Source organism: Mesorhizobium sp. M0909, from assembly GCF_040319515.1.
Classification (GTDB): Bacteria; Pseudomonadota; Alphaproteobacteria; order Rhizobiales; family Rhizobiaceae; genus Mesorhizobium.
On sequence record NZ_JAMYOA010000008.1, the window covers coordinates 56,390 to 114,060 of the forward strand.

Genomic DNA, 57,671 nt, shown 5'->3' on the forward strand with positions numbered 1-57,671 from the left:
ACGATGAAATCGAGAATGGCGTAGAGGACGAAATCCTCGCCCTTGGCGAGGGAATGCGGACAGCTTTCCCAGTGCTGGCGAACGGCGGCGTAGGAGGTCGACGGGCCATGCCTGACGCTGACGATATAGCCGGCGCCGACGAACAGATGCGTCTCGCCGAAGGTGACACGGCTGTCGATCAACTGCGCCGTGCGGGCAACGATGAACAGGGCATCGCCATATTGCTCGATCTTCGGCCGTTGGTGCGGATGCTCGGCGTCCTCGATCGCCAGTTCATGCAGATGGAATTGCGCCTGGACGCGCAGTAACAAATTGCGGTCGGGCTCCAGCAGTCCGATCCAGACCACGTGGCCCGGCTTCCCGGCCCATTCGCCGGCTTCCTCGATCGGAATGTCGGCGATGCGCCGCCCAGCCGTATAGACGCCGCAAGCGATTATACCCGACATCGGCGGCCCAGGAGTAAACTCGCGGACATATTCCATCGCAGCCTCCTGAAGGCGGGGCCTTCGTCGCGGAACTGAGAAGTCGGCGCGTCGAAAGCTTAGCGCAACTTTCGGTCAGGTGGCGAATCCGAAATTCGCATTAGTATCGAGAGACGCTCATTTCGCTGGTTGCGTTGCGGGAAGAATAATCTTGTCCGTCTTGTCGCCCTTCGGACGATCGGCCGGCATCTGGTCGCCGGTGACGATATAGTAGATCGTCTCGGCGATGTTGGTGGCGTGGTCGCCGATGCGCTCGATGTTCTTGGCGCAAAACAGGAGATGCGTGCACGGCGTGATGTTGCGTGGGTCTTCCATCATGTAAGTCAGCAACTCGCGAAACAGCGAGGTGTACATGGCATCGATCTGGTCGTCGCGGTCGCGCACGAAACCGATTTTTTCCACCGACCGCGATGCGTAGACGTCGAGTACTTCCTTGAGCTGTGTCAGCGCCAGATTAGCCAAAGCCTCGAGGCCGCGGAACAGGCTGCTCGGCTGCCGCCCATCAGCGACAGCAACCACTCGCTTGGCGACGTTCTTGCCGAGGTCGCCTACCCGTTCGAGGTCCGCCGAGATGCGGATCGCACCGACGATCTCGCGCAGATCCGTCGCCATCGGCTGGCGCTTGGCGATGATGATGATCGCCTTATCGTCGATCTCGCGCTGCCCCTCATCCAGAACCAGGTCGTCTCGAATGACTTTCTGGGCAAGTCCCGGATCCGCATTGACCAGTGCCGCGACGGCCTGCTCGACCATGCGCTCGGCATGCCCGCCCATCGCCGCGATGCGCTTCGACAGATATTTCAGCTCCTCGTCATAGGCGCTGACGATGTGCACGGACTGCATGGACCAAATGCCTTCCCGGGATCTTGTGGTTGAGTCGCTCCCTCGAATCCCCGCTGATACGCTAGCCGGATGACAGAAAAAAGAAACGGCCCATCATGGGCTAGAGATAGTACTGCGTCAGCGAGCCGGCAAATGGACGGTGAACGCCGCACCCTTGCCGACTTCCGACCAGATGGAGAGCCTGGCGTTGTGCCGGGTCAGGATATGCTTGACGATGGACAGGCCAAGGCCGGTGCCCTTCTGGGTCCGGCTGTTCTCGACGTCGACGCGGTAGAAGCGCTCGGTGATGCGCGGGATGTGTTCTTCGGGAATGCCGGGGCCGAAATCCCTGATAGTGACGTCGATCCCCGGTTCGGTATCGCTGTCGCTGCGCGTGATCGACACCACGACGCGTCCGCCCGACTGACCATATTTGCAGGCGTTTTCCAGCAGGTTTTCGAAGACCTGGAAAAGCTCGTCCCGATCGCCGGGCACGGCGAGCGGTCCTTCCGCAAAATCACGCTCGATGACGACGCCGTTTTCCTTGGCGAGCGGCCCAAGCGAATCGATTACGCTGTCGATGGCCTGGCGCAGATCGACCTCGGTTCCCAGCTTGAGATAGGGCTTCATCTCCAGCCGTGACAGCGACAGAAGGTCGTCGATGAGGCGCGCCATGCGGCTGGTCTGGTTCTGCATGATCTGCAGGAACTGCTCGCGTGCCGCAGGGTCGTTGCGGGCCGGCCCGCGCAGCGTCTCGATGAAGCCGGCAATCGAGGCGAGAGGCGTGCGCAGCTCGTGGCTGGCATTGGCAATGAAGTCGGCGCGCATTCTGTCGATCCGGCGCGCTTCGCTCTGGTCCTTAAACACCAGCACGTAGAGATCCGTGGCGTGACCGACAGAAGACGCGCTCACCCGATAGGCTCGTTCGACCGGCAGCCTTTCTATGTAGTCGACGCTGTCCGATGCGACGTTGCCTGCCAAAATATTATCCAGCAAGAACTGCATTTCGGGCGCGCGGAATTTCAGCGACAGCGACATGCCGGGGGCAATCCCGCCAAAGGCTGCAAAGGCGGCGGCGTTGGCATGGACGATGGCGGCGGAACGATCGAAAATGATCAGCGGATCGGCAACCGCTGCCGCGAGATATTCGCCGGAAAGTTGTTGCAAGCCGCTCGCCTCGACGGCCGCGGCATTTTTGGTCGATTGACGGGCGACGCCGGCCGGCAGTATCGCAGCGGCAACCAGCACGGCGCCTGCCAGCAGCACCACATAGCCAGACATGCCGGCAAAACCATAAACGATCAGAACCGCAGCGAAGCCGGCCGCGAGCAGCCAGCGGCTGTTCCACAGCCGCATGGCGATGGCTTGCGCCCTGCCTTTCCGCTCTGTGCCGATATCGGCCATTTGCGCTCCGTCGCCTGCGCTCCGTGTGCGGCCAACGCTCAATAACTTCCTACTGGACCGACGCTAGAGCGCCGTGCGTCCAATTGGGCGCACAAAGGACGCTCTACCGGTTTATCTGCTGCATCGTTCTTTCCGAAAATCGATTCCGATATTCGGGCCGATGCAGTAAGGCTTCCAATAGCATGAGTCCGGAGGCTGGAAAGGTTCGTCTCGATGAAAAACGCCAAGGAAAGCCCCGCTGCAGCTTCATCGGGGCCGCTGAAGATCATGATCGACGGCAAGGAGCGGGAGTTCGACATCGAGGCCCCGACGCTTCCCGACTGGATCGAGGACCGCAAGCTCACCGCCGGCGGCTACCCTTACGACAAGAAAATGAAGAGCGAGGAGTATGACGAGAGGTTAGAGAAGCTGCAGATCGAGCTGGTCAAGGCGCAGGCGTGGCTGCAGTCGACAGGCAAGCGGGTAATGTCGCTGTTTGAGGGGCGCGACGCTGCCGGCAAGGGCGGCACGATCTTCGTTTTGCGCCAGTATCTGAACCCTCGCACGGCGCGCAACGTGGCGCTGACCAAGCCAACACCCACCGAGCTTGGACAATGGTACTTCCAGCGTTACGTCGACCACTTCCCGACGTCGGGCGAATTCGTCACCTTCGACCGCTCCTGGTACAACCGCGCCGGTGTTGAACCGGTGATGGGATTCTGCACGCCCGAGCAGCACGAGCAATTTCTGGACGAGGTTCCGCATTTCGAGCGGATGATCCGCAACGAAGGCATCCATTTCTTCAAATTCTGGCTGAACATCGGTCGGGAAACACAGCTCGAGCGGTTCCACGACCGTCGCTGGAGCCCGCTGAAGAGCTGGAAGTTTTCGCCGATCGACATCGCCGGCATCACCAAATGGGACGACTACACCAAGGCGCGCGATCTGATGGTCGAACGCACGCACAAGGAGTTCGCGCCCTGGATCATTGTGCGGGCGAACGACAAGCGGCGCGCGCGGCTGGCCGTCATGCAGCGCATTCTCCTGTCGCTTCCCTATGACGGCCGCGATCTAGACGTCATCGGTAAGGTAGACAAGAAGATCATCGGCGAAGGGCCGACTTTCCTCGAAAAATAAGCTCACCTCATCGATACGCGGCTGTCATGCCGCCAGCCGGGCAATCCGCTGCAGTCGCTTCAGCGTAGTGTCGTCCTGCAGCGCCTGCTGGAAGAGCGAGATCTCCTGGTCGATGCGGTCGCAGAGCGCGCCGGTGTCGCCCCTAAGCAGGTCGCGCGTCTGCTGCAGCGCCGCGACAGGCTTCTTGGCGAGTTGCCTGGCTCTTGCCAACGTGGCTTCCTCGACGCTGGCGTCCGTCACGATCTCGCCGACAAGGCCCAGTGCCCTGGCATCTTCGGCGGCGAGCGTGTCGCCCAGGCAGAAGAAGCGGAACGCCCCGGCATAGCCGAGCTTCTGCGGCGCCAGGATGCTGGTCGCCGCGTCCGGCACCAGGCCGAAATCGACGAACGGCACCCGAAACGTGCTCTTGCTCGAGGCGATCACCATGTCGCAGTGGAACAGGAGGGTGCAGCCGACGCCGACGGCGTCGCCGTCGACACAGGCAAGGACCGGTTTCGGGAATGTCGCCAGCGTGCGAAACATATCGGTAACGGCGTCGATCAGTCGCCGATGTTTGGTGGCGTCGAGAAATTCGGAGAAATCGGCGCCGAGGCAGAAGCACCCGGCCAGACCGCGCAGGACCACGACGCGGACGTCGTCGTCGGCAGCGGCTTCATGGAATGTCCTGGCCAGGCTTTCATAGGCCAGCCTGTCCAGCACCGGGCGGCCGTCACCCGACGATACCGTGACGATCAGCGTGTGATTGCGGAATTCTGCTTTTGAGTGAACGTTCATGGCCTCTCTCCAATCTCACGAGGCGCGCCTCTGTCCGAGCATGTCCGGGTACCCTCTGGCCAGCACCGGCGCAAAGTGGTTGCGGCGCGAACGCACCACGTCGAGCGTGTGCTCGTTGAAGGTGAGCAGTGTGGCAACCACCTGCTGGTTGCCATAGGTACGCTGGTAACCGAGCGGCGTTGCCAGGAAATGCAGCTGCAGCGCGCGAAGCACCCACATCGGCTCGAATTCGATGATAACCTGGTTGACGTTGCGCTTCAGACCCCACTCGACGAAGCCGGCGATCAGCTCCGTGCCGACCGTCGACACGCCGCGCCGGCCGTCGCGGAACCCCGGTGCAACCGCATAGCGGGTCAGTTCATAGACATTCGGGCCCGACGGTGGGGTTCCCTCATAAAGGTCCGCCAGCACATCGGTTAGAAGATGTGCCCGAGTCGTCGGCAACATCCGCTGGTAACCGGCGAGCTCGCCATTGCGGATGACGATCTGGTGCACTGCCTCGTCGTGGTCGAATTGATCGATCTCCAGGCCATCGGGGCGCTGCAGATCGGTCCATCCCATCTCTTCGACGAAAATCTTGTAACGCAAACGATGAACTGACTCCCAGAGGTCGGGCCGTTCCATCAATTCCTGGGTCGTGAGGGAAAAGAGCATTTTGCCGTCTCCTGTTTCAATAGGAAGATACGGCCGTGCTTTCCCAAAAAAATTACGCGATCACGCAAGCAAGAATTTCTAGGCCGGCGCGGCCGACCTAGTTAATATAGCCGCGCCTTATCGCTTCCGCGACGGCCTGGACCCGGTTGACGGCACCGAGTTTGCTTTTGGCGTTAAGAAGGTGTTTCTCTGACGTGTGTTCCGAAATGCCGAGAATTTGTGAGATCTCCCATTCGGACTTGCCAACGGCGGCCCATTGCAGGCATTCGCGCTCACGCGGCGTTAATTCGACATGATCGATGGTTTTGCCCGCCATGGTGTGGAGTTGCATTGCGCGGCCAATCGCATAAGTCGAGACAAGCGACACCAGCCCAAACTCGGCGCTCGACAATTCGACAGCCTCGCCGCCAAGTGACACCATGACGATCTGGCCATCGAGCGTGATTAGCGGGAAGGCCAACCCGTCGCGCAGCTTGAATTCGCCGGCATCGCCCATCACCTCGCCGCCGCTCTTGCCGATGCGGATGCCCTGAGACGCTTCCCGCCACTGGAATGGCGCTTGAAGCTGCTTCATGTGACTGACGACGGGGTCGTGATCGACGTAGTTGCGCGCGACGTAGCGCTCAAGCCATTCAGCCGGCCAGTCGCAAAGCAGCACATGGTCCTTTTGCTGGTTTCTCGGCGTGCCAGGTTGCGGAACCGTCCCGGCCATCAGCGCCGTCAGCCCGAACCCGCTTGTTACCCCCAGCAGCTTTTCGCAGACGGCGGCCGCTGTGCCGGCGTGCTGCAACTGATCTATCAGTTCCAGGGTACGATCGAAATGACCCATCGCAACATCTACCCCATGTTGCCTTCCGCTCTTGAGGCCAATGGCAGTGATCAACCCGCACCACGCCATCAACCCCGGACTGCAAAGCTGCTTCCCCTGTGCGTCCTACTGCTCCTCTTCAGCCGGCATCACGCAGTCATTTGCAAACTCACTAAACAATATCCCTAAATCGTCACGATGAAACCAAAAACCGTTGTACCTGTGTTATTTTCGTACAAAAACCTGTGTTATTTCGTACTAAAGCCGGGGCAAGACCGGACGGAGTCGTCGCGTGGCGTTTCGGCGCATATCCATTTCATTGATTTCGATATTGATCGGGGCGCAATCGCTTGCGGCTGATGCGCTCGCCGCGGAGCCGCAGGTGCCGGTGTTTTGGGACGCCAAGGAGCGGCTGCCAAAGCCGGACCTTTCGATGCTGCCGCGGCTGCGATTCCTGACCACCACGGATTTCCCGCCATTCAATTTCCTCGATGGGGCAGGCCGGCTGTCGGGCTTCCATGTCGACCTGGCGCGCGCCATCTGCGCCGAGCTCGGCATTGCCGAAAAATGCCAGATCCAGGCGCTGCCCTGGGCCGAGCTCGAAGGTGCGCTCGGGAAAGACGAAGGCGAAGCGATCATTGCCGGCATCGCCGCGACGCCGGAGTCGCGGTCGAAATACGCATTCTCACGCCCCTACCTGCAATTTCCGGCACGCTTCATCATGCTGAAGACACAGGCGTTGACCGAACCAATGTTCGACAGGCTGCGCAGCAAACGTGTCGGCGTGATCGCCGGTTCCGCGCATGAGCGGATGCTGCGCACTTATTTCGGCGACGTCCAAATCGTCCCCGTCGCAAAGCCGGAGGAGCTTTATGGCAGGCTTAAAGCCGGCAAGATCGACGCCGCCTTCGGCGACGGCATGCGTTTCGCGTTCTGGCTCGGCGGCTCCGATGCGGCTGGCTGTTGCCGCTTTGCCGGCGGCCCCTATCTGGCGCCCGAATACCTTGGCTCAGGCATGGTAATCGCCACCAGGGCCGACGATCCGGCACTGGCGGCCGCATTCGACTACGCGCTGCAGGAAATTTCGGTGAAAGGTACGTTCGCCGAGTTTTATCTTCGCTATTTTCCGGTCAGCTTTTTCTGACTGCCGGCTCAGGTCAGCGTGCGAAGGCGCGCCTTGGCGGCTCGCGCGATGGCGGCGACCGTCAGCGCATCGAGATCGAGTTCCCGGCGGACGAGCTGCAGCACGCGCACCTCCTCCAGGCGCATTTCGAGATCGACGGCCGCAACCTCGAAGGCGGCGGCATAGGCGGTATCACGCAAGCGTTCCGGAAGCGCCTCGGCGACACGCGCCAGGACGCCCTCCAGCCCGTCCTTTTCCTGCAGCATTTCCTGGCAGGCCTGAGCGACATCGACCAGCCGCTCCTGGTTGAAATCCTCAAACACCGGCCAGGATCGAACGACGTCGCCGATCCGCGCCAGTTCGATGTCGGTCATGTCGCGGTCCGACGCCGAAGTGATGACCATCAGGTAGATCATGGCTTCGTGTGGCGACAATGGCATTTACAACTCCTTGAGATGGGTCCCGAAGTTAGGAACGAGAGACCGGCGCCGCAAGGAAAAACAGCCGCCATCGTTGGCGCTCCGGTCACGCCTTGGAACTTGATCCATCCCGACTAATTGGGACGGGAGCTCTTAATCTTCTTGCCTGATCGCGGTCCTGCCCTGAAACCGGGTTCCACTTTTCGGGATCATGGTCTAGAGCATGCGGCTGCCGGCATGGATGCCGGCAAGTTGCAGGAATAGCATCATGGCCGAACAACAGCCGATCGATCTCAGTCCGGAAGTCCTCACCGCCGCCGCCGAAAGCAAGGCGTGGCCGTTCGAGGAAGCGAAAAAGATCGTCGCTCGCTACGCGATCGGCGGCTACCCGGAAACGGTGCTGTTTGAGACCGGCTACGGCCCGTCCGGCCTGCCGCATATCGGCACGTTCGGCGAGGTGGCGCGCACATCTATGGTGCGCCACGCCTTCCGCGTGCTGACCGAAGACAAGGTCAAGACGCGACTGCTGTGCTTCTCCGACGACATGGACGGATTGCGCAAGGTGCCGGACAATGTGCCTAACAAGGACATGCTGCGCGCCTATCTCGGCAAGCCGCTGACCAGGATACCGGACCCTTTCTCCAATGAGTATCCGTCGTTCGGCGCCGCCAATAACGCACGGCTGCGCGCTTTCCTCGACCGTTTCGGCTTCGATTACGAATTCGCTTCCTCGACCGACTATTATACTTCCGGCCGCTTCGACGCGACGCTGCTCAAGATGCTCGAGCGCTTTGATAACGTGATGGCAATTATGCTGCCGTCGCTGCGCGAGGAACGGGCGCTGAGTTATTCGCCCTTCCTGCCGATCCATCCCAAGACCGGGATCGTCATGCAAGTCGCGATCGACGAGCGCAAGCTCGGCGCCGGCACCATCGTGTGGCGCGATCCGGACACCGGCGAGCGCTTCGAGACGCCGGTGACCGGCGGTCATGCCAAGCTGCAATGGAAGCCCGATTGGGCGATGCGCTGGGCAGCACTCGGCGTCGATTACGAGATGTCCGGCAAGGATCTGATCGATTCCGTCAAGCTCGCCGGGCAGATTTGCCGCGCGCTCGATGCTCCGGCGCCGGAGGGCTTCAATTATGAGCTGTTCCTCGATGAGCACGGCCAGAAGATCTCGAAGTCGAAGGGCAATGGGCTAACCATCGACGAGTGGCTAACTTACGCGCCGACCGAGAGTCTTAGCCTTTATATGTTCCAGCGCCCGCGAACCGCGAAGAAGCTTTATTTCGACGTTATCCCGAAGGCAGTGGACGAGTATTATACGTTCCTCTCTGCCTATCAGAGGCAGGACTGGAAGGAGCGGCTGGGCAATCCGGTCTGGCACATGCATGACGGCAATCCCCCGGCAGTCGACCTGCCGGTTCCGTTCTCGCTGCTGCTCAACCTGGTCAGCGCCTCGAATGCCCAAAACAGGAGCGTGCTGTGGGGTTTCATTTCGCGCCACGCGCCGGGTGTGACGCCGACGAGCCATCCCGAGCTCGACCGGCTGGCAGAATATGCCATCCGCTATTTCGACGATTTCGTGAAGCCGGCGAAAGTGTACCGTGCTGCCGACGCGGTCGAGCGCGAGGCGCTGACCAAGCTTTCGGAAGCGCTCGCCGCGCTGCCGGCTGATGCCGACAGCGAGGCAATCCAGAACGCCGCCCTCAATGTTGCGCGCAAGATCGAGCGCTACCAGGATCATTCCAAGCAGAGCCCGGAGGGCGGACCCGGTGTCTCCGTCGCCTTCTTCCAGATGATCTATCAGGTGCTGATAGGTCAGGAACGCGGGCCGCGCTTCGGCTCCTTCGCCGCGCTCTACGGCATCGCCGAAACGCGCGAGCTCATTCAGCGGGCGCTGGCTGGTCAGCTGGCGGCGTGAGGGCGCCGTCCTGCTCCTCCAGGATCGAGCTAGGCGCTACAGGCGCGGATCGCGACGCAGCAGCCGGGAGCGGCGGCAGGCGTGAAACGCTCGGCGCCGGCCCGAAGACGCCTTTTTTTGCTGCACGCGCCTTCTCGCCGGCTTCTACGTAAGGGCCGCCCGTAGCGGCGCGCGCCCAGCCATTTTCGACCAGCCATTGGCCGATATCCTGATTGCCGATCCGGCACTCGGCGGCGATCAGATCACGACCGCCTTCGGGCGGCACGGCACAGACCACCGCACGACTGCGGAGAAAGGCGCGGAAGGCCGTTCGCGCCCGAATGCCGCAATTCCAGGACTCGCCGCCGTCGGTGCAAGTCTCCTCCTGCTTGACGATGTCGATACCGGAAACCGCAATCGAATAGCCCTTTGCTTCGATGACCCCGGCGGCCGGCGCGATGGGCTGGAATAGTTTCGTGCCTTTCCAGTCGTCGGGCATTTTCGTTTTTGGCGGCTTGGGCGGTCCGGCCAATGCCAGATCGCTCAACGGGGCGCGCGGCTCTATCCGTTCAAGCTCGTTGGAACCGAGCTGCGGCGGCACCACGATTTCTGGATCGATTGCCCTCGAATGCGCCGCCTGCTTGGCCGGCACTGGTTTCGGGATGGCCGACGTAGCCGGCGCGGCGGGCTGCGGTTCAGCGCCGACCTGGATTTGCTCCCAGGCGCCGCCGCCTTCGCTCTGGACGGCGCGGCCGCCGGCGACAATTGCCGTGGCCATCGCCGGGATCGCCAGAACAGCCAAGGCAAGGTGAGGCAGACGCACCGGCCCCGCGCCTACTGGCTTGCCCAGACAATCCGCGCCACCCATTCGACATCGCCCATGGGGATGTCGCGGTCCGGGTGATCGGGATTGAGGGAGACCAGCGCGATCGACTTCGGTGTCTGGCGGTCGAGCACCTTAGCCATCACCTCGCCGGCATTTGTCTTGACGACGACGCGATCGCCCTTTCGTATGGTAGCTCCCGGCTCGACGATCAGGACATCGCCATTGCGGTAGAGCGGCAGCATGGAATCGCCCTGGACCTTCAACGCATAGGAGGTTTCGGTTGCCCGTGCCGGCAGTTCGATCAGGTCCCATCCCTGCCCCGCCGGAAAACCGGCGTCGTCGAAGAAGCCACCGGCGCCGGCCTGGGCGAAGCCAAGCAGTGGCACCGACGATTTCTGCACGGGCAGTGCGCCGGAATTACCCCGGCCTTCGACCAGCCCTGCAAATTCATCCAGCGAGGCGCCGGTCGCCTCGATGATCTTGGCCAGCGATTCGGTCGACGGCCAGCGCGGCCGCCCATCTGAGGACAGCCGCTTCGATTTGTTGAAGGCGGTCGAGTCGAGCCCAGCGCGCCTGGCAAGGCCGGAGGCCGAAAGCGAATAACGCTCGGCAAGAGCGTCGATGGCGGCCCAAACGCGGTCGTGCGAGAGCACCTTGCTCTCCTTCGAAACAGGAAAAAATACCTTCGCTGTTCTACCCCTTGGCCGCCATCTTGTCCACCGCCGGAGACGGCGTCAGGCCGCCTCCTTGGCCTCGTTCCTGGTATAGGGATCGAAGCGCTCGTAGAAGGTCTCGCCCTTCTCGGCCATGTCGAGCAGCAGCTTCGGCGCCTTGAACTCGGCGCCGTATTTCTTCTGCAGGCGCTTGGCGAGTTTGACGAATTTCTTCGCGCCGATGCCGTCGATGTAGGACAGTGCACCGCCTGTATAAGGTGCGAAGCCGAAGGCCAGGATCGAGCCGACATCGGCCTCGCGTGGGTCGGTAACGATGCCCTCTTCCATCACCCGTACCGCCTCAAGCGCGATGGTGACCAGCAGCCGCTGCTTCAGTTCCTCATAGTCGACCTGCTCCGGCGACAGCTGCGGGTAGAGGTCCCTGAGGCCTGGCCACAGCTTCTTCTTTGCCGGTTTTGCCGGATAGTCATAGAAGCCCTTGCTGTTCTTACGGCCCAAGCGACCATGCGTGTCGACCATCGTGTTGATCAGCGCCATCTGCTTCGGATCGACCGCCTTGTCGCCGAGGTCGCGCATGGTCTGCTTCATGATCTTCTGGGCAAGGTCGATCGCCGTCTCGTCGGTCAACGCCAGAGGACCGACCGGCATGCCAGCGGCTTTCGCCGCATTCTCGATCATCGGCGCCGGAACACCTTCGATCAGCATCTTGTAGGCTTCCGACATGTAGCGCAGTACGCAGCGATTGACGTAAAAACCGCGCGTATCGTTGACGACGATCGGCGTCTTCTTGATGGCGCGGACAAAGTCGATCGCGGTGGCCAGCGCCTTGTCGCCGGTTTTCTTGCCGAGGATGATCTCGACCAGCATCATCTTGTCGACCGGCGAGAAGAAGTGGATGCCGATGAAATTCTTCGGCCGCGCCGAATTCCTGGCCAGCGATGTAATCGGTATGGTCGACGTATTCGAGGCGAAGATCGCCGACGGCTTGAGTACAGCCTCGGCCTGTTCGGTGGCATCCTTCTTGACGGCCGAGTCCTCGAACACCGCCTCGACCACAAGATCGCAGCCGGCAAGATCCGCGTAATCGGCTGTTGGCGTGATCAGCGACAGCAACCGATCCTTATCCTGCGGCTTGGCACGGCCCTTCTTCACCTGATCCGAGATCAGGGTCTCGGAATGCGCCTTGCCCTTGGTGGCGGACTCCATGTCGCGGTCGAGCAGCACCACCGGAATGCCGGCCTTGGCCGTTACATAGGCGATCCCGGCGCCCATGAAGCCGGCGCCGAGCACGCCGATCTTCTTGAACGTCGTTTCCGGCACACCAGCTGGGCGGCGAGCGCCCTTGTTCAGTTCCTGCAGCGACACGAACAATGAGCGGATCATCGCCGCCGCTTCCCTGGTCTGCATGATCTCGGTGAAGTAGCGTTGCTCGATCCGCAAGGCGGTATCGAACGGCACCAGCATGCCCTCGTAGACGCATTTCAGGATGGCGGCGGCAGCGGGATAATTGCCATAGGTCTCGCGGCGCAGAATGGCGATAGCCGGCGGCCACAGATTGGCACCTGCCACCGAATAGATCGGAGCGCCGGGCAGCTTGAAGCCCTTTTCATCCCATGGCGCCACCGGTTTCAAGCCGTTCTTGATCATCGCCTTGGCAGTTTCGACCAGCTTGTCCGCCTCGGCGATCTCATGGATCAAGCCCATTGACTTGGCCTTCTGCGGCGACAGCGTCTGGCCGGACGTCAGCATTTGCAGCGCCTGCTGCTGGTCGGTCAGCCGCGGCACGCGCTGGGTGCCGCCGGCGCCTGGAAAAATGCCGATCTTCACTTCCGGAAGCGCCATCCTCACCTGGTCGGAATCGGCCGCGACACGGCCATGGCAGGCGAGCGACAATTCGAACGCGCCGCCCATGCAGGTGCCGTTGATCGCCGAAACCCACGGCTTGCCCGACGTTTCCAGTTTACGGAACAGGCCATTCATAGCGCCCGCCTTGTCGAACAGCGCCTTGGTCGCCTTCTCCGGGTCCTTCGCCTTATCGGCGGCGAAGCTCGCCAGCATCTTCTGCAGCATGGTGATATCGGCGCCGCCCGAGAACGTATCCTTGCCGGAGGTGATCACCGCGCCCTTTATCACTGCATCGCTTGCCACTTTGTCGACGATGGCGTTCAGTTCGCGCATCACCTCCTCGGTGAAGACGTTCATCGAACGGTCCGGCATGTTCCAGGTGACCAGCGCAATGCCGTCGGCGTCGATGTCGAGGGTGAAATTGGCGTAGCTCATCATCTCTCTCCGTCAGACGCGTTCGATGATCGTTGCAGTGCCCATGCCGGCTCCGATGCAAAGCGTCACCAGCGCGGTGTTGAGGTCACGGCGTTCCAATTCGTCCAGCACCGTACCGAAGATCATCGCACCGGTGGCGCCGAGCGGATGGCCCATGGCGATGGCCCCACCATTGACGTTGATCCGGTCATGCGGAATGTCGAAAGCCTGCATGTAGCGCAGCACCACCGAAGCGAAGGCCTCGTTGAGCTCGAACAAGTCGATGTCCTGCAGCTTCATCTTCGCCCGCTTCAACAGCTTCTCGGTGACGTCGACCGGGCCGGTCAGCATCAGCACCGGTTCGGAGCCGATATTGGCGAACGCACGGATGCGCGCGCGCGGCTTGAGGCCGAGCGTCTTTCCCGCCTTTTTCGAGCCGAGCAGCACGGCCGCCGCGCCGTCGACAATGCCGGAGGAATTGCCGGCATGGTGGACGTGGTTGACCTCTTCCACCTCGGGATGCTTCTGCACGGCGACGGCGTCGAAGCCGCCCATTTCGCCCGGCATGACGAAGGACGGATTGAGTGCGGCCAGCGACTGCATGTCGGTCGAGGGCCGCATGTGCTCGTCATGGTCGAGGATGGTCAGGCCGTTCTGGTCCTTGACCGAGATCACCGAATTCTTGAAGCGGCCCTCTCCCCACGCCTTGGCGGCGCGCTTCTGGCTCTCGACCGCATAGGCGTCGACGTCATCGCGCGAAAAGCCGTATTTGGTGGCGATCAGGTCGGCCGATATGCCTTGCGGCACGAACCAGCCGGGCAGGCCGACCGAGGGATCCATGAACCAGGCGCCGCCGGAGGCGCCCATGCCGACGCGCGACATCGATTCGACGCCACCGGCAATGACGATCTCGTCGGCGCCTTGCGCGATCTTGGCGGCCCCGAAATTGATGGCGTCGAGGCCCGAGGCGCAGAAGCGCGATATCTGCATGCCGGGCGCCCTGGTGTCGTAGCCGGCTTCGAAAGCGGCGGCACGTGGCATGACCGCACCCGCCTCGCCAACCGGATCGACGCAGCCGAAGATAATGTCGTCGACGGTGCTAGTGTCCAGCCCGTTGCGGTCGCGGATGGCCTCGAGCACCTTGGCGCCGAGCCGCACCGCCGGCACTTCGTGCAGGGAGCCATCTTTCTTGCCCCTGCCGCGCGGCGTGCGCACGGCATCATAGACATAAGCTTCGGCCATTGGTGATCTCCTGTGATCTAAAATCGGGGCTCGACCACCACTTCGGTCCGCACCGAATTGGCGATGAAACAGGCGTCGTGCGCCTTGTGATGAATACTCTCGATCATAGCCGCATCTGCGTCGCATTCGACGAGCGGCCGAAGGGTGACATGTGTGATGGCTGTGCGCCCCTCAGCATTCTTGGCCATCAGGCCTTCGGCTTCGTCGTGATAAGATCGGACATTGAGCTTAGCGCGTTTTGCCAGATCCAAGAACCAGAGCATGTGGCAAGAAGAAAGCGAAGCGACGAACAGTTCTTCCGGATCGACGATCGTTGCATCGCTAAAAGGTGCCGGCACAATCGACGGCGATGCGGAAGCGGAGATGACCGCGCCACCATCAAAATGAAGTTCATGGACCCGGGAACAGCGGCCGGAAAGGAAATCCTCCCGTGCCCCCGACTTCCAGCGAAGCCCAGCAAAATGCTTCGACATGCGACCTCCTAAAGGCTCCGCCCGATCAGCAATTTCATGATCTCGTTGGTGCCGCCGTAGATGCGCTGGACGCGGGCATCGCGGAACATGCGGGCGATCGGATATTCATTCATGTAGCCATAGCCGCCATGCAATTGAAGGCATTCGTCGACGACTTTTCCTTGCAGGTCTGACAGCCAGTATTTGGCCATCGAAGCCGTCACCGGGTCGAGGCCACCGTTAATATGGCGGGCAACGCAGTCATTATAGAAGACGCGGCCGATGGTCGCCTCGGTCTTCAATTCGGCAAGCTTGAACTGGGTGTTCTGGAATTCGATGATGGCCTTGCCGAACGCCTTGCGCTCCTTGACGTAGTCGATGGTAAGCGCCAGAGCCCGCTCGACCATGGCAATAGCAGTGGTGCCGATCTGCAGCCGCTCCTGCGGCAATTGTTGCATCAACTGGACGAAGCCCTGGCCTTCGTCATTGCCGAGCAGGTTCGAGGTCGGCACACGCACGTCGTTGAAGAACAGTTCCGACGTGTCGTTGGCCTTGAGGCCGATCTTGTCGAGGTTACGGCCGCGCGCGAAACCCTCCACCTCGTCAGTCTCGACGACGATCAGCGAGATGCCCTTGGCGCCCTTCTCAGGATCGGTCTTGGTAACGACGATGATGAAATTGGCGAGCTGGCCGTTGGTGATAAAAGTCTTCGAGCCGCTGAGCTTGTACCGGTTGCCGTCCTTTTCGGCACGCATCTTGATGCCCTGCAGGTCGGAGCCCGCACCCGGCTCAGTCATGGCGATGGCGCCGATCAGCTCGCCGGTCGCCAGCCTCGGCAGCCATTTCTTCTTCTGCTCCTCCGAGCCGTAGTGGAGGATATAGGGGGCAACGATCGAATTGTGCAGGCCAATGCCGAACCCGTCGACGCCGACATGGCCGATCGCCTCGATGATGGCGCTCTCATGCGCGAAGGTGCCGCCCGATCCGCCATATTCCTCCGGCATCGAGGCGCACAGCAGTCCGGCAGCACCCGCCTTCTGCCAGCTTTCGCGGTCGACCATCTCGTTCTTCTCGAACTCGTCGTAACGCGGCGCGATCTCTTCCGACATGAAGCGGTGCGCCATGTCGTAAAGCATGCCGACCTCGTCCGCCGCCCAGGCGGGCTTGGGAAGGCCCAGGATTTCGGCGGGGTTGGTCATGGTTTCTCCCTCGCGCCGACGTCCCCCTCGAGACGAGGGTGGCCGCGAAGCGGCCGGGTGGAGTCGCCGATGACTTGCTCGACCTTATCTTTTACAACCTGCGCCATGTGCCACGGCATTGCGATCATTTTCCTCCAAGGCATGCACCAGAATGGAGGTCGGCGCACTGCACGCAGAACCCCTCCCGGCTCTTCGGGCCACCCTCCCTCGAGGGGCAGGGGAACGCCGAAGCTAGAACGCTTCCGCCGGCAGTGCCATCAATGTGTCGGCACCGCTGGAGATGCGGGCAAGATGCGCCGACGTCTCCGGCATGATCCGCTCTACGAAGAAGCGCGCCGTCACCAGCTTGTTGTCGTAGAAAGACGAAGCGCCGTCGGGACCATCAGCCAATTTCGCTGCGGCCACCTTGGCCATCCGGGCCCACATATAGCCCAGCGCCACCAGGCCGAAGAGATGCATGTAGTCGGTCGAGGCGGCACCCGCATTGTCGGGCCTGGCTATGCCGTTCTGCACCAGCCACATCGTCGCCGCCTGCAGATCGTCGAGGCCCTTTTTAAGCGCCTTGGTGAAGGGCGCCATCTTCTCGTCGGTGCGGTTCTCCTCGCAGAACTCTCCGACTTCCCTAAAGAAGACCTGGACCGCGCGGCCGCCATTCAAGGCCAGCTTGCGGCCGACGAGGTCGAGCGCCTGGATGCCGTTGGCACCCTCATAGATCATGGCGATGCGGGCATCGCGGACGAACTGGCTCATGCCGTGTTCTTCTATATAGCCGTGGCCGCCGAACACCTGCTGCGCCATTACCGCATGATCGAAACCCTTGTCGGTGAGCACGCCCTTGACCACCGGCGTCATCAGGCCGGTATAGTCGTCTGCGACCTGGCGATCTTTGTCGTCACCGGAGCGGTGAGCGATGTCGGACTTGATCGCCGTCCACAGCGCCAGCGCGCGGCCGGCCTCGTTGAACGCCTTCATGGTCATCAGGCTGCGGCGGATGTCCGGATGAACGATGATCGGATCGGCCTTCCTGTCCGGCGCCTTCGGTCCTGACAGCGAGCGGCCCTGCAGACGGTCCTTGGCGTAGGAAACCGCATTCTGGTAGGCGACCTCCGATAGCGAGAGCCCCTGCAGGCCGACGCCAAGCCGCGCCTCATTCATCATGGTGAACATTGCTTTCAGCCCGCCATTGGCCTCGCCGAGCAGCGTGCCTTCAGCGTCGTCGTAATTCATGACGCAGGTCGAGTTGCCATGGATACCCATCTTCTCCTCGATCGAGCCACAGGAAACGGTGTTCTTCTCGCCCGGATTGCCTGAGGCATCGAGCTTGAACTTCGGCACGATGAACAGGGAGATGCCCTTCACGCCATCCGGCGCGCCCTCGATACGGGCCAGCACCAGGTGGACGATATTGTCCGACATGTCATGCTCGCCGGCCGAGATGAAGATCTTCTGGCCGGATATCCTGTAGGTGCCGTCGCCATTTGGGACGGCCTTGGTGCGCAGCAGGCCAAGATCGGTTCCGCAGTGCGGCTCGGTCAGATTCATGGTGCCGGTCCAGGCGCCCTCGACCAGCTTCGGCAACCATGTTGCCTTCTGCTCTTTGGTGCCATGGGTGATGATCGCAGCGATCGCGCCTTGCGTCAGGCCCGCATACATCATCAGCGACATATTGGCCGACACCATGTATTCGGCAACCGCGGTGTGCACCGCGTAGGGCAAGCCTTGCCCGCCAAACTCGACAGGTGCGGCGAGCCCCATCCAGCCGCCTTCGCGATACTGGTCGAAGGCCTCATTGAAGCCTTTCGGCGTCGTTACCGAACCGTCGTCATGGCGCACGCAACCTTCCGTGTCGCCGACACGGTTCAGCGGCTGCATCACGTTTTCAGCGAGTTTCGCCCCTTCGGCAAGGATGGCCTCGAGCACATCCGGCGTGGCGTCGGAAAATCCGGGAAGATTGGAATAGCGCTGATACCCCAGCACTTCGTTCAGCACGAACAGCGTGTCGCGGATCGGCGCCTTGTAGATCGGCATGCGTTTTCCTCCACCATGCGGTCTTGGCCCCGAAATCAGCCCCAGTGTACCAGTGTATGAGGATAGCAGGCGGGCCAGTATGACGGGTCGGAGATAGCAAATGTTGACGTTTGCGTAAACGTCAATTCTGCGGTGCGACGAATTTTCTCCCGCGCGCCAAGACCGCAAACGGCGAAGGACGGCAAACGACGAAGAACCCCGCAGCGAAAGCCGCGCGGCTCTTATCCGTCGGAAATCGAAAGCTTAGTTTAGCTCGCCACGCTGGCCTGCGGCGTCGAGCGCTCGATCAGCATTTGCCGGACGGTCAACATCGAAGCACTCAGTTCGCTGATGGCATCGTCGATCAGCGCCCGCTGCTTCTGCAGACGGGCAAGCTGCTTCTCCGACTTGTCGAGCGCCAGCCGCAATTGCTTTGTGTTGGAGCCGTTCGGATCGTAGAGGTCCATCATCTGCTTGACGTCACGCAGCGAGAATCCGACCTTGCGGCCAAGCAGGATCAGCTTCAGCCGGGCCCTGTCGCGGCGCGTATAGAGGCGGGTCGAGCCGTCGCGCTGCGGGTTGAGTAGACCCTTGTCCTCATAGAAACGCAGCGTACGCAGCGTCACGCCGTATTTCTTGGCCATTTCGCCGATGCGGACAAGCTCTTCACCGGCTTCGCTCGACATATCGTTGGTGTTGGCCGCGGCTTGGCCGGGCGAAATAAGTTTCATGGTCACTGGCTTTCCCCGTCTGATGGCGTCGCGGTCGCGGACCTAGCGTCGCCTGAGTGAAAGCGGGGGCGTGCTTCCACTCGTGGTTTCAACAAACAAATCGCAAACGGCGTAATCCGCTCATTTACGTTTACGTCAATTCTATATCGATAGCCGCCCTACCACGCAAGAGCGTTCTAGGCTTGGAACTTTATGCCGCAGCGCCGGCGGATAACCTAAAAAGTCGTTGCCGATTTCGGGAGCGATCATGCGGCTGATCAAACGTCCACGGCGTCCTTTGTGCGTCCAATAGAAGACACCCGGCGCCGTCCGCAGCCAGCCGACAAAGTTGCAACTTCTTAAGCTTGGTTAACGCGTTGTTTACCACGTTGGGGCGAAATGTGCGCATGTCGGTTACCCGTGTCTATCCTGTATTGAAATTTTTCACGGTTTTCGGAGCGCGGATGAGACCCGGGAAGCTCGTCTTCCACTGCAACAAGCCAAGCAGTCGCCTTCGTCCCGGCAGGACTTTGGGAACCTGGTGAAAGCCAGCAATTCTGAAACGGGCGCATTGATGAACAGCAAGCGGTCCTACCTCGATACACTCAACGCCGGCAGGCAACGCCGGCCGCACACGACGCTTGAAGAGCTCAACCGCTCCCTGGAAACTCTGGAGCAGCGGCTGGAGCGGACGCGCGAGGAGACGACAAACCACCCCGATCCGCGCCGACCAGCGGCAGAACCGCGCTATCCCAGCGCTCAACCCTATGGCCAGCAGCGCCGGTATGAAGACCCACGCGAGGCGCAGCAGCCGAAAGGTCCAGCAGCGGCCTTCGACCAGAACTACCAGGCGATCGCCCGCGATATCGACCGGGTGCGCGGTCAGGAGGACAGCGTCGCCTTAGCCGGCAAGATCGCCGGAGAATTGCGCGGCCTGCGCGAAGAGCTGCGCCAGCAGATGACCTCCGGCCTGCAACGCGAGTTCGACGTACTGCGCAAGAATATTGAGCGAGCCTTCCAGTCAAATGGCGGCGGCAAAGGCAGCGCCGAACTCGGCGTCGAGTTCGAGCGGCTTTCCGGCGCCATCCAGACACTGGCCGAAAAAAGCGACGACAGAAGCGTCAATATGCTGCGGCTCGAGCTTGAGCAGGTCAAGGCCGCGCTCGATACGCTAGCGCGCGAGGAGAGCGTGCAGGCGGTCGGCCGCCGCTGGGACGAATTCGACCGCCGCTGGAACGCCTTCGAGGACCGCGTCGACGCCGATCAGCGCAAGCGCTCCGACGCGCCCGGCCTGTCGGCGCTGACGGAGCGGCTCGAACAGATCAGCAATGCCGTCAGCAATCTGCCGGAATCGCTGTCGCTGCGCTCGCTCGAAGAAAAGGTCCGCACGCTTGCCGGAGCGGTCGATCATTTCGCCCGCCAGCAGGACAATCGCGGCAGCGACACATTCAGCCAGATCGACGAGCGGCTCGACGAGATTTCCCGCGCGATCGTCGCCTCGACGGTTGCCGCGCAAGCCAATTCGTTCGACCCCGAGCCCTTCGAACGCATCGAGAAGCGGATCGATTCACTGGCCCAGCAAATCGAAGAAGTGTCGCAGGATCGTCCGGGCCGGGAGGTCATCGACCGGCTCAACACATTGTCGAGCCGCGTGGACGAACTGGCCGGCCGAGCCAATCTGCCGGAACAGGCGATGGAGCGCCTTGCCAGGCAAATCGCGCTTATCTCCGACAAGATCGACCACGCACCGGCCATGCCCGACGCCGATTACATCTTCCAGGGGCTCGAGCAGCGCTTCGACGTGCTATCCAGCATGATGGAACGCCGCCAGGGCGACGCCATCGAACAAGGCAACATGCTGTTTCGCGACCTCGAGCGCCGGTTGGACGAGGTCGCCGACAGGCTGGACCAGCGCATGCCGCAGGTCGACAACGCCGACATCATGGATGCCATCGACGCCCGCTTCACCGCGCTGGCCAAGCGGATGGAGACACGCGTTCCAGATCCCGCCAACGAGGCGGCGATCCGCGGCCTGGAGAGCCGGCTCGAAGACATCTCAAGCCGGCTGGATTCGTCCGCCGCACAAGTCGCCAGCATCGACCCGGCTTTGATCCGCAGCCTCGAAGCGCAGGTCGCCGGCCTGACGGCGCACCTTTCCAAGCCCGGCACGCCGCTGCCGGAATTCGACGACATCAGCCCGCGTCTCAACGAAATCGAGAAATCGCTGGCCGGAACCCGCGATTCCATCCTCGGCGCGGCGCGCGAGGCGGCCGAGAGTGCCGTCCGCTCGCTGGCCGGATCAAGCGCCAACACGGCGGCCGTTACCGGCCTCGCCCAGGACCTGAAGACGCTCGAGGCGCTGACGCGCCGTTCGGACGAGCGCAATTCGAGGACGTTCGAGGCTATCCACGATACGCTGCTCAAGATCGTTGACAGGCTTGGTTCACTGGAGACCGGCGAACCGGCAAGCGCGGAGTTGAGTAAGCGCTCCGGGCGGGCATCCAAGATCTCGGTGCAGGATGCACCGTCGATGGACCTCGACCAGCCGCTGCCGTTGACGGGCAACATGGCCGATCTCGACGGCCGCGCCGCGGCGCTCGTGCGCGGAGAGCCAGGTCCGCGAACGCCGGCCGAGGCCGCCGCGGCAGCCGCCCTGGCGGCTCTCGGTTCAGACACGACACGTGAAAAGAACGAACAAGGCGGCGGCAGGAAATCGATGTTAGGCGGGCTGGCGCGCGCCTTGAAGGGCAAGAAGGAGACCGAGACGCCGCCGCTTGCAGGCTCGGCGCCGAGCGCCGAGATACCGAGCGTCGATCTCGACGAGCCCCTCGACCCCAAGCTCGCCAACCGGCCACTGGAACCCGGCTCCGGCGCACCCGACCTCAGCGCCATCATGAAGCGCGTGCGCGACGAGCGCGGGCAGCCGGCCCGGGAAGGCAGCGCCGAGGCGGCGAAATCGGACTTCATCGCGGCAGCCAGAAGGGCTGCGCAAGCGGCGGCCGCCGAGGCGGACGCCCTCAAGCGCCAGTCGACGATGAAAGGCCCGGTCAAGGCACTCAGGATCGGCGACCTGCTCAAGGCGCGGCGCAAGCCGATCCTGATGGGGGCAATCGCCATCATGCTGGCGCTTGCCGGCCTGCAACTGGGCAAAGCCTTCTTCTCCGACCCGGTCGAAGTCGCCGACAATGAGGCGGCACCAGCCGTGGCCGTACAGCCGGTGGAAACCGCATTAGCCAGCGTTGCCAGCGAGCCGAAGGCGGACACGCAGACAACAACACAGGAGAGCGAGCCGTCGCCCACCGTCAGGCAGGCCGAGCCATCCGCATCGATGACCAAGGACGACACGGCGGCGCAAACCGGCCCCGCCACACAGGCAGCCGAAGCATCGACGGCGCCCTCGCCTTCCGGAGCGTCCGCTGACCTGGCGGCGCCAGACACCACGGCCGCAGTGCCCGCGCCGGCAGCGGCGACGGCCAGCGACGCCGAGCCAAAGCCTATCGCGCCTGCTATGGCCCCCGCTGCGACGCAGGACACGACCGGCACTGTGCCGCCGGCGGATGCTGCCCCGGCAGGCGTTGCCAAGATCGACGTTCCGGCCGATGCCGGTCCGGCCGCCCTGCGCGATGCAGCGGCCGGCGGCGACGCCAAGGCGCTGTTCGAGATCGGCTCGCGCTACGCCGAGTCACGCAGTGTCAAGGAAGACATGACGGCGGCGGCCAAATGGTATGAGAGAGCTGCCGAACTCGGTTTCGCACCGGCAGAATACCGCATCGGCAATTTCTACGAGAAGGGCATCGGCGTCGCACGCGACATCAAGAAAGCGAAGACCTGGTACCAGCTTGCCGCAGAGCAGGGCAATGCCAGCGCAATGCACAATCTTGCCGTGCTGTTTGCGATGGCGGCGGACGGCGTGACCGACAACGAATCGGCAGCACGCTGGTTCCAGGCGGCGGCGGATCTCGGCGTCAAGGACAGCCAGTTCAATCTCGGCATCCTCGCGGCGAAGGGTGTCGGCATGAAGCAGAATCTCGAGGAGAGCTATAAATGGTTCGCGCTCGTCGCCAAGACCGGCGACAAGGATGCAGCGGCCAAGCGCGACGAGATCGCCAAGGCGCTGAGGCCCGAGCAGTTGGAGCGTGCGCGGGCCGCGGCTGAACTGTGGACAGCCAAGCCGCTCGATCCAGCCGCCAATTCGGCCGACATTCCTGAATCGTGGCAGGACGGCACACCGCAGACGACCGCCGGCATCGATATGAAGAAAGCGGTCCAGAACATCCAGCGCATTCTCAACAAGAACGGCTACGAGGCCGGCAATCCCGACGGCATGATGGGCCTGAAAACCAAGAACGCAATCATGGCCTTCCAGGCCGACAACGATATGAGGGCAACCGGCGCGATCGACGAAAAGCTGGTCAAGGCGCTGCTCGCGCGTAAATAACGGCAGATGCGTCGTTTCCGCGACGCCCTTGCCACAGATTTGCCTGTTAACTGATTGAGTTGTTTTTTGTTTCGGCGGCGCGGCGAAGTTTGACTTCACCGCCCGGCCGGCGCAAGAACGAAATAGCCTTTTGGCGCAAAATGCCCGCAACGGTTGCATTCGCCAGGAGGCAAACTGATCGAGACTGACGGGTGGGCATCTATCTCCCGATCGCGGAAATTTCCGTCAACATCTTCGTGCTGCTGGCCATGGGTGCGGCGGTGGGTTTCCTGTCGGGCATGTTCGGCGTGGGCGGCGGCTTTCTCATTACGCCGCTGCTGATCTTCTACAACATACCGCCGGCAATCGCGGTCGCCACCGGCGCCAACCAGGTCATCGCTTCCTCCTTCTCCGGCGCCCTGTCGCACATGAAGCGCGGCACGCTCGACTTCAAGCTTGGCGGCGTGCTTTTAGGCGGCGGCATCGTCGGCTCGACCGGTGGTATCTATGTCTTTGCGCTCCTGCGCCGGCTCGGCCAGCTCGACCTGTTTATCTCGCTGCTCTACGTCGTGCTGCTCGGCACTGTCGGCGGACTGATGCTCGTCGAGAGTGTCAACGCATTGCGCGCCACTCGCAGCGGCGCCGCACCGGTCTTGAAGAAATCCGGCCAGCACAATTGGATCCACCGCCTGCCCCTGAAGATGCGGTTCAGGGCCTCGAAGCTCTTCGTCAGCGTCATTCCGGTGCTTGGGCTGGGCGCGGCGATTGGCTTCCTGTCGTCGATCATGGGCGTCGGCGGCGGCTTCATCATGGTGCCGGCCCTGATCTACCTTTTGAAAGTGCCGACCAACGTCGTCATCGGCACCTCGCTGTTCCAGATCATCTTCACCTCGGCCTACACCACGCTGGTCCACGCCACCACCAACCAGACGGTCGACGTCATGCTCGCTTTCCTGTTGATGGCAGGCGGCGTCGCCGGCGCGCAATATGGCGCCAAGGCCGGTCAGCGGCTGCGGGGCGAGCAACTCAGGGCGCTGCTGGCGCTGCTGGTGCTGGCGGTCGCCATCCGGCTTGCCATCGATCTCTTCGTCACGCCACCCAATCTCTATTCGCTGTCCGGCGTGGGCCTGAGCTGATGGCTGGCTTCAGGACGCTCGCGGCCGCCGCCTTGCTGTCGCTGCTGGCGGCTGCGCCGCCGGCGAAGGCGCAGGCGCTTCTGACCGAAAATATCCAGATCGGCCTTTCGACCGACAATGTCTCGATTACCGCCGGCTTTTCCGGCGCCGACCTGACCATCTTCGGCTCGCTGGAAAATGCGGATCCGCTTGTCGCGCGGCAAGGGCGCTACGACGTGATCGTCGTGCTGGAAGGCCCGGCCCGACCGGTCGTCGTGCGCCGCAAGGACCGGGTGCTCGGCGTCTGGGTCAATCTGGAGTCGGAGACCTTCAAAAACGTACCTGTCTCCTATTCGGTGGCGACGACGCGGCCGCTGCAGGACGTCACCGATCCCAACAGCTACAAGCAGCTGTCGCTTGGCGCCTCGAACCTCTATTTGCAGCCGGCCGACGCCGGCGACAGCCCGGCCACAATCGAGGAGTTCACCGCCGCGCTGCGCGAACGCAAGGCGGCGACCGGCCTCTACAGCGAGAATGTCGGGGGTGTGCAGTTCCTGTCGCAGAACCTGTTCCGCGCCACAGTCAGGCTCGCCCCAAACGTTCCGGTCGGCACCCATAAGGCCCGCGCCTTCCTATTCAAGAGCGGCCTGTTCATCAAGGAAAGCTCCGCCCAGCTCGAAATCCGCAAGTCCGGTTTCGAACAGTCGATCTTCCGCGTCGCCCACGACTACTCGTTCCTCTACGGTGTCTTTGCCGTATCGCTGGCCATGCTGACAGGCTGGCTCGGAAGACTGGTCTTCAGGAAAGACTGAACTCTCGTAAAAGTGGTTTCCCTTTCCGAGGGTATGGGTTAGACCGCGACCCCCGGGCCCGACCGGACACGAGCTGCTGCTCCCCAAATCAGAAATACAGGAACGCACGATGCGACCAGCATTCGCCGGGATCGACTTCGGCACTTCGAATTCCACCGTAAGTGTGGTCAGGAACGGGCAGCCGAGGCTGGTGGCGTTGGAAGACGGCCAGGTCACGCTGCCCAGTGCGGTATTTTTCAATTTCGAGGACAACCGCACCTATTTCGGGCGACGCGCCCTTGCCAACTATACGGACAGTATCGAAGGCCGCCTGATGCGCTCGTTGAAGAGTGTGCTCGGCAGCTCGCTCGCCCACGAAAAGACACGCATCAAGGCGCGCTCGATCGGCTTCATGGAGATTGTCGGCCTGTTCGTCGGCCATCTGAAAAAGAAGCTGGAAGAAGAAGCCCATGACGCGGTCGATAGCGTCGTGCTGGGACGGCCCGTGCAGTTCGTCGACGACGATGCCCAGGCTGACGCGAAGGCGGAGCACGAACTCGAAAATGCCGCTCGTGCCCACGGCTTCAAGCACATCGCCTTCCAGTTCGAACCGATTGCCGCGGCACTCGACTACGAACAAAAGGTGACGCGCGAGGAACTGGCGCTGATCGTCGACATGGGCGGCGGCACGTCCGACTTCTCCATCGTGCGCGTCTCGCCCGAGCGCGCCCGCTCGCTTGACCGCAAGGACGACATCCTGGCCAGCCGCGGCATCCACATCGGCGGCACCGACTTCGACCGGCTGTTGAGCATCGCGCATGTGATGCCGCAGCTCGGCTATCTCTCACTGACCAAGGATGGCAAACGTAATCTGCCGGCGAGCTACTTCATCGATCTGGCGACGTGGCAGCGCATCAACCTGGTCTATATCGCGAGGGCGATGACGCACCTGCGCCAGATCCGCTATGAGGCGGAGCGCGCAGACCTGGTCGACCGCTTCATCCACATCGTCGAGCATCGTTACGGCCACGCGCTGGCGGCGCTGGTCGAAAAGGCCAAGATCGAGCTGACGGACCGTTCGTCGGCCGATGTCGAGGTCGCGCTGCCAGAGGTGAGGTTCACGGCAGAAATCACGCGCAAGGGTCTCGAAGCCACCATAGCCAGGGACATTGAGCGTGTTGCGGCTACAGTCGAGCAGACCATCCGCGACGCACAGGTGAAGGCCTCGGACATCACCGCGGTGTTCTTGACCGGCGGATCGACCGCGATCCCGCTGGCCAGGCAGCGGATCCTGGCGCTGGTGCCGCAGGCGTCGGTAATCCAAGGTGATGTGTTCGGCTCGGTCGGGCTTGGGCTGGCGCTCGACGCGCAGCGGAAGTTCGGCTGATCGGCTTAAAGCGGCGCGAGTCTCTCAGCTTTGCCGCCAAGATGCGCCTTGAGCGCCATCTGGGCTAGGCTCGGCTGCCGGTCGCGATGCGTGATCATGGCAAATTCGCGCTTCGGCAGATCGACCGGCACAGAACGTAGGCTACCTTCGGCGACCGCGCGGGCGACGACGAGTTCCGAGATGATGCTGGCGCCGGCGCCGGCCTCGACCGCCTGGCGAATAGCCTCATTGCTCGGCAATACCAGGAATATCTGCAGGTCCGCGAACGAAATCCCGTCGCGTCGGGCAAGGTCCTCCAGCGCCTCGCGCGTGCCCGACCCGCCTTCGCGAATGATCCAGCGAAGCCCGCCAAGGTCGGGATGTCCAGGCGAAACTTCCGCGATCTCAGGGTGCGAGCGCGCCACGACCAGCATCATGCGATCGATATCGACCTTGGCACGCCGCAAAATGTCGGATTCGGTGCGCCCCTCGACCAGGCCAAAATCGGCTGCGCCATCAAGTACATCGGTCTCGACCTGCCTGGTGTTGCCAATGCTCACGCTCAGCCTGACGGCAGGATAGGCTTCGTGGAAAGAGGCGAGCCGGCGCGGCAGCCAATAGCTGGCAATGGTCTGGCTGGCAGCGATCGAGAGACTGCCGGTGATCGTTTGCGAGACATGCTCCAGCACGTTGTGGGCGGCCGCAGCCCGCTCGAGGACCGCCTTGGCCTCGGGCAAGAATCGGCGTCCGGTTTCGGCGAGCTCGATGTTGCGGCCGACGCGGTTGAACAACTGGACGCCATGCTGCTGTTCGAGCGAGCGGATCGCGGCGGATGCGGCCGACTGTGAGATGCCCAGCAACTCGGCCGCTTTGGTCATGTGCGCCCGTTCGGCGACGGCGACGAAGATCCGCAACTGGTCCAGGGTCATTCCGACACTAAGAAGCAAATCCGATTGGAATTACAAGAGCAAGTTGTTAGACGGATCGGTCGCTTTGTTCTAAATTTTGGCTCGAAATTGGAAGAAAGTCGCGCCAGAGCAGTCGAGGGTAGAATTGGTGGGGCGGTTCAAATCCGTGTTTGCGCACTGGACCCGCAGCCTGCGGCGGCGGCTCTTGGGTGAACGCTATCGGCCGGAAGAGCATTACATGCGCGGCCCAGGCCCGAAGACGAGAGCCAAGTTCGCGGAGCGCAAGAGCATCACCGGATCATGACCAACAACCTGCTGCGCGGAGCCAATTCGGCACCATCACAACGGCCGCTTGCCGATACGCGAGCGCCCGCTGAACGCGACGGCGTCGATACTTCGCCTGATGTCTCCGACAGCATCGCCAAGACCACCTGCTATATGTGCGCCTGCCGCTGCGGCATCGACGTCCATATCAAAGACGGCAAGGTCCGCTACATCAACGGCAACAAGGATCATCCGGTCAATCGCGGCGTGCTGTGCGGCAAAGGCAGCGCCGGCATCATGCAGCATTACAGCCCGGCCCGGCTGACGAAACCATTGCTGCGCACCGGACTGCGCGGCTCGGGCGAGTTCCGCGAGATCGAGTGGGAGGAAGCTTTGTCGCTCGCGACAGAACGGCTTTCGAACATCCGCCAGACCGATCCGAAGAAACTCGCCTTCTTCACCGGCCGCGACCAGTCGCAATCGCTGACCGGTTGGTGGGCGAGCCAGTTCGGCACGCCGAACTTCGCAGCCCATGGCGGTTTCTGCTCGGTGAACATGGCAGCCGGCGGCCTCTACACGATTGGCGGCTCGTTCTGGGAGTTCGGCGAGCCCGACTGGGACAACACCAAGTATTTCATGCTGTTCGGGGTTGCCGAAGACCATGATTCCAATCCGATCAAGATCGGCCTCGGCAAGCTCAAGGCGCGCGGCGCCAAGGTGGTTTCAATCAATCCCTGCCGCACCGGCTACAACGCGATTGCCGACGACTGGATCGGCATCCGGCCCGGCACCGACGGCCTGTTTGTGTTCGCCCTCATCCACGAATTGCTGAAGGCAGGGCGCGTCGATCTCGACTACCTCTTGCGCTACACCAACGCCCACATCCTGGTCATTCAGGAGCCTGGAGCCGCCGATGACGGGCTGTTCATGCGCGACTGCGACGGCAATCCGCTGGCTTGGGACAGGGTGGCGAAGACGCCTGTCGACGCCGGCGATACCGACGCAAAGCCCGCACTGACCGGCAGCGTTCTCGTCGACGGCCGCCGCTGCGTGCCGGTCTTCCAACTCGTCGCCGACCGCTATCTGGACGAGTGCTATTCACCCGACGCCGTCGCTGATCGGTGCGGCATCTCCGCCGACACGATCCGACGCATTGCTGCAGAACTCGCTCATGTCGCCTTCGAACAGCAAATCGAACTGCCGGTGGCCTGGACGGACTGGGCCGGCCGCCGGCACAAGACCATCAAGGGTCGGCCGGTGTCGATGCATGCGATGCGCGGCATCTCGGCCCATTCGAACGGGTTTCACACTTGCCGCGCCATTCATCTGCTTCAGGTGCTTCTCGGCACGGTGGACGTGCCGGGCGGCTTCCGCTTCAAACCGCCTTATCCGCGGTCCGCGCCGCCGGGTCCAAAGCCCGCCGGCAAGAATGTGAAGCCGATGACACCGCTCGAAGGCATGCCGCTCGGCTTCGTCTGCGGACCTGAGGACCTGCTGATCGATGAAGGCAGCAGGCCTGTTCGTATCGACAAGGCATACTCCTGGGACGCGCCGCTGGCCGCCCATGGGCTCATGCACACGGTCATCCGTAACGCCTGGGCAGGCGATCCCTACAAGATCGACACTCTGTTCATGTACATGTCCAACATGGCCTGGAACTCGTCGATGAATACGGTCGAGACGATGGCGATGCTGACCGATATCGATGCGGCGGGCGAGTACAAGATCCCGTTCATCATCTATTCCGACGCTTATTATTCCGAGACCGTGCCTTTTGCGGATCTGGTGCTGCCGGACACGACCTATCTCGAGCGTCATGACTGTATCAGTCTGCTCGACCGGCCGATCAGCCACGCCGACGGTCCGGGCGACGCCATCCGCCACCCCGTCGTCGAGCCGGACCGCGACGTCAGGCCGTTCCAGACGGTGCTGATCGAACTCGGCGCGCGGCTCGGTCTGCCCGGTTTCGTCGATGACGACGGCTCCGCCAAATACCGCGACTATGCCGACTACATCGTCAATCACGAGCGTACGCCAGGTGTCGGTCCACTCGCCGGCTGGCGCGGCAAGGACGGGACCTTGGTCGGCAAGGGCGACGTCAATCCCGACCAGTTGCAGCGCTACATCGACAATGGCGGCTTCTGGCACCAGGATTTCGCGGCCGATCAGCGCTACTACAAGATGGCCAACCGCTCCTATCTCGACTTCGCGGAGAGCATGGGCTTCACCCCGAAAGCCGAGCCGATCGTGTTCCAACTCTATTCCGAGCCGATGCAGCGCTTCCGCCTGGCGGCACGCGGCCATGGCCGGGTGCTGCCGCCGGAAGCCGAGCGTAGCCGCATCGAGACCTATATGGATCCGCTGCCGTTCTGGTATGCGCCCTTCGAAGAGACTGCGGTTGACAGCCAAGCCTATCCGCTGCACGCGCTGACGCAGCGGCCAATGCACATGTATCATTCCTGGGGCTCGCAGAATGCCTGGCTAAGGCAGATCACCAGCCAGAACCGGCTGTTCGTGCATCACCGGACCGCCGCCAGCCTCGGGCTTGTCGATGACGACTGGGTATGGATCGAGAGCATCAACGGCAAGGTCAAAGGACAGGTCAAGCTGGTCGACGGCGTCAACGCCGATACGGTGTGGACGTGGAATGCGATCGGCAAGCGTCGCGGCAGCTGGGGGCTCAAGGACGACGCGGCCGAATCCAATCGCGGCTTCCTGCTCAACCACATCATCGGCGACCAGACCTCCGCCGATGCCAGCGGCAAACGCTATTCGAATTCCGATCCGGTGACCGGCCAGGCGGCGTGGTTCGACCTGCGCGTGCGCATCGTCAAATGCGCGGCCGAGGAAGCCGGCTTCACCGAGCCGCAGTTCGAGCGGTTCCGGCAGCCACCGCATTTCGAACCCTCGCCCGACAAGCTCACTTTCGGCGCAGAGTTCCGCCGGGAAAGAGAAGCTGCCAGACCATGACCTGCCTTCCCGCCCAAACCGACAAGAAGCTCGGCCTCGTCATCGATCTCGACACCTGCGTCGGCTGTCAGGCCTGCGTCACCGCCTGCAAGGAATGGAACACCGGCGGCCACATGGCGCCGCTGACCGACATCGATCCTTATGGCGGCGACGCCGACGGGGTCTGGTTCAACCGCGTGCACAGCTATGAGCACATGACTGAGATGGGTGGGCGCACAGTCAATTTCCCGCGCTCCTGTCTGCATTGCGAGACACCGGCCTGTGTCACCGTATGCCCGACCGGCGCCTCCTACAAACGGGCCTCGGACGGCATTGTGCTGGTCGACGAGGACAAGTGCATCGGCTGCAAATTGTGCAGCTGGGCCTGCCCTTATGGCGCGCGCGAGTTCGACACCGATGTCGGCGTGATGAAGAAATGCACGCTGTGCGTCGACCGTATCTACAACGACAATCTGGCGGAAGAAGATCGCGTGCCGGCCTGCGTCGCTGCTTGCCCGACCAGCGCGCGGCATTTCGGCGATCTGGGCGATCCGGCATCGGCTATCTCGCAACTGGTGGCCGAGCGCGGCGGTGTCGATCTGATGCCGGAAATGGGCTATAAGCCGACCAACAAATATCTGCCGCCACGTGCCCACACCACCCGCGCCGCATCGGTGCCGGCGCCGGCGCTTGAAGCGGTGCGGGCCGAAGGCGGCTTCCTCGGCTGGGTCGACCGCATGCTTTCGAACTAACCCGCGTCTCATGCATCCAGCATTTTCCGTCGTCTTTTTCACCACCGCCACGGGCGCCGGTTACAGCCTGCTCGCACTCCTTGGCGTGCTCGCCGGACAGGGCTTTATCCCGCCCGATTTCTGGCTTGGCCTCACCGGCATGGGGCTGGCGCTTGGCCTGATCTCGGCAGGCCTGCTGTCGTCGGCCGGCCATCTCGGCCGTCCCGAACGCGCCTGGCGTGCCTTCTCGCAATGGCGAAGCTCCTGGCTGTCACGCGAAGGCGTTGCGTCGGTTGCGACCTTCATCCCGGCGGGACTGTTCGGTACTGGCTGGGTGGTCCTCGGCCGTACGAGCGGCTGGGTGGCTGTCGCCGGGCTGCTCGCTGCCATCGGCGCGGTCGCAACCGTCTGCACCACCGGCATGATCTACGCGTCGTTGAAGCCTATCGCCCAATGGCACAGCCGCTTCACCCTGCCCGGCTATCTGATCTTTTCGGCAATGACCGGCTGCGTGCTGCTCAATGCGCTGCTGCAGGGTTTTGCCGTCGGCTCGAATACGCTTCTCGCGGCTGCCCTATTGCTGACCGTGCTCGGCTGGGGCTGGAAGCTGGCGACCTGGCGGCATAACGACCGGCTGGAAATCCCGACCACCGCCAACTCGGCGACGGGTCTGGCCGGCGGCACGGTGCGGTCGATGGAATGGCCGCATACCGAGGAAAACTACTTGCTCAAGGAGATGGGTTTCCGCATCGCGCGCAAGCACAGCGTGCGGCTACGCCAGATCACGCAGGTGCTCGCCTTTGCTTTGCCTGCGTTGCTGTTGGTCGCGGCGTTCGCCTTGCCGTGGCCCTATGCGGCGGTTTCGTCGATGCTCGCCGCAATCGCCCAGCTCGCCGGCATGCTGGTCGAGCGCTGGCTGTTCTTCGCCGAGGCCAAGCACACCGTCACCTTGTACTACGGAAGGTAGGTTCAGCCCGGCCTGAGCATCGCGTGGGAAATCGCGAAGATGCGTTCGGTGCCAAGCATGTAGGCCATCAGCGTTTCGCGGCGGAACAGCCCGGCATAGGCGCGATCAAGCAGATTGAGCGAGCCGGTATAGGCGCCGAAGGCCGGCATGATCATGCGGCCACCATCGCCGGCAAAGCAGCGCCGCCGCACCGAGCGGCCTTGCTGCACGATGCGGGCGCAAGGATGCAGATGGCCTGATATCTCGCCCTCCACCCTTACCGCCGAAGGCTCGTGCCGGAAGAGCAGAGAGCCGATGGCCAATTCGCGCACGGTCTCGCCGGGCAGGTCGGCCGGTGCTTCAGGATCATGATTGCCGGTGACCCAGAACCAGTCGCGCCCTACCATCACCCCTTCCAGCCTTTCGCGAAAGCTTGCGTGCATGCGCGCGGCGCCGCCGCCATCGTGAAAACTGTCCCCCAGGCTGATGACGATCGAAGGCTGGTAGTCGGCGATTACCGCTTGCAAGCGGAGTAACGTGGCTCCGGTGTCGTAAGGGGGAACCAGCGTGCCGCGCCTGGCCAGCGAGGAGCCTTTTTCCAGATGCAGATCGGACACGGCCAGAAGCCGAAATTCGGGAAAGTAGAGCACGCCGCGGCGGTCGCAGACCGCGCGTTCGCGGGCGATATCGACAGAGCCTACCTCCGCCAGAGGTGCAGCCATGGCCAGCGCGACAGTCATTTCGTCCCCATGGCCTCCTCGACCAGCGTGGCTGCATCCATCAGCAGCGTGTCATCGGCCTCGCCGTGCACCGGCATTTTGCCGATCTCGAGCATGATCGGCACGGCGAGCGGCGATATTTGCTCGAGGTTCTTATGCATGATTCGACCCTGGACGCGCGAGAGCATCTCGGCAAGTCTGCTGACATCCAGCAGACCGGTCGCGGCGTCGGCACGCGTCGCCTGCAGCAGGATATGGTCAGGCTCATGGCTGCGCAGCACGTCGTAGATGAGATCCGTCGACACGGTCACCTGGCGGCCGCTCTTCTCTTGGCCCGGGTGGCGTTTCTCGATCAATCCCGAGATCAGCGCGCAATTGCGAAAGGTGCGCTTCAACAACCAACTGCCAGCGAGCCAGGCTTCGAGGTCGTCGCCCAGCATGTCCTCATCGAAGAGCGCTGCCAGCGACGGTTTCTTCGCCCTGAACATCCGGCCCATATCGGCAAGCGACCATATGGCAAGCGCATAGTCGGTGGCGACGAAGCCGAGCGGCTTGGCCCCCGCTCTGTCGAGGCGGCGGGTGAGCAGCATGCCGAGCGTCTGGTGCGCCAGCCTGCCCTCGAACGGATAGGCCACCAGATAGTAGCGGTTGCCGCGCGGAAAAGTCTCGATCAGCAGATCGTCGCGTTTCGGCAGCACCGACTTGTCGGCCTGGAAACGTAGCCAGTCGGCGACCTGCTCCGGCAGTTTCTTCCAGCGCTGCGGATCGTCCAGCATGGCGCGGACCTGTTCGGCCAGGTACGTCGAAAGCGGGAATTTGCCACCACCGTAATACGGGACCTTGGCGTCGCTGCCGGGTGCATTCGAAACGAAGCACTCATTATCGCGGATACCTTCGAAGCGCAGCACCTTGCCGGCGAACATGAAGGTGTCGCCATGCGTCAGCGTTTCGAGGAACGCCTCCTCGATCTTGCCCAGAACCCGGCCGCCACGCGAAGCCGCGCCTCTGCTGCCGGGCTGGACGTAGCGGACGTTGAGCGCCGGCACTTCGATGATGGTGCCGACATTGAGCCGGTATTGCTGGGCGACGCGAGGATTTGAGACCCGCCACAGCCCGTCCTTGTTGAGACGAATACGGGCGTAGCGTTCGTAGTTCTTCAGCGCATAGCCGCCGGTGGCGACGAAATCGATGACGCGATCGAATGTCGGCCGATCGAGATCGGCGTAGGGTGCTGCCATCCGCACTTCCTCAAACAGCGCATCGGCATGGAACGGAGCGCCGCAGGCACAGCCCAGCACATGCTGCGCCAGCACGTCGAGCCCGCCATTGACCAGCGGTGGCGTATCCTGGGCACCGAGATAATTGGCATCGAGCGCCGCCCTGCATTCCAGCACCTCGAAGCGGTTGGCCGGAATCAGGATCGCCTTGGACGGTTCGTCCATACGGTGGTTGGCGCGGCCGATGCGCTGCGCCAGCCGGCTGGCACCTTTCGGCGCGCCGACATGGACGACCAGGTCGACATCGCCCCAGTCGATGCCGAGGTCGAGCGTCGAGGTGGCGACGATCGCACGCAAGGCATTCTCGCCCATCGCCTTTTCGACGCGCCGGCGCTGGGCGACATCGAGCGAACCGTGATGCAGCGCGATCGGCAATGTGTCCTCGTTGACCCGCCACAACTCCTGGAACAGCAGCTCCGCCTGGCTGCGTGTGTTGACGAACAGCAGGGTTGTCTTGTGGCGCTTGATCTCGTTGTAGATCTCCGGCGTTGCATAACGGGCCGAATGTCCCGCCCACGGCACGCGCTCCTCCGAATCGAGAATGGAGATGTCTGGCTTGGCCCCGCCGGTGACGACGATCAGTTCGGCCATCGGCCCTGGTGGATTCTGGCTGACCAGCCACCGCCGCAATTCGTCGGGCTCGGCGACCGTCGCCGACAGGCCTATCGTCTGCAGGGCGGGCACAAACGAGCGCAGCCGGGCCAGCCCGAGCGACAGGAGATGCCCGCGCTTCGAGGTCACCAGCGAATGTAATTCGTCGAGCACGACATAGCGCAGGTCCTCGAAGAAGCGCCTGGCATCGGGCGCGGCAATCAGCAGCGCCAGTTGCTCGGGCGTGGTCAGGAGAATGTCGGGCGGCGCCAGCTTCTGCCGCTGGCGCTTGTGTGCGGGCGTGTCACCGGTGCGCGTCTCGACGGTGACCGGCAGCCCGATTTCTGCGACGGGTTTGCCGAGATTGCGCTCGATGTCGACGGCCAGCGCCTTCAGCGGCGAGATGTAGAGTGTATGGATGCCTCGATGCGCCTGCCCCGGCCTTCTCCTCGGTCGGCCGGCCAGTTCGGTCAGCGATGGCAAGAACCCGGCCAGCGTCTTGCCGGCGCCTGTCGGGGCGATCAGCAATACCGACTGCCCGTCCTGGGCTTTGGCCAGCAAATCGATCTGGTGGGCGCGCGGCGACCAGCCCTTTTCCGCAAACCATTTGACGAATGGCTCGGGCAGGACGACGGCGGCATTCTGTTGGGCAAGGCGCGGCTGCTCTGTCACGTGCCAGAGGTAGCGCGGCGACGCGCAATCGCCAAGCAGAATCAGAACAAAAGGTGATCGATTCGCGTTAGGGCCGGCGAAACCCGGTCGGGCCGCCATAGAGATAACCGATACGGGCGACCGCCTCCCTCAGTCCTTCGCGCGACACCAGCATGGTGTGGCCGTTGGCGTGGATCATGGTCTCCGGATCCGTCATGATCGCGACGTGGCCTTTCCAGAAGACCAGGTCGCCGCGCCGCAACCCGGCAAAATCCGGCCCGGGATCGAGCGGTTCACCGACGGTCGCCGCCTGCATGTCGGTGTCGCGCAGCACTTGCCTGCCAGCCATGTGCATTGCAAGTTGCACGAGACCGGAACAATCGATGCCGAATCCGGAGACGCCACCCCACAGGTAGGGCGTGCCGAGAAACGACTCGGCGACCGCGACGTAGTCGGGGGCAAACTCGGCGACAGGCCTGAGATGACCCGAGATGACCGCCTGGCCGGACGGCAGCAGAGCATAATGCGTGCCGCGCGTTTCCGCTGAGCCCGTCACCGCCACCAATGACCCCATCGAGAGCTCCCCGCTCACCGGGAACCGCAAATCCGGTCCCGGATACAGGAAAGTGCGCGGCACCGAGACAACATGCGTGGCCGCATGGTCCCGACCGCCCAGCACAGTGTCGGCGACATAGCCGACGTAGCCGTCGCGCTCGGCCTGTATCCAGGCCCAGCCCCCAACGTTCTCGAAGACGAGGACGTCTTCGCCGAACAGAAGCTGGGTATCGACGCCGGCGTCCGGCCGCGGCGCCCTGCGGATGTCAGCGACGGAGGCTGATATGCGAGCCGGCCGGCCGGCGACGAAACGGTCGGCGGAAACCTCGCCTTTCAGCCTGGCGTCGGCGAGATCGGAGCGGAAGGCATGGAGGCGGGCATCCCTGGCGGTCAAATCGGCAACTCGTTCAAATGGGCAACTCGTTCAAATGGGCAACTCTTGGGCTCTGGCAATGATAACATCGCCAAAGCGCTCGACAAAGAGCGCGCCTTCTACTGTGCGCCTGACCAGCACGTTGCGCTTGTCGAGCTCGTCGCGGTGGCGCGACACCAGTTTCAGCGCCCCCATCGTATCGAGCGCACGGGTGATCACCGGCTTGGTGACGTTGAGGCGGGCGGCTAACCCCCGCACCGTGTGTGGCGGCGGATCGAGATAGATGGTGAACAGGATCGCCGTCTGGCGCATGGTGAGATCGGGCGCGTCGTCACGCACCTCGGATAACACCACCTGTTGCCATAGTCGCAAGGCCTGGCTTGGACGCATGATAATCGACATCCGTCCAGCATGACTGAAAATTGTTTCGGTTCCGTTTCAGTCAATAACTTCGTCGGCTATGCCCGAGAATCAAGCGTAGCGGTTCGAAATGACCTGCTCCAGCGCCCGGATGCCTTGCGCTTCGCCACCGGCAAGACCGTGCGGGCGGTCGGACGGGTTCCAGGCGAAGATGTCGACATGCGCCCAGCCGGCGGTCTTTTCCACGAAGCGCTTCAGGAAAAGCGCCGCGGTGATCGAGCCGGCGAAACCGTCTGACGTGACATTGTTGATGTCGGCCACCTTCGACGCCAGCTTGGCGTCATAGGGCTTCCACAACGGCATGCGCCATAACGGATCCTCGACCGCAACGGAGGCGTCCGCCAGCTCGGATGCAAGCGCCTCGTCATCGGTGTAGAACGGCGGCAGGTCGGGACCGAGCGCAACACGGGCAGCGCCTGTCAGCGTCGCCATATCGACCAGCATCTGCGGCTCTTCATCATCGGCCAAGGCCAAGGCATCGGCGAGTACCAGCCGTCCTTCGGCGTCGGTGTTGCCGATTTCGACGGTGATGCCCTTGCGGCTCACCAGCACGTCGCCTGGCCGGAAGGCGTTGCCGGCTATCGAATTCTCGACAGCCGGGATGAGCACGCGTAGCCGGACCTTCAGCCCGGTGGCCATAATCATGGAAGCGAGGCCCAGCACGTTGGCAGCGCCGCCCATGTCCTTCTTCATCAAAAGCATGCCCGAGGACGGCTTGATGTCGAGACCGCCTGTATCGAAGCAGACGCCCTTGCCGACCAGCGTTATCCTGGGGGCATTGTTCGGCCCCCAAATCATGTCGATCAGGCGCGGCGCGTCGGCAGATGCCCGACCGACGGCGTGGATCATCGGAAAGTTGGCGGTAAGAAGATCGTCGCCTTTGGTCACCGATATTTCGGCCTTGTGCGTCGCGGCCAAGGTCCGGGCGGCTTTTTCCAGCTGGCCGGGGCCCATATCGCTGGTCGGCGTGTTGACCAGATCGCGCGCCAGGAAAATGCCATTGGCGATGCGGCGGATGCGGGCAGCGTCGGTGCCTGCCGGCAGCGCGAAGCGAAGGCTCTTGCCTGGCTTCTTGCCGTAGCGGGTGAAGACATAGCCGCCGAGCGCCACGGCGAGTGCCGTAAGCTCCGGCTTGGCGGGTGCCGACGCAAAACGCCAGTCGCCCGCGGGCAAGGCTCTCGCCAGTGCGCCGACGGCCAGTGCGCCCTCGTCATCACCGGTGCCGAACAGGGCTCCGGCAATCGCGCCGTTGTCGCCAGGCACGATCAGCGTCCTGCCAGCTTCGCCGGAGAAGCCGTTGGCCTTGGCCCAGGCGACCGAGGATGGCGCAAGGCCCGCTGCCGCCAGAGCATCCTTCGCCACCAGATGGACCGGCAGCGCATTGCTCAATTCTTTCTCGACGAGTTCGACAGGCATTCGCTGGTCTCCGGGTTTTCCGAGTCGGCGTTTCTTAACTCTCCGTTAGGGTTAACAGAATATTTCTGCGGGAGGGAAGATGACCACGCAAATGGTCACGCGATGAACGGAGCCTTGGTGCCGATGCTGACCAACCGCAGGATGAACGCCAGCGCAAACAGGCTGATCAGCACGGCGTTGATGATGGCGCTTGCCGCAGGCGTCGCTGGCTGCGGAACCAGCAAATTGACGACTGGTTCGATTTCTCGTCCAAGCGGCAGGCCGCTGGAAACAATGTCGGCGGGCGAACTGCACAACGCTACGATGGCGCTCGGCCAGTCCTATGCGAAAAACCCCAGCGACAAGCGCATCGCGACAAATTATGCCGCGGCGCTGCAGATGGACGGCGACGCAGACCAATCGCTTGCGGTGATGCGCAAGCTGGCGATCGCCTTGCCGAAGGACCGCGACGTGCTCGCCGCCTATGGCAAGGCACTTGCCGCCAACGGACAGTTCGAACCGGCTCTCGATGCCGTGCGCCGCGCGCAGACTCCTGAATATCCTGATTGGAAACTGGTGTCGGCGGAAGCTGCTATTCTCGACCAGCTGGGCCAAAAGGACGAGGCGCGCCAAGGCTATCGCAAGGCGCTTGACCTCAGGCCGAACGAACCGTCGATCCTTTCCAATCTCGGCATGTCGTACGTGCTGGAAGGCGATTTGCGCACGGCCGAAACCTATATGCGCTCGGCCGCCCAGCAGCCGAATGCAGATAGCCGCGTTCGCCAGAACCTGGCGCTGGTCGTCGGTCTGCAAGGCCGTTTCGACGAGGCCGAGAAGATCGCCTCGCAAGAGCTGTCGCCGGATCAGGCGCAGGCTAACGTCGCTTACCTTCGCCAGATGCTGGCGCAGCAGAATGCCTGGAGCCAGCTCAAGGACCAGGACAAGGCAAAGCCTGGCACCAACTGACCGCTTCGACCGCCGAACCGGCGCGCGAATTCCGCAACATGTCTAACGCAAAGAGCCGCGCTGCACCGGCAGCGTGGCTGAATCGTATCAGCGTTTCTGGCAACGCCGCTGGTGCTACTCGCTGCTGGATTTCGGCTGGTCGCCGAAGATGCCGCGCTGGCTCACCTGGATGCCGGCGGGACCCAGAATGATGGCGAACAGTACCGGCAGGAAGAACAGGATCATCGGCACGGTGAGCTTCGGCGGCAGCGCGGCCGCCTTCTTCTCGGCGGCATTCATGCGCATGTCGCGGCTCTCACTGGCAAGCACCCGCAATGCATGCGCCACGGGCGTGCCGTAGCGCTCGGCCTGAACCAGCGCCTGGGACACCGACCTGACGGATTCCAGCCCAGTTCGGCTTGCAAGGTTCTCGTAGGCCTGCTTGCGCTCCTGCAGATAGGAAAGCTCGGCGTTGGTCAGGATGAATTCTTCCGCCAATGCCACCGATTGCGCGCCGATCTCATCGGCGACCTTGCGAAGCGCCGCTTCCACCGACATGCCGGACTCGACGCATATCAGCATCAGGTCGAGCGCGTCCGGCCACGCCATCTGAATCGACTGCTTGCGCTTGGTAGCGCGGTTGTTGACGTAGAGCACCGGCGCGTAGAACCCCGCATAGGCAACCACGATGCACACGAACAGCTTCACGAAAAACGGCTGCTCGGGCAATCCGCCGAGGACGAACAGATACATCGCCGCCAATGCAAAGCCGATGAAGGGCAGGACGAGACGGAAGAAAAGGAAGCGCGTCAGCGGATTTTGCCCGCGAAAACCCGCCACTTTCAATTTCTGCAAGGTACCTTCATCCGCCAGCGCACGCCTGAGATCCAGGCGATCGACAATATTGCGCATGCCGACCGACTGTTCTTCGCGCAGGCCCTTGCGGCGGCGGTCGGCTTCGATTGCCAGCCGCGCCCGCTGCTTGGCGCGCAGCTCATCGCGCTCCAGCGCCACGGATTTCATGCGCGCCTTGAGCTGGTTCCCGCCAAAGGCGGGCAGCAGCGTGAAGACGGTCGCAAACACCGCTATGCCGACCAGCAGTGCGATCAGCAGGGACGGATCGGTGAGAGTTCTGACGACGTGATCGGTCATACGCGAGTCCTAAACTTCGAAATTCATCATTTTGCGCATTACCAGGATGCCCATCGACATCCAGATGCCGGAACAACCGAGGATCAGATGGCCGGTGCTGGTGGTGAATAGGGGCATGATGTAGTTCGGGCTCGTCAAATAGACGAGACAGGCGACGACGAAAGGCAACGCGCCGATGATCACGGCGGATGCCTTGGCTTCCATGGACAACGCCTGGACCTTGGCTTTCATTTTCTTGCGATCGCGAAGCACGCGCGAAAGATTGCCCAGCGCTTCGGAAAGATTGCCGCCGGCCTGAGACTGGATCTGGATGACGATGCCGAAGAAGCTCGCCTCAGTGCACGGCATCGTTTCTGGCATGCGCATGGCCGCGTCGGGGATCGACAAACCCATTTGCTGCGAATCGACGATGCGGCGGAACTCGGTCTTGACCGGCTCGGGGGATTCGTTGGCGATCAGGCGCACGGCATCGTTCAGCGGCAGGCCGGATTTTACCGCACGCACAATGATATCGAGCGCGTTCGGAAATTCGTTGAGGAACGCCTTGACGCGGCGCGCGCGGCGAAACGAGACGAACCAGCGTGGCAGACCCAAGACGCCGACCAGCAGCGCAGCCGGCAAGACCAGCAGCGGTGCGCCGATGAAATAGATAAGAGCCGTCAAGACGACGCCGCAGACCGCCGAGTAGACATAAAAGCGCTCGAGCGAGATCTTCATGCCGGCCTGACGGATTTGGATCTTCAGCGGTGGTTTTTTGACCAGGCTCTGATTGGACTTTTGCTTTTGATCGAGATCCTTCAGCGAATCTTGGACGGACTTGCGACGCTTGGCCGCTTCCGCGACGCGATCGCGCGAAGCCTTGACGACGGAACGATCCGTCTCGGCGGTCTTGATCGATTCAAGCCGCTTGCCGACCTGCTTCTCGGTGCTGATCCGGTTGAACAGGAAAGCATAGGCCACAGCGCCGGCGCTGAAGCCGGCGAGCACGACGAATGCCAATACGGTGCCGTCAATTCCGAACATCGATCCTGGCCCCCACGTTTCCGGACGGATCAGTCAGCGCGCTTCTCCATTGCCTCTAGCGCAACGGCGAGGCGCTGCTCCTCACCGTAGTAGCGGGCGCGCTCCCAGAAATGCGGACGACCGATGCCGGTCGACACGTGCTCGCCCAGCAGCCTGCCGTTCGCGTCCTCGCCCTTGATGTTATAAAGAACGATGTCCTGGGTGATGATGACGTCGCCCTCCATGCCGATCACCTCGGTGATATGGGTGATGCGCCGCGATCCGTCGCGCAGGCGTGCAGCCTGTATGATCACGTCGACGGAGCCGACGATGATTTCGCGCACGGTTTTTTGCGGCAGCGTGTAGCCGCCCATGGCGATCATCGACTCTATACGGTTGAGGCATTCGCGCGGGCTGTTCGAGTGGATCGTTCCCATCGAGCCGTCATGGCCAGTGTTCATCGCCTGCAGCAGGTCGAACACTTCGGGTCCGCGCACTTCGCCGACGATAATGCGTTCGGGCCGCATGCGCAGACAGTTCTTGACCAGGTCGCGCATGGTCACTTCGCCCTCGCCTTCGAGGTTGGGCGGGCGGGTTTCGAGACGCACCACATGCGGCTGCTGCAATTGCAGCTCAGCCGAGTCCTCGCAGGTGATGACGCGTTCCTCGCGGTCGATATAGTTGGTCAGGCAATTGAGCAGCGTCGTCTTGCCCGAGCCGGTACCGCCCGAGATGACGATGTTGCAACGGACACGGCCGATAATCTTGAGAATCTCGGCCCCTTGTGGCGAAATCGAGCCGAACTTGACCAACTGGTCGAGCGTCAGCTTGTCCTTCTTGAACTTGCGGATGGTAAGTGCGGTGCCGTCAATAGCCAGGGGCGGTGCGATGACGTTGACACGCGAGCCATCAGGAAGACGGGCATCGCAGATCGGGCTTGATTCATCGACGCGGCGGCCGACCTGGCTGACGATACGCTGGCAGATGTTGAGGAGCTGCTGGTTGTCGCGGAACCGGATGCCGGTCTGCTCGACCTTGCCGTTGACTTCGATGTAAACGTTCTTGGAGCCATTGACCATGATGTCGGCAATATCGTCGCGCGCAAGCAGTGGCTCCAGCGGCCCGTAGCCCAAAACGTCGTTGCAGATGTCCTCGAGAAGCTCTTCCTGCTCGGCGATGGACATCGCGAAATTCTTGATCGCGATGATGTCGTTGACGATGTCGCGGATTTCCTCGCGCGCGCTTTCGGGATCGAGCTTGGCCAGCTGCGACAGGTCGATCGTGTCGATCAGTGCGGCGAAGACCTGGCTTTTGGTGTCGTAGTAGGTTTCGCTCTTTTGGCGCTGGATAGTTTTCGGCTCCGGCGCCAATGGCGGCGGCTCGACTGCACGGCGAACCTGCGCAGCAGGCGCGCCGGATGGCGGCAGCGTCGCGGGTCTGGCAGCTATAGCCGCTTCCATAGGGTTCGCGGCAGCCGGCGCAGCAGCTGCGGGTGCGGGCTGACGGAATTCCGGGATGGTCCGGTTGCCGTCGTCGCTGCCTCTTTTACCAAACATGATCGCTTACCAATTCCACCGCTGAGGCATCACTTCTTGTTGCGCGAAAGCTTGCCTATCAGGTTGCCGAGGCCAGCCTTTTTCTTCACCTTGATTTCGCTGCGCCCTGTCAGCACATGGGCGATCTCGTTGATCGTGGCGACGACCGGACTCTTGGCATCCATTTCACCGAGCATACGTCCGTTATTGGCAGCATTTCCGAACAAAAGCGGCTCGAAGGGGATGACCGACATCGGCGAAAGGCCGAGGGATTCGGAGAAATCGGACGGCGTAATCTCGGGACGTTTCGGCACACCGGCCTGGTTGATCACAAGCTTTGGCGCAGGATCGTTCGGACGAAGCCGCTTCAGCATGTCGACCAGGTTCTTCGTGTTGCGCAGATTGGCCAGTTCGGGCGTCGCCGTGATGACGATCTCATCGGCCTTGACCAGCGTGTTCTTGGTCCAGCCGGCCCACAAGTGGGGAACATCGAGCACGAGGAGCGGCGCGCTACGCTGGGCTATGTCGATAAGCTGGGTGAAAGCGTCGGGATCGAAATCGTAGACCCGCTCCAGGGTCGAAGGGGCCGCAAGCAGCGACAGGTGCTCGGCGCATTGGGCGAGCAGTCGGTCGAGATAGACCTCGTCGACGCGTTCCGGCGAGAAGACCGCCTCGGCAATGCCTTGGGCCGGGTCCTGGTCGAAGTTGATATTGGCCGTTCCGAAGGCGAGGTCGAGATCGGCGACAACCACTTCGGATTTGAAAAGGGACGACATGGCCCAGGCCACATTATGGGCTATGGTCGAGGAGCCGACGCCGCCCTTGGCACCGATGAAGGCAATCGAGCGGCCGATCGGCTCAGCTTCCGGATCAACGAAGATCGAAGACACCACGCTGACGATGTCGGCCATCGATACGGGCGCGATGACATATTCGGAGATGCCCGAACGGATGAGTTCGCGGTACAGGCCGACATCGTTGTAGTGGCCGACAACCACCACCTTGGAGGTCGGGTCACAATGCTCGGAGAGCTGGGCGAGTTGTTCCAGCAACAGCTTCGGCTCGCTGCGGGATTCAAGCAGGATCAGGTTCGGTGTCGGCGCCGACTGATAGAATTCGATAGCGGTGGGGATGCCCCCCATATGCACCTTCAGATGGGCCTTGGACATGCGGCGATCCTCGCCGGCGCGCTCGACCGGATTGGCTACGCCTTCGGTCTCGCAAAATGCCTGGATCGAAATGCGCGGGATCGGCCGCAACGCCTGCATTGCGGCAATATCCTGCTCCGAGGTTTCGCCGCCCGGTACCTCAGTGTCATAGGCAAGATTGCTCATTGTCATCACTTTCCGTGACTTGCGCGGCTTAGAGTTTTGTTGAGCCTCAACACTCGTTAATAATCGACTTCCGAATTGCCGAGGAATTCGTCCGAAATACCCCTGTCACGATAGACGTCGATCACCGCGCCGCGATTTTCCGCGTCGATCGGCGTCGGTTTGCGTGGCCCGATCAGATCGGACGGATTGGCCATCTGGGCAGCCAGATTGTTCTGATACGAACAGCCGAAATCGGCATAGTGCTTGTTTTCCGAAGTCTGCAGCAGGTCTTCGGGCCAGCGCCCGCATTTATCCGTCTGAGCCTTCACCGAGACGTAGGCAACGCGGACCGGTGCGGACGCTTCGGCTGAAACAGACTGATAGGACCGCATGGCGATCCGCTTCCGGCTGATGCCGCTGGCTATGGCGAGCCTGGCGAAATCGCGGCCGGCCGCGGCCGCTGCGATTTCGTTAGCTGAGCCGCTCGGAATCTCGATCGTCAGCACCGGAGCCGCGCTCCTGTCGTATCCGTTGAGAAAGCCCAGGAGCGTGTCACGCTGGGATCTGGTCATGCCACGGTCGCCGGCGCCGACCGGAAGGTCGATCTTCTGGACCTTCTCGGCGATGACGATAGGATGCGTGGTGCGATAGTCGTCCGGTATGGCACCGACCGTGACGCTGTCGCGATTGGCGCAGCCGGCCAGTGATGCCGCTACCGCGATCGCTATGATCGGAACGGCCGGCCGCCAGATCCGCGAATGAACGGACTGTATCGCGGTGACCGCCCTTGCCTTCGATACTGCCTGAGACATGTCGACTTCCCCGCTTACTTGTAGATAAAGCCGACAACGCCGTGATAGCGGCCGTTGGGCTTGTCGGTCTGCATGGTGCCGTAGACGCGGTTGACGCGGCCAAGGAACATGCCGGCGCCATCGCTGGCTGCGTTGAAATTGTCATCCGGCTTGGCAAGATCGTTGCGCGCCACCGGCTTCACCAGATAGGGCGTGATGATGATGACGAGTTCGGTCTCGTTGCGGACGAAATCCCTGCTGCGGAACAGCGTGCCTAGCACCGGTATTTTGGTCAGGCCGGGCAGCCCGGCAACCGCCTGCCTGATGTCGTCGCGGACAAGGCCCGCGATCATCATGGAACCGCCGGAGGGCAATTCCACCGTGGTGTCGGCCAGGCGTTTGCGGATCGACAGCAAAGTGGTGCCGGGTAAGTCGCCGGCTCCTTCCAGGACTGCGGCGCCTTCGGTCGTAGGTTCCGAAACCGACGTCCTCACTTTCAGGCTGATGCGGCCCGCCGAGAGCACGACCGGCTGGAATTCGAGCCCAATTCCATATTCAAGGCGTTCGTGCTCGTAGGTAATCTGGCCAGTTTGATTGTCGTTTGAAACGTTGCTTGTTCGGCCGGTGATGATATTGAATTCGCCGCCGACCTTGAAGGTCGCCTTCTCGCCGGAAACGGCGGTGAGAGTCGGCTCGGCCAGCGTCTTCATGACACCGCTTTGCTCCATGGCGTTTATGTACGCTTGAAGAGTTGAGCTGCCGATCGCCGCCCCCGAATATTGCGACAGTGGCTTTCCCAATCCGTATGCAGGCGTGGTGAGAGCGCTCCAACTGATGCCGTTGCTGCTGCCGTTGCCGACCATGTTGACGCCGAGCTGCTTCATCACCGTGCGGCTGACCTCGGCAACCGTCACCTTCAGCGTCACCTGGTCGTCGCCGATAATCTGCAGCAGGTTGACGATCTGGCTGACGCGGCGCTCGGCATCCGGGTTGTCGATGGCGACGCCGGCTTCGGCCGAACCGCCGGCAGCGGTCTGCGAATATTGACCCGTGGTAGCCTCGCCGCCGGACACGAAGATGTTTGCCAGATCAGCCGCGCGCTTGGCGTCAAGAGGAGTGTCGACGGTTCCGGTCAGAACGACGTTGTCGTTCAGCAACTCGACCTTGACCTCCGATGACGGGATGAAGCGCTTGATATAGTCCTCCAGCCCGGCAACATCGCGTTCGACCGCCAGGTCAAGGCTGACGATCTGCTCGCCATTCGGGCCAAAGACGAAGATGTTGGTCTCGCCGACCGCCTTTCCGAACAGATAGATGCGGCGGGCGGTGCGGGTCACTGCGTCGGCTACAGCGGGGTTGGCGACGAGAATATCATAGGCATCGCTCGGCAGGTCGATGACCACCGATTTATTGAGTCCGAGTTTGACCCGCTGGGTGGCGGTCGAAGCCGTGACCCTGGCATTGCCCGCCGCACTGGCATCGAGGATGCCATATGCATTCGTTCCAAGGAGAAACAGGCCGATCGCCACAGCCAGGGTGAGCGGCAGTTTGGTTTTTAGCCTCATTTCCTTGCCCCCACCTCGGAAACTTCGCCCGACTTGATCAACCGTACGGTGCCGCGCCGACCATTGCCGGAAACCAGGTAGTCGGCCTCGCCCACATTCTTGTCCTGGCTGTCCTTGATCGAGCGCAGCGCCAGTGTCAGGCGATCCGCCATCTGCTGTGCGACGGTGATGATCTCGGACTGCTGCGGCGTCAGCTCCAGGGTGGCGGTCTGGCCGACTCTGGTCTTCTTGCCTTCCTCATCCTCCTGAATGGTCTGGTCGATCGCCAGGACACGAATGTTCTTGAGGATAGTTTCGGTCGTGAAGCCCGGACCACCGCCATTGGCGGCATCGGTTCTGCGGGTCATGATGACGTCGACGAAATCGTTCGGAAGAATGAAGCCACCGGCCGAGGTGTCGGCCGAAATGCTTGTGGCGACAGCCCGCATGCCGGAGGGCAGGATCGACGACATGAAGCTTTGCCCTTCACCGATCAGCTTCGAGCGGCGCAGCGGCTCGCCGGCATAGAGCGCCACGCGGGCGACGGCGCCCTTCAGCTTGTCCAGCGCTTCAGGCTCGGCAGCGCGGGTGATGAAATTTGCGTTGATGCCGGCGGACGGCCATGACTCCCAGGAAATGTTGTTTTCAAGCGGACTGCCCATCGGAACGTCGCCGGAAAGAACAAGCACATCCTGCAGCGCGATCGCCGGCGCCTGAGGACCGGAATCGACAACTGGAGGCGGCGGAGCCACAACCATGTTCTTCGCGACATAGCCTGCACCGCCGGCCGCGGCTATCGCCACGCCTAGAATAATTAATCGGGATGCTGGCATCTGTCCGAACCTCGCCTTGGCAAACCACTAGCCAAGCCGGACTTTGCAGCGGCAATCGTCAAAACAAGGTTAATGTTATACTTACGATCGTGATTAATTTAAGGTTTACATAAATTAGAGCGACAACTCTGGCCCGAAGGAAAACGTGGCCAATTCGCCTGCTCGGCGCCAACGGCGGAAAGCGAAATTCAGCCCGCCAGCCTGGTAAGCGCCCAGGCCATCAACGGTGAGTCGGAATAGGTGAGCAGACCGCCAATGCCAAGCGCAATGCCGTACGGAACGCCGGTCGCCTCATCGGCGAAATGGCGCAGGAACCGATTGTGGCTTGTGACGGCGGCAAGCAGCGATTTTCGATAGGCGAGGATGGCAAGGGTCAGCAGACCGCCGATGAATGTCGAGGTGACAAGATACTCGACGAGATGGATGTTCAGTCCCATCCATACGGCAGTGGCGGCCAGGAGCTTGGCGTCGCCGCCGCCCATGCCGCCAAGCGCGAACAGGCCGAATGTCACTACAAGAACCAGGCCGCCGGCGGCGAAGTGCCCGCCATAGGTGGCCCAGTCCATGCCGGTCAAGGGCGCAACCAAGGCAAAGACAACGACGAGCAGCACAGGCACGCGATTGGCGATCGTCATCGACAGCATGTCGGAGATCGCGGCAAAAAGCATGCAGAATGGAAAGACGACGAAGATCACGGCTTCAAGCATGGGCGTGGCGCCTGTGGTCAAACTGTACCCGGTCCCAGCCTAGGTATGTTCGATTAACGATTGATGAGGTCTAAAGTTCAAAATCATGCGTAGGACTAAATAAGGGCCGCCAGTGCGGCGGCCCTTATTGGGAAGCAACGGAATGTTGTTGCTTACGAAGCGTTGACCTTGGTGGCAATCTTGTCAAACTTGGCGTTCAGCGCGGTGCCGAGCGAGGTGGCGCCGACCATGATGGCGAGCGCGATGAGAGCGGCGATCAGACCGTATTCGATAGCGGTCGCGCCGGATTCGTCCTTCACAAAACGTGCGATGAGGTTAGACATTTGAGCTCCTACTCCAATTGTTACAGCACTTCCGTCAACTTCTCTTGGTGGCTGATCGGATACTGCGAATCTAAGGAGAAGCTGTTTCAATCGGCTTAATAAACAGGCTTACCGATTCCTTTCCCGCTTCGATGGCATTGCGTGGTTAACCCAGAACTAAAATACCCGCCGCTAGGACCCCGGGCCGACAAAAGGCGCAAAAGGCGCAATTCGGCAAAGACGTTCCAGCCGTGCCGGCTAGGCCCAATGCCGGTTCCGGCTTGATCCTGGACTCCAGCCGCTTAACGGTTGGTTCACCAATCTCGTTCATGTTTCGTTGAACAGTTTGCCAAGGGGGCGCCTCAATGGCCGGGCCGAGATCATCATTTCCAGTTGCCGTGCTTTGTGCCGCAGCGGCTTTCGCCTTTCCAGCCAAGGCCGGCGCCGGCATCGAGGTGACGATGAACCAGGCAAAGATCATCAAATTGTCGCGCGCCGCCGATACGATTGTCGTCGGCAATCCGGCGATCGCCGACGCCTCCGTGCAGGACGCATCGACGATCGTACTGACCGGCAAGGGATTTGGCGTCACCAATCTTGTCGTCCTCGATCAGGAGGGCAACCCGATCGTCGATGAGCAAATAACCGTCGTGCGCCAGGCGGCGGCGTCGGTGCGCATCTATCGACGCGCCGAAGTGCAGACGATGTCCTGCGCGCCATATTGCGAAAGCTCGTATAAGAGCGATGCCGAGAAGGCCTCTGAAGCCGAGATGAGCGCCGGGCATTAGCTAGCCGACGTCTCCGTCTTTGGCGAGAACGTGCTTCGGTTATGGCCGGGTTAAGGCCTTCCCGTTGAATTTAACGGTCATTCCAACCGGACTTCAATCGGTTCCGACTAAGGGTGGGACCGATACAGAAGCGGCATCGGCGGGCAGAGGACATGAGCAAGGCAGGACGAGCAGGTTCTCCAAGACGGTTTTTGGGCGACCGCCGCGGAAGCGCGGCAATCGAATTCGCCATGCTTGCAATTCCTTTCGCGCTTCTTGTCTTCGCCGTACTGGAGAGCTGCATTTCATTTGCCGCACAGGAAGTGATGGCAAACGCCACAGACGACATCGCGCGCCAGTTGCGTACCGGCCAGCTAAGACCGGCCGATGTGTCCGGCACCAAGCTGCGGGATATGATCTGCACCAAATTGGAGATCATGGTCGCCAAGACCTGTCCCGGATTGCTGGTGGACTTGCGCGAATATCCGACCTTCGCCGATGCGGCGCTGGCCGGTTTCAAGATCCAGGATGGCGACGTCGTGCTGACCAAGGGCACGAGCACACAGACCTTCACGGTCGCACCGGGCCTGGCGGAGTCGAGAAACATGCTGCGGGTTTTTTACAAATGGCCGGTGATGACCGACTTCATGGCCAAATCGATGGCCAATCTGAAGGACGGCAAAACGCTGCATTTCGCCTCGATCACTTGGCAAAACGAGCCTTTCGACAACTGAACCACCTAGTCGCTTGAAAAGGGCAAAAGCCATGATTCGTGCGGGGGCACAACTGGGCATCGCAGGGATTTGTACAAGAGCAGTCCGGCTTTGCTCGGACCGCCGCGGTATTGCGGCCGTCGAGTTTGCCCTCATCGTGCCTGTCCTGTTGATCATGTACTTTATGACAATGGAGGCCTCGCAAGCCATCGAGACCAGCAAGAAGGTCAGCCGCATCGGCAGCATGGTAGCGGACCTCGTCACACAGCAGCAGACCATCAAGGCGGCCGATGTCGATGCCATCATGGCGATCGGCAGTTCCACGCTCCAGCCCTACAACCGCTCGAAACCGAAGATCATTATCACGGCGATACAGGTGACGAACGAGACGACGCCGAAAGTCCTGGTCGTGTGGTCGCGCAAACTGGTGGATGGCGTCTCTAGCCTCGACGCCGTCAAGGATTCCACCACAACGGTCCCGAGCGCGCTCAAGATCAAAGGCACTTTCCTCATTCGGGTCGAAAGCGATCTCGCCTACAAGCCAATCATCACCTGGTCGGCGGACGGCCAAAGCCGGTTCGGGTTGAGCTCGGTCTTCAATTCGATATCAATGGCGGAAACTTATTATCTGCGGCCGCGCAGGAGCCCGACCATTCCGTGCAGCGATTGCTGACGCCTGAAGCCCGCTAACGGTCTGTTGCTATTGCTTGCACCCGCGGGCCGAGACTAGACGCACGATGGCTGCAGCCGGCACATCGTCCCTCGGACCGGCAACGGTTCGGCGACGATACCAATACGGAACGTTCCGAGCGCGCGCCAGGTTTGCGCAAGACCCCTCCAGCAGCAAAGCCAGTACGGCGGCGAATGCTGTCAGGGCAAGCCTCATGCGAGCTCCGCGCCGCGCATTTCCATCCGCCGATCGACCATGCCGCGATTCGTCTCTCCGGGACCAGCATGCCAACCGTGCTGTTTGGGTTTCCGAATTGCCAATGGCGGCGCGGAACCCTATGTCTGAGCCAACACACAGGCAATGATGAACCTTTCGATGGCACGCGCCTTCCTTTTTGTCCTCGACTCCTTCGGCATCGGCGGCGCGGCCGATGCCGAACGCTATGGCGACACCGGCTCCAACACGTTCGCACACATCGCGCGGGCCTGCGCGGAAGGCCGCGCCGATCGCGAAGGCCTGCGTGACGGGCCCCTTCTTGTACCAAACATGCTTGCGCTGGGCCTCGGCCAGGCCGCGGCAACGGCGACGGGTTTCAGGTTCGAGAATGCCGGCAGTGCGCCGCTTGCCGCCGCCTTTCACGGCGCGGCCCAAGAGGTTTCGAGCGGCAAGGACACGCCATCGGGCCATTGGGAAATAGCCGGCCTGCCGGTCCGTTTCGACTGGGGTTACTTCCCGGACGCGATTCCGGCCTTTCCGGCCGAGTTGACCGAAGCAATGGTGCGTGAAGGGAAGGTGCCTGGCATCCTCGGCGATTGCCATGCTCCGGGCACCGAGATTATCGAACGGTTCGGCGAAGACCATATCCGTACCGGCAAGCCGATCTGCTACACCTCGATCGACTCCGTCCTGCAGATCGCCGCGCATGAGGTTCATTTCGGCCTGGAACGGCTTTACGAGTTCTGCAAGGTGGTGCGCAGGCTCGTCGATCCGCTGAATATCGGCCGCGTCATAGCACGGCCGTTCATCGGTGAAACCGCCGCCACGTTCGAGCGAACGCATAATCGTCGCGACTATGCCGTACCGCCGCCGGAACCGACGCTGCTCGACCGGCTGACGGCGCGCGGCAGCCGGGTTATCGCAGTCGGCAAGATCGGCGACATTTTCGCCCATCGGGGCATCTCGGAAGTCCGCAAGGCTGCCGGCAACATGGCGATGTTCGACAAAGCGCTCGGCGCCATGGAAGACGCGCGCGACGGCGACCTCGTCTTCGCGAACTTTGTGGACTTCGACACCGAGTTCGGGCATCGGCGCGACGTTGCGGGGTATGCCGCCGCGCTCGAGGCTTTCGACCGGCGCCTGCCCGAGGCATTCGCACAGCTGAGGCCAGGCGATCTGCTCATTTTGACCGCCGATCACGGCAACGATCCGACGTGGCGCGGCACCGACCACACGCGCGAGCGGATTCCGGTTATCGGGACACGGCCGGGTTTCAAAGGCGCAGACATCGGACTGAGGATGACATTTGCCGACATCGGCGAAACCGTCGCCGAACATCTCGGGCTGGCGCGCGGCCGTCACGGCACCTCCTTCCATGCTAAGATAGGTGGCCATGCCTGAGCTGCCGGAGGTAGAGACGGTCAGGCGCGGTCTGCAGCCGGCCCTTGAAGGTGCCCGCATTGTCGGTGTCGAGGCACGCCGGCCGGATTTGCGGTTTCCGTTCCCCGCGAGATTTTCGGAGCGGCTGACCGGCAAGACGATTGCGGCGCTCGGCCGCCGTGCCAAATATCTGACAATGCACATGGCCAACGGCCCGGTTCTGATCTGCCATCTCGGCATGTCGGGTTCGTTTCGCATCGAAACGGCCGACGAGAGCGCAACGCCCGGCGCGTTCCACCACGAACGTTCGAAAAACACTGCTCACGATCACGTCGTCTTCGACATCGCATCCCCTGCCGGCGTCCGCTCTCGCGTGATCTTCAACGACCCGCGCCGCTTCGGGTTCATGCTGTTTTCGGAAGGCAAGCCCGACATGCATCCGATGCTGGCGGGATTAGGCGTCGAGCCTACAGGCAACGCACTGGACGGCACGCTGCTCGCTTCGTTGCTGAAAGGTCGCAAGTCACCGCTGAAAGCGGCACTTCTGGACCAGAGGCTAATTGCCGGGCTAGGCAATATCTACGTCTCGGAAGCACTTTGGCGGGCCGGCCTGTCGCCGCTGCGCGAAGCGGGCACCCTCGCGAGAGCCGGCAAGAAAGCCAAAGAGCAGAGCGAACGCCTGGCCGAAGCTATCCGCTCGGTCGTCGCCGATGCGATCGCCGCCGGCGGCTCGTCGTTGCGCGACTATATGCAGACCGATGGATCGCTGGGCTACTTCCAGCATTCCTTCGCGGTTTACGATCGCGAGGGCGAAGCCTGCTCCAAGCCTGGTTGTGGCGGCCACATCGAGCGTATCGTGCAAAGCGGTCGTTCGACTTTCCACTGCCGGGCCTGTCAGGCTTAAACCAGAAGCGAGGAGGAGCAAAGCATGGGCTATGAAACCATCATCGTCGAAACCCGCGGCAAGGTCGGGCTGATTACGCTGAACCGGCCGCAGGCGCTCAACGCACTGAATTCACAAGTGCTGGCGGAACTGGTCGCGTCGGTGAACAGCATGGGCGCCAATGCCGACATTGGCGCCATGGTCATCACTGGTTCGGAGAAGGCTTTCGCGGCAGGTGCCGATATCAAGGAAATGCAGTCGATCTCCTATGTGGATGCCTATGTGCAGGATTTCTTCGTCGGCTGGGAAGAATTTACGCGGGCACGAAAGCCGATCATCGCGGCGGTGGCGGGCTATGCGCTGGGGGGCGGCTGCGAACTGGCGATGATGTGCGACTTCATCATCGCCGCCGATACCGCCAAGTTTGGCCAACCCGAGATCACGCTGGGCGTCATGCCCGGCATGGGCGGATCGCAGCGCCTGACCCGTTTCGTCGGCAAGTCCAAGGCGATGGATATGTGCCTTACGGGGCGAATGATGGACGCAGCCGAGGCCGAGCGTTCCGGCCTTGTCTCGCGCGTCGTGCCAGCCGGCGAGTTGATCGAGGAAGCGCTTAAGGCAGCAGCGAAGATCGCCGATTTTTCCTTGCCGTCGGTGATGATGGCGAAGGAGGCCGTCAACCGCGCCTATGAGACGACGCTCACCGAGGGTCTGCGGTTCGAGCGCCGGCTGTTTCATTCGCTGTTTGCGCTGGATGACCAGAAGGAAGGCATGGCGGCCTTCACCGGCAAGCGGAAGCCGAATTTCACGAACCGATGAGATGACGAGGCACCGGTTAAAAAGAAAGCACTGCAGCGTTGACGTGCCGGAAAAGCTGAACTATAAGCCGCACCAGCCGAGGCGGCCCTGTGGCTGCCCGTTTGTTTTTTGCGCCCCGCGGTATCCCGCAAGCGCCCACCAGATCAGAAGAGAGGCACCATGGCCAATACCTCCTCGGCCAAAAAGGCAACGCGCAAGATCGCCCGTCGCGCAGCGATTAACAAGAACCGCCGCTCCCGCGTCCGAACCTACATCCGCCAGGTCGAAGAGGCGCTCGCGGCTGGCGACAAGGCGGCCGCACAGGCTGCCTTCAAGGTGGCCGAGCCGGAACTGATGCGCGCCGCGACCAAGGGCGTGGTGCACAAGAACACGGCATCGCGCAAGGTGTCGCGGTTGGCCCAACGGGTCAAGGTGCTGTCAGCCTGATATATCCATTCCTGAACTGCGCTACTTCAAACCCGGCCAATCGCGCCGGGTTTTTTCGTTTGCCGGCAAGTACTTAAAAGAAAGCCCGCAAAATGGCGCTCCGCGAGCATTTCAAAGTTCGAAATGCTTTGCCGGCATATACATGCCCGCTCATATTCGGAGCCTCCGAAACCGCCAATACGAAAATTTCCGAGCGTCACGGATTACCGTTTCCTTTCAGAAGCTTACCGATGGTGATCCACAGCTTGTTCACATCAGCTGCGGCCGATAGGCGACAATTGGCTGTCAAGTGAATTATTTCAGAAAATTTCGCGTTGTGTGGCCTTTTTCATATTCGCCGGAAAAGGGTTTGAATCACAATGGCTTTGTCAAAATCAACTATTGCAGCATGGCGTTCGAAACGTCCCTTGCTAGTCAGATTCCTTAAAAATCCGTTAGGGGTGGCCTTGCCCTATCCACAGCGATTTCGGTAAGGTCTGTCCATCGAAGGGATGGGCCCTTGGCCCTTGACCAGCCTGAAACCGGCCAGCTCAAATTGGCAGAGTTTACAGCGCGGATTCAACTCCGCGGACGGGGTTGGTTTGTCTTTTCGATACGGTAGGGGACTGGCGTAATTGTACATGGCAGGTCGACGGTGCGCCGGCGGTTTTTCGCCGGACGGCATTTTGTTGCCCTGACATGACCAAAGCGGATCGGCGCTTCGGCGCCGGACCGACAACGAGGCGATTCATCAGCCGGCGGCGGCGATGGTGTCGCAGCGAAGACACGGTCGCCGGAAACATGGATGCAGGAGGCGCATCCCCGGCGGAAAACAGGTACAAGAGACAAGGAACTCGATCATGCAGAGCGGCGGCATCGAAAGGGAGCTTACAGGCGACCTCCCATTTCCTGGAACGTTAGTCGGAAGGAACGACATGGCGGCTTCCAATGAAGCTGAACAGAAGTTCGATCGGGTCAAGGCCCAGTTGAAGGCGCGTCTGGGAACCGAGGTCTATTCGAGCTGGTTCGGGCGCATGAAGGTCGCTGAATCCTCTAAGGGCATTGTCCGCATCTCAGTGCCAACTGCATTCCTGCGTTCATGGATCAACGGCCACTATCTCGATCTCATCACCGAGTTGTGGAAGCACGAGGATCCGGAGATCCTCAAGATCGAGATCGTGGTTCGCACCGCCACACGGCAGGGCCGCAACAGCGTCGAGCCAGAAGTGGCGCCGGCGCGCAAGATGACCAGGCAGACGCAAACCGCGCTCTCTGCGGGCACGGCGAGCCCCAGCAGGGTCGAACGGGTCCCGGCACCCCGCCCGGGGATGCCGGCAGAAACCGAGTTCCGGCACAATGTTCTCGGTTCGCCGCTCGATCCACGCTACACTTTCACCTCCTTCATCGAAGGACCATCGAACCGAGTGGCTTTTGCCGCCGCCAAGGCGGTCGCGGAATCGCAGTCGAGCGCGGTGCGTTTCAATCCGCTCTTTCTTCACGCGACGGTCGGGCTGGGCAAAACGCATCTGTTGCAGGCGATCGCCGCAGAATCGCTGAAGCAGAATCCGAAATCGCGGGTCGTCTATCTTACGGCTGAGTATTTCATGTGGCGGTTCGCCACCGCGATCCGCGACAACAACGCACTGACGCTGAAAGAACAGCTGCGCGACATCGACCTCCTCATCATCGACGACATGCAGTTCCTGCAGGGCAAGTCGATCCAGCACGAATTCTGCCATTTGATCAACATGCTGCTCGACAGCGCCAAGCAGGTGGTGGTCGCTGCCGACCGGCCGCCGTCCGAATTGGAGTCGCTGGAGCCACGCGTCCGCTCGCGCCTCAACGGCGGCGTCGCGCTGGAAATGTCGGCCCCGGATTTCGCCATGCGTATCGGTATGCTCAAGCTCAGGCTTGCCACCGCCAAGCTCGACGATGCGTCGCTGGATATTTCCGAAGAGATACTCAACCACGTCGCCCGCACGGTGACCGGCAGCGGGCGCGAGCTCGAAGGTGCCTTCAACCAGCTTTTGTTTCGCCAATCCTTCGAACCGCAGATCACCATTGACCGCATCGACGAGATCCTCGGCCACATCTATCGTTCGGGTGAACCGAAGCGGGTGCGTATCGAGGACATCCAGCGCATCGTCGCGCGCCACTACAACGTGTCGAAGACCGAACTGCTGTCCAACCGGCGCACACGCACCATCGTCAAGCCGCGGCAGGTCGCTATGTATCTGTCGAAGGTGTTGACGCCGCGCTCGCTGCCGGAGATCGGGCGGCGGTTCGGCGGCCGCGACCATACGACCGTGCTGCATGCGGTGCGCAAAATCGAGGATCTTTCCGGTGCCGACAACACACTGGCGCAGGAACTCGAATTGCTGAGAAGGCTGATCAACGACCAGGCCTGATGGCCCGAAAAACGCCGGCTCGCGAACTTCGGCCTTTTTATCCCCAGAAAGCCCGCGCAGCCGGTCCGAACCGGTGGCGCGGGCTTGCGTTTGCCGGGTTTTTCCTGTCAGTTTACGCAGATTCTGAGCCTGTTCAGACCTTTCGCGGGGCGCCGCTTGCCGGAGACCCGTTCATTCATTCAAGCGAGCCTGTTTCGTCATGCGTGTTATCCTGGAACGGTCAAATCTCCTGAAGTCTCTCAACCATGTTCACCGCGTGGTCGAGCGGCGCAACACCATTCCGATCCTGTCGAACGTGCTGCTCAGCGCCGAGGGGGCCAGCCTTGAAATGAAGGCGACCGACCTCGACCTGGAGGTGACCGAAGCGACGCCGGCAAAGGTCGAACGCGGCGGGGCGACAACGGTCCCGGCGCATCTGCTCTACGACATCGTACGCAAGCTTGCCGACGGCGCGGAGGTGGCGCTGAAGACCGACGAAGACGGCAACGCCATGACGGTGACGTCGGGGCGCTCGAGCTTCCGCCTGCAGTGCCTGCCGCAGTCCGACTTTCCCGAACTTTCAGCCGGGTCGTTCTCGCATATCTTCCGGCTCGATTCCGTCGGACTAAAGGGCCTCATCGAAAAGACCCAGTTTGCCATCTCGACCGAGGAGACGCGCTATTATCTGAACGGCATATATCTGCACACGCACGAGACCGGCGGCAAGCTGAAGCTGCGCTCTGTCGCGACCGACGGCCACCGGCTGGCGCGCGCCGAGATCGATGCGCCGGCAGGCTCTGAGGGTATGCCTGGCGTCATCATCCCGCGAAAGACGGTCAGCGAACTGCAAAAGCTGGTCGACGATCCCGATGTTGCAGTCACCACCGAGTTGTCCGACACCAAGATCCGTTTCACCATCGGCAGCGTTATCTTGACCTCCAAGCTGATCGACGGCACTTTCCCGG

General features: G+C 62.0%; 50 protein-coding genes (2 of these 50 running past the window's edge). 20 read left to right on the forward strand and 30 right to left on the reverse strand.

Annotation, left to right across the window (positions count from 1 at the left end):
* From NKH83_RS14660 to NKH83_RS14670, 3 genes are all read right to left on the reverse strand, one after another.
* Window positions 1-482, reverse strand: partial view of a magnesium and cobalt transport protein CorA gene (locus NKH83_RS14660; RefSeq protein ID WP_352475926.1) — the beginning only. Its footprint begins 526 nt before the window's first position; 482 of the gene's 1,008 nt are visible here — the first part of the coding sequence; it begins with the start codon at window positions 480-482; its stop codon lies beyond the left edge, outside the window.
* Between the two features lie 117 nt (window positions 483-599).
* Window positions 600-1,325 (reverse strand): phosphate signaling complex protein PhoU, encoded by a 726-nt coding sequence (gene phoU / locus NKH83_RS14665; RefSeq protein WP_254816325.1) that lies wholly within the window; start codon window positions 1,323-1,325, stop codon window positions 600-602.
* A gap of 117 nt (window positions 1,326-1,442) precedes the next feature.
* Window positions 1,443-2,708: a sensor histidine kinase gene (locus NKH83_RS14670; RefSeq protein ID WP_352475927.1), complete on the reverse strand. Its 1,266-nt coding sequence runs from the start codon at window positions 2,706-2,708 to the stop codon at window positions 1,443-1,445.
* 213 nt (window positions 2,709-2,921) lie between these two features.
* Between NKH83_RS14670 and ppk2 the strand changes: the two genes are divergently transcribed.
* Complete coding sequence (gene ppk2, locus NKH83_RS14675) at window positions 2,922-3,824, forward strand: polyphosphate kinase 2 (RefSeq protein WP_352475928.1); 903 nt, start codon at window positions 2,922-2,924, stop codon at window positions 3,822-3,824.
* Between the two features lie 24 nt (window positions 3,825-3,848).
* Here ppk2 and NKH83_RS14680 read toward each other — a convergent pair whose 3' ends face one another.
* From NKH83_RS14680 to NKH83_RS14690, 3 genes are all read right to left on the reverse strand, one after another.
* The gene (locus NKH83_RS14680; RefSeq protein ID WP_352475929.1) at window positions 3,849-4,598 is read right to left on the reverse strand and encodes an enoyl-CoA hydratase-related protein; all 750 of its coding nucleotides are present in this window, start codon (window positions 4,596-4,598) and stop codon (window positions 3,849-3,851) included.
* 15 nt (window positions 4,599-4,613) lie between these two features.
* Window positions 4,614-5,252, reverse strand: a complete 639-nt coding sequence (locus NKH83_RS14685) for an acyl-homoserine-lactone synthase (protein WP_352475930.1) — start codon at window positions 5,250-5,252, stop codon at window positions 4,614-4,616.
* A gap of 97 nt (window positions 5,253-5,349) precedes the next feature.
* Window positions 5,350-6,081 (reverse strand): helix-turn-helix transcriptional regulator, encoded by a 732-nt coding sequence (locus NKH83_RS14690; RefSeq protein ID WP_023677341.1) that lies wholly within the window; start codon window positions 6,079-6,081, stop codon window positions 5,350-5,352.
* Window positions 6,082-6,352: 271 nt separating this feature from the next.
* Between NKH83_RS14690 and NKH83_RS14695 the strand changes: the two genes are divergently transcribed.
* Complete coding sequence (locus tag NKH83_RS14695) at window positions 6,353-7,204, forward strand: ABC transporter substrate-binding protein (protein WP_352475931.1); 852 nt, start codon at window positions 6,353-6,355, stop codon at window positions 7,202-7,204.
* Between the two features lie 8 nt (window positions 7,205-7,212).
* On the opposite strand, the gene NKH83_RS14700 is transcribed toward NKH83_RS14695, so the two are convergent.
* The gene (locus NKH83_RS14700) at window positions 7,213-7,623 is read right to left on the reverse strand and encodes a tellurite resistance TerB family protein (RefSeq protein ID WP_352506179.1); all 411 of its coding nucleotides are present in this window, start codon (window positions 7,621-7,623) and stop codon (window positions 7,213-7,215) included.
* 247 nt (window positions 7,624-7,870) lie between these two features.
* Here NKH83_RS14700 and NKH83_RS14705 point away from each other — a divergent pair, with 247 nt between their 5' ends.
* Window positions 7,871-9,526, forward strand: a complete 1,656-nt coding sequence (locus tag NKH83_RS14705) for a lysine--tRNA ligase (protein ID WP_352475933.1) — start codon at window positions 7,871-7,873, stop codon at window positions 9,524-9,526.
* Here the strand turns inward: NKH83_RS14705 and NKH83_RS14710 are convergent.
* The 8 genes from NKH83_RS14710 to NKH83_RS14745 form a co-directional block, all read right to left on the reverse strand.
* On the reverse strand, window positions 9,489-10,328 hold the full coding sequence (locus NKH83_RS14710) for a thermonuclease family protein (RefSeq protein WP_352475934.1): 840 nt from the start codon (window positions 10,326-10,328) through the stop codon (window positions 9,489-9,491). The genes NKH83_RS14705 and NKH83_RS14710 overlap by 38 nt on opposite strands.
* 11 nt (window positions 10,329-10,339) lie before the next feature.
* Complete coding sequence (locus NKH83_RS14715; protein ID WP_352475935.1) at window positions 10,340-10,984, reverse strand: S24 family peptidase; 645 nt, start codon at window positions 10,982-10,984, stop codon at window positions 10,340-10,342.
* 81 nt (window positions 10,985-11,065) lie between these two features.
* Complete coding sequence (locus tag NKH83_RS14720) at window positions 11,066-13,285, reverse strand: 3-hydroxyacyl-CoA dehydrogenase NAD-binding domain-containing protein (RefSeq protein ID WP_352805389.1); 2,220 nt, start codon at window positions 13,283-13,285, stop codon at window positions 11,066-11,068.
* Window positions 13,286-13,297: 12 nt separating this feature from the next.
* Entirely contained in the window at window positions 13,298-14,506 is a 1,209-nt protein-coding gene (locus NKH83_RS14725) for an acetyl-CoA C-acetyltransferase (protein ID WP_352805392.1), read from the reverse strand.
* Window positions 14,507-14,523: 17 nt separating this feature from the next.
* Window positions 14,524-14,979 carry an OsmC family protein gene (locus NKH83_RS14730; protein ID WP_352475938.1) on the reverse strand — a complete coding sequence of 152 codons (456 nt, stop codon included), beginning with the start codon at window positions 14,977-14,979 and terminating at the stop codon, window positions 14,524-14,526.
* Between the two features lie 8 nt (window positions 14,980-14,987).
* A complete protein-coding gene (locus NKH83_RS14735) occupies window positions 14,988-16,157 on the reverse strand; it encodes an acyl-CoA dehydrogenase family protein (protein ID WP_352805395.1) in 1,170 nt (389 codons plus the stop codon).
* Window positions 16,158-16,388: 231 nt separating this feature from the next.
* Window positions 16,389-18,185: an acyl-CoA dehydrogenase gene (locus NKH83_RS14740; RefSeq protein ID WP_352805398.1), complete on the reverse strand. Its 1,797-nt coding sequence runs from the start codon at window positions 18,183-18,185 to the stop codon at window positions 16,389-16,391.
* A gap of 248 nt (window positions 18,186-18,433) precedes the next feature.
* Window positions 18,434-18,895 (reverse strand): MerR family transcriptional regulator, encoded by a 462-nt coding sequence (locus NKH83_RS14745; RefSeq protein WP_254816399.1) that lies wholly within the window; start codon window positions 18,893-18,895, stop codon window positions 18,434-18,436.
* Window positions 18,896-19,448: 553 nt separating this feature from the next.
* Between NKH83_RS14745 and NKH83_RS14750 the strand changes: the two genes are divergently transcribed.
* From NKH83_RS14750 to NKH83_RS14765, 4 genes are all read left to right on the forward strand, one after another.
* Entirely contained in the window at window positions 19,449-23,312 is a 3,864-nt protein-coding gene (locus NKH83_RS14750) for a peptidoglycan-binding protein (protein WP_352475941.1), read from the forward strand.
* A 191-nt stretch (window positions 23,313-23,503) separates the two neighbouring features.
* Entirely contained in the window at window positions 23,504-24,427 is a 924-nt protein-coding gene (locus NKH83_RS14755) for a sulfite exporter TauE/SafE family protein (RefSeq protein WP_254816309.1), read from the forward strand.
* Window positions 24,427-25,218, forward strand: a complete 792-nt coding sequence (locus tag NKH83_RS14760; protein ID WP_352475942.1) for a TIGR02186 family protein — start codon at window positions 24,427-24,429, stop codon at window positions 25,216-25,218. Before NKH83_RS14755 ends, NKH83_RS14760 begins: the two co-directional genes overlap by 1 nt.
* Before the next feature lie 109 nt (window positions 25,219-25,327).
* Entirely contained in the window at window positions 25,328-26,584 is a 1,257-nt protein-coding gene (locus NKH83_RS14765; RefSeq protein WP_352475943.1) for an Hsp70 family protein, read from the forward strand.
* Between the two features lie 5 nt (window positions 26,585-26,589).
* On the opposite strand, the gene NKH83_RS14770 is transcribed toward NKH83_RS14765, so the two are convergent.
* Window positions 26,590-27,492: a LysR substrate-binding domain-containing protein gene (locus NKH83_RS14770; RefSeq protein WP_352475944.1), complete on the reverse strand. Its 903-nt coding sequence runs from the start codon at window positions 27,490-27,492 to the stop codon at window positions 26,590-26,592.
* A gap of 279 nt (window positions 27,493-27,771) precedes the next feature.
* On the opposite strand from NKH83_RS14770, the gene NKH83_RS14775 reads away from it, so the two are divergent.
* The 3 genes from NKH83_RS14775 to NKH83_RS14785 are packed head-to-tail and all read left to right on the forward strand — an operon-like array spanning window position 27,772 to window position 32,382.
* Window positions 27,772-30,705, forward strand: a complete 2,934-nt coding sequence (locus NKH83_RS14775; RefSeq protein ID WP_352805402.1) for a molybdopterin oxidoreductase family protein — start codon at window positions 27,772-27,774, stop codon at window positions 30,703-30,705.
* Window positions 30,702-31,436, forward strand: a complete 735-nt coding sequence (locus NKH83_RS14780) for a 4Fe-4S dicluster domain-containing protein (RefSeq protein WP_254816304.1) — start codon at window positions 30,702-30,704, stop codon at window positions 31,434-31,436. The genes NKH83_RS14775 and NKH83_RS14780 overlap by 4 nt, the downstream gene beginning before the upstream one ends.
* Before the next feature lie 10 nt (window positions 31,437-31,446).
* Window positions 31,447-32,382: a dimethyl sulfoxide reductase anchor subunit family protein gene (locus NKH83_RS14785; RefSeq protein WP_352475947.1), complete on the forward strand. Its 936-nt coding sequence runs from the start codon at window positions 31,447-31,449 to the stop codon at window positions 32,380-32,382.
* A gap of 2 nt (window positions 32,383-32,384) precedes the next feature.
* Here NKH83_RS14785 and pdeM read toward each other — a convergent pair whose 3' ends face one another.
* The 5 genes from pdeM to NKH83_RS14810 form a co-directional block, all read right to left on the reverse strand.
* Window positions 32,385-33,101 (reverse strand): ligase-associated DNA damage response endonuclease PdeM, encoded by a 717-nt coding sequence (gene pdeM, locus NKH83_RS14790; protein ID WP_352805406.1) that lies wholly within the window; start codon window positions 33,099-33,101, stop codon window positions 32,385-32,387.
* Entirely contained in the window at window positions 33,098-35,620 is a 2,523-nt protein-coding gene (locus tag NKH83_RS14795) for a ligase-associated DNA damage response DEXH box helicase (protein WP_352475949.1), read from the reverse strand. The genes pdeM and NKH83_RS14795 overlap by 4 nt, the downstream gene beginning before the upstream one ends.
* Window positions 35,621-35,687: 67 nt before the next feature.
* Entirely contained in the window at window positions 35,688-36,548 is an 861-nt protein-coding gene (locus NKH83_RS14800; RefSeq protein ID WP_352475950.1) for a C40 family peptidase, read from the reverse strand.
* Between the two features lie 30 nt (window positions 36,549-36,578).
* Window positions 36,579-36,929, reverse strand: a complete 351-nt coding sequence (locus NKH83_RS14805; protein WP_023676939.1) for a MarR family winged helix-turn-helix transcriptional regulator — start codon at window positions 36,927-36,929, stop codon at window positions 36,579-36,581.
* Window positions 36,930-36,998: 69 nt separating this feature from the next.
* Entirely contained in the window at window positions 36,999-38,363 is a 1,365-nt protein-coding gene (locus NKH83_RS14810; protein WP_352475951.1) for a leucyl aminopeptidase family protein, read from the reverse strand.
* Between the two features lie 123 nt (window positions 38,364-38,486).
* Between NKH83_RS14810 and NKH83_RS14815 the strand changes: the two genes are divergently transcribed.
* Window positions 38,487-39,308, forward strand: a complete 822-nt coding sequence (locus NKH83_RS14815; protein WP_352476076.1) for a tetratricopeptide repeat protein — start codon at window positions 38,487-38,489, stop codon at window positions 39,306-39,308.
* A 114-nt stretch (window positions 39,309-39,422) separates the two neighbouring features.
* On the opposite strand, the gene NKH83_RS14820 is transcribed toward NKH83_RS14815, so the two are convergent.
* From NKH83_RS14820 to NKH83_RS14860, 9 genes are all read right to left on the reverse strand, one after another.
* Window positions 39,423-40,439 (reverse strand): type II secretion system F family protein, encoded by a 1,017-nt coding sequence (locus NKH83_RS14820; RefSeq protein WP_254816298.1) that lies wholly within the window; start codon window positions 40,437-40,439, stop codon window positions 39,423-39,425.
* Window positions 40,440-40,448: 9 nt separating this feature from the next.
* Entirely contained in the window at window positions 40,449-41,462 is a 1,014-nt protein-coding gene (locus NKH83_RS14825) for a type II secretion system F family protein (protein ID WP_352475952.1), read from the reverse strand.
* A 29-nt stretch (window positions 41,463-41,491) separates the two neighbouring features.
* Complete coding sequence (locus tag NKH83_RS14830) at window positions 41,492-42,997, reverse strand: TadA family conjugal transfer-associated ATPase (RefSeq protein ID WP_352475953.1); 1,506 nt, start codon at window positions 42,995-42,997, stop codon at window positions 41,492-41,494.
* 29 nt (window positions 42,998-43,026) lie between these two features.
* Entirely contained in the window at window positions 43,027-44,310 is a 1,284-nt protein-coding gene (locus tag NKH83_RS14835) for a CpaE/TadZ family protein (RefSeq protein WP_352475954.1), read from the reverse strand.
* Between the two features lie 56 nt (window positions 44,311-44,366).
* Window positions 44,367-45,101: a CpaD family pilus assembly protein gene (locus NKH83_RS14840; RefSeq protein WP_352475955.1), complete on the reverse strand. Its 735-nt coding sequence runs from the start codon at window positions 45,099-45,101 to the stop codon at window positions 44,367-44,369.
* 14 nt (window positions 45,102-45,115) lie between these two features.
* Window positions 45,116-46,645 carry a type II and III secretion system protein family protein gene (locus tag NKH83_RS14845; RefSeq protein ID WP_352475956.1) on the reverse strand — a complete coding sequence of 510 codons (1,530 nt, stop codon included), beginning with the start codon at window positions 46,643-46,645 and terminating at the stop codon, window positions 45,116-45,118.
* On the reverse strand, window positions 46,642-47,457 hold the full coding sequence (cpaB, locus tag NKH83_RS14850; protein WP_254816292.1) for a Flp pilus assembly protein CpaB: 816 nt from the start codon (window positions 47,455-47,457) through the stop codon (window positions 46,642-46,644). Before cpaB ends, NKH83_RS14845 begins: the two co-directional genes overlap by 4 nt.
* Window positions 47,458-47,645: 188 nt before the next feature.
* Complete coding sequence (locus NKH83_RS14855; RefSeq protein WP_352475958.1) at window positions 47,646-48,164, reverse strand: A24 family peptidase; 519 nt, start codon at window positions 48,162-48,164, stop codon at window positions 47,646-47,648.
* A gap of 152 nt (window positions 48,165-48,316) precedes the next feature.
* Complete coding sequence (locus NKH83_RS14860; RefSeq protein WP_254816290.1) at window positions 48,317-48,487, reverse strand: Flp family type IVb pilin; 171 nt, start codon at window positions 48,485-48,487, stop codon at window positions 48,317-48,319.
* Between the two features lie 344 nt (window positions 48,488-48,831).
* Here NKH83_RS14860 and NKH83_RS14865 point away from each other — a divergent pair, with 344 nt between their 5' ends.
* The 9 genes from NKH83_RS14865 to dnaN all read left to right on the forward strand — a co-directional run.
* Window positions 48,832-49,254, forward strand: a complete 423-nt coding sequence (locus NKH83_RS14865; RefSeq protein WP_254816289.1) for a pilus assembly protein N-terminal domain-containing protein — start codon at window positions 48,832-48,834, stop codon at window positions 49,252-49,254.
* A gap of 152 nt (window positions 49,255-49,406) precedes the next feature.
* Entirely contained in the window at window positions 49,407-49,967 is a 561-nt protein-coding gene (locus NKH83_RS14870) for a TadE/TadG family type IV pilus assembly protein (RefSeq protein WP_352475960.1), read from the forward strand.
* Window positions 49,968-49,998: 31 nt separating this feature from the next.
* Window positions 49,999-50,619 (forward strand): TadE/TadG family type IV pilus assembly protein, encoded by a 621-nt coding sequence (locus NKH83_RS14875; RefSeq protein ID WP_254816287.1) that lies wholly within the window; start codon window positions 49,999-50,001, stop codon window positions 50,617-50,619.
* A gap of 372 nt (window positions 50,620-50,991) precedes the next feature.
* Window positions 50,992-52,233 carry a phosphopentomutase gene (locus NKH83_RS14880; RefSeq protein WP_352475961.1) on the forward strand — a complete coding sequence of 414 codons (1,242 nt, stop codon included), beginning with the start codon at window positions 50,992-50,994 and terminating at the stop codon, window positions 52,231-52,233.
* Entirely contained in the window at window positions 52,226-53,116 is an 891-nt protein-coding gene (gene mutM / locus NKH83_RS14885) for a bifunctional DNA-formamidopyrimidine glycosylase/DNA-(apurinic or apyrimidinic site) lyase (protein ID WP_352805416.1), read from the forward strand. Before NKH83_RS14880 ends, mutM begins: the two co-directional genes overlap by 8 nt.
* Before the next feature lie 24 nt (window positions 53,117-53,140).
* The gene (locus NKH83_RS14890) at window positions 53,141-53,914 is read left to right on the forward strand and encodes an enoyl-CoA hydratase (RefSeq protein WP_254816283.1); all 774 of its coding nucleotides are present in this window, start codon (window positions 53,141-53,143) and stop codon (window positions 53,912-53,914) included.
* 159 nt (window positions 53,915-54,073) lie between these two features.
* Window positions 54,074-54,340, forward strand: a complete 267-nt coding sequence (gene rpsT / locus NKH83_RS14895) for a 30S ribosomal protein S20 (RefSeq protein ID WP_023676922.1) — start codon at window positions 54,074-54,076, stop codon at window positions 54,338-54,340.
* Window positions 54,341-55,179: 839 nt separating this feature from the next.
* Window positions 55,180-56,727, forward strand: a complete 1,548-nt coding sequence (gene dnaA, locus NKH83_RS14900; RefSeq protein WP_502894179.1) for a chromosomal replication initiator protein DnaA — start codon at window positions 55,180-55,182, stop codon at window positions 56,725-56,727.
* Window positions 56,728-56,926: 199 nt separating this feature from the next.
* Window positions 56,927-57,671, forward strand: partial view of a DNA polymerase III subunit beta gene (gene dnaN, locus NKH83_RS14905; RefSeq protein WP_352475963.1) — the 5' portion only. Its footprint extends 374 nt past the window's final position; 745 of the gene's 1,119 nt are visible here — the first part of the coding sequence; it begins with the start codon at window positions 56,927-56,929; its stop codon lies beyond the right edge, outside the window.

Coding starts and splice junctions, on each gene's coding strand:
- NKH83_RS14750 (WP_352475941.1), top strand. CDS start 19,449: ATGAACAGCAAGCGGTCCTACCTCGATACACTCAACGCCGGCAGGCAA.
- NKH83_RS14720 (WP_352805389.1), bottom strand. CDS start 13,285: ATGAGCTACGCCAATTTCACCCTCGACATCGACGCCGACGGCATTGCG.
- NKH83_RS14845 (WP_352475956.1), bottom strand. CDS start 46,645: ATGAGGCTAAAAACCAAACTGCCGCTCACCCTGGCTGTGGCGATCGGC.
- rpsT (WP_023676922.1), top strand. CDS start 54,074: ATGGCCAATACCTCCTCGGCCAAAAAGGCAACGCGCAAGATCGCCCGT.
- NKH83_RS14835 (WP_352475954.1), bottom strand. CDS start 44,310: ATGAGCAATCTTGCCTATGACACTGAGGTACCGGGCGGCGAAACCTCG.
- NKH83_RS14820 (WP_254816298.1), bottom strand. CDS start 40,439: ATGACCGATCACGTCGTCAGAACTCTCACCGATCCGTCCCTGCTGATC.
- NKH83_RS14670 (WP_352475927.1), bottom strand. CDS start 2,708: ATGGCCGATATCGGCACAGAGCGGAAAGGCAGGGCGCAAGCCATCGCC.
- NKH83_RS14680 (WP_352475929.1), bottom strand. CDS start 4,598: ATGAACGTTCACTCAAAAGCAGAATTCCGCAATCACACGCTGATCGTC.
- NKH83_RS14890 (WP_254816283.1), top strand. CDS start 53,141: ATGGGCTATGAAACCATCATCGTCGAAACCCGCGGCAAGGTCGGGCTG.
- NKH83_RS14770 (WP_352475944.1), bottom strand. CDS start 27,492: ATGACCCTGGACCAGTTGCGGATCTTCGTCGCCGTCGCCGAACGGGCG.
- NKH83_RS14880 (WP_352475961.1), top strand. CDS start 50,992: ATGGCACGCGCCTTCCTTTTTGTCCTCGACTCCTTCGGCATCGGCGGC.
- NKH83_RS14830 (WP_352475953.1), bottom strand. CDS start 42,997: ATGTTTGGTAAAAGAGGCAGCGACGACGGCAACCGGACCATCCCGGAA.
- NKH83_RS14875 (WP_254816287.1), top strand. CDS start 49,999: ATGATTCGTGCGGGGGCACAACTGGGCATCGCAGGGATTTGTACAAGA.
- NKH83_RS14765 (WP_352475943.1), top strand. CDS start 25,328: ATGCGACCAGCATTCGCCGGGATCGACTTCGGCACTTCGAATTCCACC.
- mutM (WP_352805416.1), top strand. CDS start 52,226: ATGCCTGAGCTGCCGGAGGTAGAGACGGTCAGGCGCGGTCTGCAGCCG.
- cpaB (WP_254816292.1), bottom strand. CDS start 47,457: ATGCCAGCATCCCGATTAATTATTCTAGGCGTGGCGATAGCCGCGGCC.
- NKH83_RS14745 (WP_254816399.1), bottom strand. CDS start 18,895: ATGAAACTTATTTCGCCCGGCCAAGCCGCGGCCAACACCAACGATATG.
- NKH83_RS14815 (WP_352476076.1), top strand. CDS start 38,487: ATGCTGACCAACCGCAGGATGAACGCCAGCGCAAACAGGCTGATCAGC.
- NKH83_RS14685 (WP_352475930.1), bottom strand. CDS start 5,252: ATGCTCTTTTCCCTCACGACCCAGGAATTGATGGAACGGCCCGACCTC.
- NKH83_RS14760 (WP_352475942.1), top strand. CDS start 24,427: ATGGCTGGCTTCAGGACGCTCGCGGCCGCCGCCTTGCTGTCGCTGCTG.
- dnaA (WP_502894179.1), top strand. CDS start 55,180: ATGCAGAGCGGCGGCATCGAAAGGGAGCTTACAGGCGACCTCCCATTT.
- NKH83_RS14870 (WP_352475960.1), top strand. CDS start 49,407: ATGAGCAAGGCAGGACGAGCAGGTTCTCCAAGACGGTTTTTGGGCGAC.
- phoU (WP_254816325.1), bottom strand. CDS start 1,325: ATGCAGTCCGTGCACATCGTCAGCGCCTATGACGAGGAGCTGAAATAT.
- NKH83_RS14810 (WP_352475951.1), bottom strand. CDS start 38,363: ATGCCTGTCGAACTCGTCGAGAAAGAATTGAGCAATGCGCTGCCGGTC.
- NKH83_RS14825 (WP_352475952.1), bottom strand. CDS start 41,462: ATGTTCGGAATTGACGGCACCGTATTGGCATTCGTCGTGCTCGCCGGC.
- NKH83_RS14860 (WP_254816290.1), bottom strand. CDS start 48,487: ATGTCTAACCTCATCGCACGTTTTGTGAAGGACGAATCCGGCGCGACC.
- NKH83_RS14775 (WP_352805402.1), top strand. CDS start 27,772: ATGACCAACAACCTGCTGCGCGGAGCCAATTCGGCACCATCACAACGG.
- NKH83_RS14690 (WP_023677341.1), bottom strand. CDS start 6,081: ATGGGTCATTTCGATCGTACCCTGGAACTGATAGATCAGTTGCAGCAC.
- NKH83_RS14855 (WP_352475958.1), bottom strand. CDS start 48,164: ATGCTTGAAGCCGTGATCTTCGTCGTCTTTCCATTCTGCATGCTTTTT.
- NKH83_RS14805 (WP_023676939.1), bottom strand. CDS start 36,929: ATGTCGATTATCATGCGTCCAAGCCAGGCCTTGCGACTATGGCAACAG.
- pdeM (WP_352805406.1), bottom strand. CDS start 33,101: ATGACTGTCGCGCTGGCCATGGCTGCACCTCTGGCGGAGGTAGGCTCT.
- NKH83_RS14705 (WP_352475933.1), top strand. CDS start 7,871: ATGGCCGAACAACAGCCGATCGATCTCAGTCCGGAAGTCCTCACCGCC.
- ppk2 (WP_352475928.1), top strand. CDS start 2,922: ATGAAAAACGCCAAGGAAAGCCCCGCTGCAGCTTCATCGGGGCCGCTG.
- NKH83_RS14865 (WP_254816289.1), top strand. CDS start 48,832: ATGGCCGGGCCGAGATCATCATTTCCAGTTGCCGTGCTTTGTGCCGCA.
- NKH83_RS14785 (WP_352475947.1), top strand. CDS start 31,447: ATGCATCCAGCATTTTCCGTCGTCTTTTTCACCACCGCCACGGGCGCC.
- NKH83_RS14730 (WP_352475938.1), bottom strand. CDS start 14,979: ATGTCGAAGCATTTTGCTGGGCTTCGCTGGAAGTCGGGGGCACGGGAG.
- NKH83_RS14840 (WP_352475955.1), bottom strand. CDS start 45,101: ATGTCTCAGGCAGTATCGAAGGCAAGGGCGGTCACCGCGATACAGTCC.
- NKH83_RS14725 (WP_352805392.1), bottom strand. CDS start 14,506: ATGGCCGAAGCTTATGTCTATGATGCCGTGCGCACGCCGCGCGGCAGG.
- NKH83_RS14700 (WP_352506179.1), bottom strand. CDS start 7,623: ATGCCATTGTCGCCACACGAAGCCATGATCTACCTGATGGTCATCACT.
- NKH83_RS14740 (WP_352805398.1), bottom strand. CDS start 18,185: ATGCCGATCTACAAGGCGCCGATCCGCGACACGCTGTTCGTGCTGAAC.
- NKH83_RS14735 (WP_352805395.1), bottom strand. CDS start 16,157: ATGACCAACCCCGCCGAAATCCTGGGCCTTCCCAAGCCCGCCTGGGCG.
- NKH83_RS14780 (WP_254816304.1), top strand. CDS start 30,702: ATGACCTGCCTTCCCGCCCAAACCGACAAGAAGCTCGGCCTCGTCATC.